The organism is Flavobacterium sp. C4GT6 (assembly GCF_036347315.1).
Classification (GTDB): domain Bacteria; phylum Bacteroidota; class Bacteroidia; order Flavobacteriales; family Flavobacteriaceae; genus Flavobacterium.
In genome coordinates this window covers 115,344-173,014 of sequence record NZ_JAZGZU010000006.1, presented here as the reverse complement: position 1 = coordinate 173,014, position 57,671 = coordinate 115,344, and the positions used below count along the sequence as shown (strand labels likewise).

Here is a 57,671-nt window from a genome sequence, read left to right as displayed (position 1 = left end):
AAAAATACCTGTAATACTGCCTTTATGAATATCGTAATTTTTGAAGATGAAAAACATAACGCCGAAAGGCTGGAACAATTACTGCTAAAAACAGGAAAAAATATTAATGTAGCAGCAGTTATACCCTCGGTTGCTGAGGGGTTAAAATGGCTGAGTAATGGTAGTACTGCTGATTTGATCTTAATGGATATTCAGTTATCTGACGGAAACTACTTTGAATTAATTGAAAAAACAAAACTTAATCTTCCTGTTATATTCACTACGGCTTACGATAATTTTACACTAAAAGCCTTTAAAGTTAATAGTATTGACTATTTAATGAAGCCTATAGATCTTAATGAATTAAAAGCCGCTATCAATAAATTTGAACAGCTCAGATCTCCTATGGCTATGGATATTAATAAAATTGCTAATGCCTTTTTTAAAAGAGATACTGCCAGGCTACTGGTTAAAATCAATAACCAGTTTATTTACATAAAATCTCAGGAAATAGCCTATATACAAGTAACTGAGAGTATACCGTATGTATACACTTTTAATAAACAAAAATTTCCGCTGGATTACACATTAGATTATTTGGTAAACATACTGGACCAACATAATTTTTTCAGGATCAACAGACAGTTTATGGTGAATATAGATGCTATTCAAAAAATAAGCGGTTATTTTAACAGCAGACTAATATTAAAACTCGAACCACAAACTAATGATAGTGTTATTGTTAGCAGGGAAAAAGTAGCTTCTTTTAAAAATTGGCTGGAAGGCAATGTAAGGTAACTAGTTTAAAAAAATGTAAAGCATGTAACAAAATACAATTTAAAACGTCTGTTAGACGTTATCAATCCAAATATTAAAGAATAATAAGGGGATTATACTTTTTGCCGAGAATAATTTACCTTTATCATAATTTAGTACTGGAATTTTGCTAAAAAGAAAACAACAACCAATCAATCAAAAAAATGAACATTATTACCCAAAGATGCCTCACGGCTATCTTACTATTGTTCGCAGCTGTAGGTTTTTCTCAGGAAAAATACACACTCAGCGGAACAATCTCAGACATGAGCAGCAGTGAAACCCTAATTGGAGCTACCGTTTACATTGTAGAAACCCAAACTGCTATCTCAACAAACGAATATGGTTTCTTTTCCATATCACTTCCGGAAGGTACTTACACCATTGAAATTAGTTATGTAAGCTTTTCAACCATTACCGAAACCGTAAACCTGAACCAAAACATCAGGAAAAACTACGAACTCTCATCATCAAGCCAGGAGCTTAGCGAAATTGTAATTTCAGACAATCAGCCTAGGGCTAACATCAAAAAGCCTGAAATGAGTGTTAACAAGCTCTCTGTACAGGAAATTAAAAAAATGCCTGTAGTTATGGGAGAGGTAGACGTTTTAAAGTCGATACTTACCCTGCCGGGGGTTACTAATGCCGGAGAGGGTTCATCGGGCTTTAACGTACGCGGTGGAGCTGCCGATCAAAACCTTATATTACTGGATGAGGCTACTATATTTAATTCGTCTCACCTTTTTGGCTTCTTTTCGGTATTCAATTCAGATGCCATAAAAGACCTTAAACTGTACAAAGGCGGAATCCCTGCACGCTATGGTGGCAGGTTATCATCGGTACTGGATATATACCAGAAAGAAGGTAACAAAAATGAATTCCATATGAACGGCGGTATAGGGGCTATTTCCAGCCGTTTACTGGCCGAAGGTCCGCTTGTAAAAGGTAAAGGTTCTTTCCTTATAGGTGGTAGAGCCTCTTATGCTCACCTTTTCCTTAAACTTACAGATAACGACAACTCGGCTTATTTTTACGATCTTAATACCAAGTTAAGCTATCAGCTTAATGAGAACAATAACCTGTACCTTTCGGGTTACTTTGGGCGTGATTTATTTGACATTAGCAACAGCTTTAATAATGTATACGGCAACACAGTACTTAACCTGAGGTGGAATCACCTGTTTAACGAAAAGCTGTTCTCTAACGCTTCGTTGATCTACAGTGATTACTACTATGGGCTTGAGCTTGGTTTTGTAGGCTTTACATGGGAATCGGGGATTAAGAACTATAATTTTAAATACGATTTCAAGAACTATATTTCAGATAAGTTTAAGCTAAACTATGGTGTTAATGCCGTTTACTACGACTTTAATCCTGGTACTATTAAACCTATTGACGAAACCTCAACGGTTAACCCCGATCAGTTAGACCGAAAATACGCTTTTGAACCTGCTGCTTACATTGAGGCAGAACACGAGCTTACCGATAATATTACCGTTAGTTACGGAGTACGTTACAGTATGTTCTACAGAATGGGACAACAGGAAGTAGCCCTTTATGCTAACGACCAGCCTGTAGTGTTTAACGACGAACTTAAAATATACGAGAAAGGCGAGATTACAGGTACAGAATACTACAGTAGCGGTAAAACCATTGCCGATTTTAGTAATCTGGAGCCAAGAGCAGGTGTTTCCTTTAAACTGGACGACAATCAGTCTATAAAAGCCAGCTACAACAGGATGGCACAATACCTTCACCTTATCTCTAATACGGCATCCCCTACTCCGCTGGATATATGGACGCCAAGTGGCAAGTATATCAAACCACAGTTGCTGGATCAGGTGGCGTTAGGATATTTCAGAAACTTTAAGAACAACGAGTATACTCTTGAAGCAGAAACCTTCTATAAAAAAGTAAAAAACAGGGTTGATTATATTGACGGAGCCGACCTTATTGCCAATAACAATATTGAGCAGGTTATACTTAACGGTAAAGCCCGTTCTTACGGACTTGAAGTTCTTTTCAGGAAAAATACAGGTAAGCTAACAGGATGGGTTTCTTATACTCTTTCCAGATCAGAACAGCAAACACCGGGCAGAACATCAAACGAAACAGGTATAAACAATGGTGGATGGTACCTTTCGGGCTATGACAAGTTGCATAATCTTTCGGTTACAGGGTCTTATGAATACAATAACAAATGGTCATTTGGAGCAATTTTCGCTTTACAGTCGGGCAAGCCTGTTACCTATCCAAACGGACAGTATGTATATGGTGATTTAGTAATTCCAAGCTACGGACTAAGAAACGAAAACAGGGTTCCGGCATACCATCACCTGGATGTATCGGCTACCTATACTCCAAAACCCGATAAGAAAAAAGGATGGCAGGGCGAATGGGTATTTAGTATCTACAACCTGTACAACAGGATGAATGCCGCTTCTATAAACTTTAGGCAAAATGAAGATACCGGAGCTAATGAGGCTGTAAGACTTTCTATTTTCGGTATAATTCCAAGTGTTACCTACAACTTTAAATTCTAAGACAATCACCATGAAAAATATAAAATTCCTACTATTATTATTTACCGCTTCACTCGCTTTTACAGGTTGTGAAGATGTAATTGATGTAGACCTTGATACAGCAGAACCGAGGCTGGTTATTGATGCCTCTATAGAATGGATAAAAGGTACTGACGGAAGTAGTCAAACCGTAAGGCTAACCACAACAACAGGATATTATGAACCTGAAATTCCTGTAGTATCGGGTGCTACGGTATTTGTTACCAACAATACAACGGGTACTGTATTTACTTTTAACGAAATACCAAATACCGGTAATTACGTATGTACTGATTTTATTCCTGTAATTAATGATGAATACTCCCTTACCGTAATTAATGACGGGGAAACTTATACGGCTACCGAAAAACTATTTGCCGTTCCTGAAATCTCTAATGTGATACAGGATGATGAAGGTGGTATTTTAGGCGATGAAATCGAAGTACGTTTCTTTTGGCAGGATAACGGTGCCGAAGTTAACTACTACATGGCTCGCTTTGATATAGATGTACTCCCTTACCCTGACTATGATGCACTGGATGATGAGTTTTTCCAGGGGAATGAAATGTTTGCTTTTATTAGCCATGAAGATCTTAAAGCAGGCGATGTTGTACACTTTAAGCTTGGCGGCACTTCCGAAAGGTTCTTTAATTACCTTATGCAGCTTACAAATATTGCCGAACCGGGAGGTGGTCCTTTCCAAACTCCGCCTACCTCAGTACGTGGTAATCTGGTAAACGAAACTAATATAGATAATTATGCTTTTGGCTATTTCCGTGTTACAGAAGTAGACATTATGGAGTATACCGTACAATAATTACTTTATTTTTGTGTTAGGTTGTAAGCGAATCTCCACAAAATGAGAAAAATATACTATTTATTACTCGTCTTCATGAGCCTTTTTATAACGGCTTGTGAAGACGTTGTTGATTTAGATATACCCACTTCTCCGCCCCGCCTTGTGGTCGATGCTTCAATAATTTGGATAAAAGGGTATACAGGGCAACATCAAACCATTCGCCTAACCACTACTACAGGTTTTTATGATACAATTATACCTACTGTAAAGGGTGCTAAGGTTTATGTAAAAACCAGTAATAATGATGTGTATAACTTCACAGAGTCAGACAACATACAAAGAACAGGACAGTATATATGTGATAACTTCCAGCCTGCCATAAACGAAACGTATACACTCTATATTGAACTCAACGGAGAAACCTATACCGCAACCGAAACTCTTATTAGTGTGCCGCAACTGGAGGAGGTAATACAAAGCGAGGAAGGATTTAACGACGGTGATACTACTTTAAGGGCTTACTTTCAGGATCCTCCCGATGAGGAAAATTACTACCTGCATAGTTTTATAAGGGCTAATAAAGGATCTAACGATGCTATTTTTGACGATGAATTCGTTAATGGGAATTACACTTACACAATTCGTTTGTATGATGATTTACAGCCAAATGAAGAAATGATAATTTACCTGTATGGCATTTCTCCGCGCTATTACAACTATATGAGTAAGTTACTGAGCCTTATTCCGCCCGATACCCCAAACCCTTTTCAAACACCTCCTATTAGCGTTAGGGGGAATATTGTAAACCAAACCAACCCTGATAATTATCCTTTGGGTTATTTTAGGCTTAGTGAAGCTTCTTTTATTGAGTATACAGTACAATAAAGTTTGTATTTTTGCTCTCTAAATCAAAATTATGTCATCCCACCACATTGTTAGAGACGATCAGGAACCTGCATTAATTATTGCAAACGGCGCAGCATGCAGTAAAGAGCTCATGGGGCAGTTACTGGAATGGTCTCCGCTTGTAATAGTACTCGATAACGCAATAGAGCGTGTAATGGAACTGGGCATTAAAGTAGATGTGTTACTTGGGGATTTTGACAATGGTTTTGATGCCGAAAAATATAAGGAACTGCAATACCCGCTGGAAATAGTGCATACCCCGAGTCAGGATAAAACCGACCTCGAAAAAGCACTGGACTATCTTATAGACAGGAAAATTCCTGCTGCTAATGTGATTTGGGCAACAGGTAAGCGTGCCGACCATACCATTACAAACATTACCAATATTGTACGCTACCGCGACCTTATAAAGGTCGTAATACTGGACGATCACTCTAAAGTGTTCCTGCTGCCTAAAAAATTTGAGAAATGGTATCCCGAAAACACTCCGTTATCACTAATCCCAATAGGAAAAGTAATTGGCATAAAAACACAAAATCTTAAATACGAACTCAACAACGAAGAGTTAACTCTTGGCTACCGTACAGGCAGTAGTAATGTAACCCTTAAAGATGGTATTGTACTTATAGAACACAAGGAAGGCGACCTCCTTATGATGGAGTGCTTTGATTAAGTATTAATCGTACCGGTTTCAATAGCCTTTTTCATATCTTCTTCAGTAGCTTGCTTTAATTCTAACGATACCGAAGTTTCTTTAGTTATAGTTACATCCTTACTTGCAAATTTTAATGTCCCGTCTTCCTGGGCACTTACTCCAAGTATAGTTACTTTTATACCTAAAGGCATTTTGATATATGCATTACCAGCAGAACCAAACATAAAACTACCGTTTTCATCAGGGTAACCGGCTAAACAAACTTTATCTTCTTTAATTACCATATAAGCGTAAACATCATTTTTACCTGTATTATTAATAGTTGTCCTTACCAAAACATCTGTTAGATTACCCTTACGATAAAAATAATCACAGTTAATCCAACCTAAACGGGTCACTTCAAAAATATAATCATTAGCAAAATCCATTGCTTTTGATTCATCAGTCAAATTTCTTTCTATCCTTTTATTTATTTCCTCCTGCTCTTTTCTTTTCTCCTCCTGTAGCTTCTTTTCCTTTTCATAAGCAACTAATTTTTTATTGTAATCTGCCAGGGCGATATCATACTCTTCGCCTTCAAGTACAGGATAAACCTCATACTCTTTTATTTCATCCCTGTTTTTTTCTGTTCCCTTAAAGGTCAATACATATATATCTTGTTTAGCAGACCGTTTTACTGATACATGTTTCCAGTCTTTTCCATCATCTTCTTTTGAGAAAACCGACTCATCTACCAGTTTCCACGATACATTACTAAAAGGCATAAACTCCGGTAAAAGTTCAGGATTATCAATATTTACTGCTATAACAATACCTCCGTCATTTTTATAAGGTTTTAAGGGCTTTGTATAAGGAGCCGGATATGCATCATCCTTATCCCCATCTTCAACATAATCTATTATAGCATCAAACATATTACCCTGAGTAGATTTTGCTGCTTTAGTAGGTTTTGCTGCTTTGTTTAGAGTTGGTTTTGCAACAGGCTTTTTAATAATATCCTTTGGTTCAACCCAGTTAATATTTCCGTCAGCATCTTCATTACCTGTAAAAATCTGCATTTCTGGAACAAAATTATCGGTAGGTACACTTACCCCTATTGATTTTGCTTCACCTATAAAAACATCAGTATCACCCTGTTTAGCATTAACATACAGCATCCCGCCCGAGCTTAATATTTCTCCGTTTGATGTCGTTGTAAGTCCTCCCGTCACTATATCAGAGATGCTTAAAGCCTCTTTCAGTTGTACAGTAATATTCCCGGTCACTGCGTTACCCTGAGCATCAACAAAAGTATTTTTAGGGATAGTAAGCTCGGTTCCCTTCTCCCCTTTTACAGTATTGTCTTTCCCTGCATCCAGTGTAAAGGTCTGCATGTTTAGGTTATCGGTCGTAAAAGCTTTTCTGTTTCCCGAATCGGCTATTAAATCAGGCTCTTCTGTGGTAACTTCATGTTTATCCTGCTGTTTTTCATCTTTACAGGAAAATAAAAGCAATAATGACAAAGCGAGTAATAAAGGCGTGTTTTTCATGGCTGACTATGTTTGTATATTAAACAGAAAAAACTGTCATTTTAGTATATCAAAAATAATGTTATACATTTAAAAATCAATATTGTTTAGTGTTTTAAAATACACAAAGGCAAACAATCATTTCACTATCTTTGTAAAAAGGAAGGAAAAAGAGAAAAATGAAATTCAAAGTAGTATCTGATTACAAACCTATGGGCGACCAGCCCGCAGCCATAAAACAGCTTAGTGAAGGCATAAATTCAGGAGAACGTTTCCAGACACTTTTAGGGGTTACCGGTTCGGGTAAAACATTTACCGTGGCAAACGTGGTAGAAAATGTACAACGCCCCACACTGGTACTGGCACACAACAAAACACTGGCAGCACAGCTGTATACAGAGTTCAAACAGTTTTTTCCCGATAATGCCGTAGAGTACTTTGTTTCTTACTACGACTACTATCAGCCCGAAGCTTACATTCCCGTAACGGGGACCTATATAGAAAAAGACCTCTCGATTAACGAAGAGCTCGAAAAAATGCGTTTAAGTACCACCTCATCCCTACTTTCGGGCAGGCGTGATGTACTGGTAGTAGCCTCGGTTTCCTGCCTGTATGGTATTGGTAACCCCGTGGAGTTCCAAAAAAACGTAATTTCAATAGAGCGCGATCAGGTTATATCGAGAACCAAATTATTACACAGGCTGGTACAGAGCCTTTACTCCCGTACCGAAGCCGAATTCCTGCCGGGAACCTTCCGTATTAAGGGAGATACCGTAGAGATTTTCCCTAGTTATGCAGATGATCCTTTCAGGGTACACTTTTTTGGTGATGAGATTGAAGAAATTGAAGCCTTTGATGCCAAAACTGCCCTTGTAATTGAAAAGTATGACCGACTGAATATTTACCCTGCCAATATGTTTGTTACATCGCCCGATGTACTGCAGGGAGCCATATGGGAAATTCAGCAGGATCTTGTAAAACAGGTAGATTACTTTAAGGAAATAGGCAAACACCTGGAGGCAAAACGACTGGAGGAACGCACTAACTTTGACCTTGAAATGATTCGTGAACTGGGTTACTGTTCCGGTATTGAGAACTACTCGCGCTACCTGGACCGCAGGCTACCCGGCACTAGGCCTTTCTGTTTATTAGATTACTTCCCCGATGATTTTTTAATGGTTATAGATGAGAGCCATGTAACCGTATCGCAGGTACATGCTATGTATGGCGGAGACCGCTCCCGTAAGGAAAACCTTGTGGAGTATGGTTTCAGGCTTCCGGCTGCAATGGATAACCGTCCGCTTAAGTTTGAAGAGTTTGAGGCGCTACAAAATCAGGTGGTGTATGTAAGTGCTACCCCAGCCGACTATGAGCTTCAAAAAAGTGACGGTATTTATGTAGAGCAGGTTATACGCCCTACAGGATTGCTGGACCCAATTATAGAAGTGCGCCCAAGCCTTAACCAGATAGACGACCTTATTGAGGAAATACAGCAACGCGTAGAGGCAGACGAACGTGTTTTGGTCACTACCCTTACCAAGCGTATGGCGGAAGAGTTAGCCAAATACCTTACCAAGGTAGCGATACGATGCCGTTACATACACTCGGAAGTAGATACACTGGAGCGTGTGGAAATCATGCAGGACCTGCGTAAAGGTCTGTTTGACGTACTTATTGGGGTTAACCTTTTAAGGGAAGGGCTTGACTTACCCGAAGTATCACTTGTTGCCATACTGGATGCCGATAAGGAAGGCTTTTTAAGAAGTACGCGTTCGCTGGTACAAACCGTAGGGCGTGCTGCCCGTAACGTAAACGGTAAGGCGATTATGTATGCCGATAAGATAACCGACAGTATGCAGCGTACTATTGATGAGACCAACTACCGCCGTGAAAAACAGATGAACTTTAATAAGGCAAATGGTATAGAACCTAAAGCCCTTAATAAGAAAATTGAGAACTCACTATCTAAGAGTCCGATATCGTCGTACAATTATGATAATTCGCCTAAAATGGCTGCCGAACCTGATACCACTTATATGGCTAAGGGCGAGATTGAAAAGATTATACGTGAAAAACGTAAGGCTATGGAAAAAGCCGCCAAAGATCTTGACTTTATGCAGGCTGCCAAACTAAGGGACGAAATTAAAGTGTTGCAGGAGAAGATATAAGGATGAAATACATATTCGTTGATACTAATATTTTTTTACATTACCGATATTTCGAAGAAATAAACTGGCTCGAAGAGTCTTGTTCTGAACAATGTAAAATTATGATTGCTCCAATTGTTATAGATGAATTAGATTCAAAAAAAATAGGTACTACTAAAATTAGTACGAGAGCAAGAAAAGTTTTAAACAGAATTGAAGAGATATATGAATTAAGTTTATCGGAAATAAGAAAAAATATATTTTTTGAGCTCATTCTTGATAAACCTTCAAAATCAATATACAACCAATACAATTTAAACTTTGACGAGCAAGACCATCGATTAATAGCAGCTATACTTGAGTTCAGTAAAAATCATCCAGTAGAGAATATTTTATTATACACAAACGATGTAGGCCCTAGATTAAAAGCTATACAATTAAATATCAAGCCTCTAAAACCTGACCCAAAATACTTTTTAAGGGAAGAGTTAACTGCTGAAGAAAAAAAAATTAAAGCCTTAGAAAAAGAAAATTTATCTTTAAAATCTAAAATACCTCAGCTTAGTCTTGAATTAGAATCTAAAAATTTTCAAAAGTTTTCTGTAATAAAAAATGATATTGAATCTCGTGAAATCTTTTATGAAAATCTCGTAAAAAAATTAGAAATAGATACTCCATACATACAAAATATACAAAACCGTTCCAAATCCCCTACTTACCTAAAGTTTTTTTTACCTAGCGAAGGAGAGATAAAATCTTATAATAAAGAATTAAAAAACTACTTTGATTCATATGAAAAAAGTTTGACAAAAATATTCCACTATGAAGACAAAGCAGGTCTTATATTTCATATTGATTTCACACTAGTTAATGAAGGTAAAATTCCTGCTAAAAACATCGACATACACTTAAGAATGCCAGCTGATTTTAAAGTTATTAAAACAGACGATTTAAAAAAAATGAAGCTTCCAACCCCTCCCGAAAAGCCCAAAGGAGGATATGAAACAATCACAATAAAACCCTCTTCTTATTTTTATAGAAATCCTATTAAAGAGGATTTCAAATTGAATTTTGTAGATACCCTTAAAATATCAAGTGATTCAAAAAATAATTATATAGATTATAACATCAACCATTTAAAACATGGATATCCTGAAGTGTTAGAAAAATTATCATTCATTTTTTCAGAGCATTCAAATATAAAAAATTTCAAAATTGATTATATCATTAGTGCTGATAATATGCCCAATCAAGTTGAAGGTAAATTGAATATAATATTTGATAAATCATAATTAATTAATTTTGAAACAAACCTTTGTTTAATCACTATTAAATTATAGCCTTTCCAAAAATTCCCTATATTTATGTGTTGTAACACAGAATATGAGGATGAACAAACTTTACCGTTTATTTATAACGATAATTGCTTTTACCATTACGCAATGTGCTTTTGCCCAAAAAGACAGTATTGCACAGGTAAACGATTCGGTTAACGCTGCTAACCTTGAGGCTTTTAATACCAAAATTGCGATTATTGAGCAACAACGCCTAAAGGACTCGGTTAAAAAAGCCGAACTGGAACAACAAATACAGTCGTTAAAAACTACTGATAATCTTAAAAAGGAAGAACTGCAAAAAGAGCTTGAAGAGCTTGAAAGCCGCGAAACCAAAAGGCTTGCCGCAAAAAAGGAACAGATAGACAAACTGCGTTCCAAAATAAAAGGGAATCCGGTTACGGGTTTCTTTAAAGACACTCTTTTCTATATTTACAGCAAACAGGGCAGTTTTTCGGCTTCCGAACGTGCCCAGGCCGTAACCCGCCGCATTGAAGAACTGGGTGGCAGGATTCTTTTTCAGCCCGATTCACTACAGGTAGTTTCTGCCGAATCGACTTCAGATGTGGTTTATCATGACAGAATAATCATAAGCCTTTCAGAGAACGATGCTATTTGGAACAACACCTCAAAAGAGGAGCTTGCCGATAGTTACAAAACCATAATTGCCAACGAGATAACCACCTATAAAAACGAAACCAGCTTTAAGACTCTGATAAAGGAAATAGCACTGGCACTGCTGGTTATTGGGGTACTGGTACTGCTTATTTATCTTTCGGGAAAACTGTTTGGCTGGACTGCCGACAAGATTAAACAGCAAAAGGACAAAAGAATACATGGTATAAAAATCAAAACCTACGAACTGTTTGATGCCGACAGGCAGGTAAACCTATTATTACTGGTAAACAGGCTTATAAAGTGGTTGTTTATTTTCCTGCTAATATACATCGCGTTACCGGTGTTGTTTGGTATTTTCCCGTGGACACAAAACTTTGCCGAAACGCTTTTCAGCTACATTCTTACTCCGGTTAAAAAGGTAGCATTTGGTGTTTGGGACTACATGCCAAACCTTATTACTATTATTGTACTGATTATTATTTTTAGGTATATACTGCGTTTTGCCCGTTTCCTTAAAAATGAAATTGCACGCGGTAACCTGCATATAGATGGTTTTTACCCCGACTGGGCGAACCCTACTTATCAAATTATACGCGTACTCATACTGGCATTCCTTTTAATAGTGATATTCCCTTATCTGCCGGGTAGTGATTCAGAGGTATTTAAAGGGGTTTCGGTTTTCTTAGGTTTTCTGTTTACCTTTGGTTCTATGGGGTCGTTATCCAATATTATTGCAGGGATTGTACTTACCTATATGCGTCTCTTTAAGATTAACGACCGTGTAAAAATTGGCGAAGTTGTGGGCGATGTGATTGAAAAGTCATTACTGGTAACCCGTATACGTACCATTAAAAACGAAATTATATCCATACCTAACTCCACCGTAATGAGTAGCCACACTATTAATTACAGCAGTGATACTATAAGCAAAGGACTTATACTCCACACCACGGTAACCATTGGGTATGACGTACCGTGGAAAGACATACAACAGGCACTGCTTGATGCTGCCGACAGGACCGAACATTTACTAAAAGAGCCTGTACCGTTTGTACTGCAAACCAGCCTGGAGGATTTTTATGTAGCCTACCAGATTAACGCCTATACAAAAGAGGCCAACAAACAGGCTGCCATATACAGCGAACTGCATAAAAACATACAGGACTGCTGTAATGAAAAAGGTATTGAGATACTTTCACCACACTATAGGGCTGCGCGCGACGGAAACATGACCACCATACCGCAAAACTATCTTGACAAGGATTATGAAGCCCCATCCTTTTATGTAAAAATGAACAAAGACAACCAAACCAAACCGGAATAAACCATGTGGGAACATATTAAAGATCTGTTAAACGAAACACTAATTACCATAGGTAAAACACAGCTTAAGGTAAGCTCCATTATTACACTTATTGTTTTTTGGACATGTGTGGCTTTCGTCATGAAAATTATAAAGAAGAGTATTTACCGCATACATAGTTTTGATGAGGCTAAAAAATATTCCATTTTTACCCTTATTAAGTACATACTCCTTGTAGTTGTTTTATTACTCTCTCTTGAGATAGTAGGTTTTAATCTTTCGGTACTGTTAGCCGGTTCTGCTGCCCTGTTGGTAGGTTTGGGACTTGGTATACAAAACCTGTTTAGTGATTATGTTTCGGGAATTGTAATACTGGTAGATTCTACCGTAAAAATGGGCGATGTTATAGAGGTAAACAACATAGTGGGAACCGTACAGGAAATACGCCTGCGTACCACCACAGTACTTACCCGCGATGATAAGTATATTATTATCCCGAACTCTGACCTTACCAAAAACGAACTGATTAACTGGACGCACAATGACCTGGCTTCCCGTTTTGATGTTACTGTAGGAGTTGATTATTCTTCGGATGTTGATTTGGTTACCCGATTATTACACGACGCTGCTGCCGAAGAGCAGGGCATACTTACAAAGCCGGAGCCATTTGTACGCTTTAACAACTTTGGCGACTCATCACTTGACTTCTCCATTTACTTTTGGGTGGAAGATGTATTTAGGGCCGAGAATGTAAAAAGTCGTTTACGCTACAAGATACTGGATAAATTCAGGCAAAACGGGGTATCTATACCATTCCCGCAAAGGGTTATCCACAAAGCTGCCGATTAATTGTGCTGGGCACGGAAAAGTGCCAGCATAATATCCGGGTCTATAAGTCCTGTTGGCGATTTTTCCATTTCCTGCAGTACGCTTCTCATGGCAAACGGACTAAGCCCCATGTTGATACCCATTTCGCGTATGGCAATCTGTTCATTTTCATGCAGTACACCATCGGCATGCATTAAAAGTGCCAGCCTGTAAAACTGCAGTATTCGTTGGTGTTCTGATTTTATAGTTACCCTTTCGGCCTCATGCTCAAAAAGGCTTTCAAAAACACTTTTATCTATACTGAGCTGCGAAGCAACTATAGCCAGAAACTGATACTCCCTTTCGTGTATCTCACCGTCTATTCTTGCAAAAGCAATCATTTCAGACAATAAGCTTAATTTTTCTTCGTAAGTGCTCATAGATTGTGGTATTTTTAGCTAATATATCGTTTTTACCGTAAAAGATTTTAATTATGGTCCGCATTTTTTTCCTATTCACCTTATCTTTATGGTGTATGACTGCCAAACCTCAAACCCCGTCTTTATCACAAAATGTGTCGACTTTTACCATCAATGCCCCGCAACTGGGTGGCGAGCGTAAAATATGGATATACCTACCTAATATATACGAGAATAGCGATAAAAAGTTTCCGGTACTGTACATGCATGACGGTCAGAATCTATTTGACAGCTTTACCGCTTTTGCCGGAGAATGGCGTATTGACGAAACACTGGACAGCCTGAAAGCCGAAACCATTATTATAGGCATAGAAAACGGAGGAGATAACCGTATAAACGAACTTACTCCCTACCCTAACGAAAAGTATGGCGGAGGCAATGGCAACAAATACCTGGATTTCCTGGTTACTACTCTTAAACCTTATGTAGATGAGCATTACCGTACCCTTAGCGATAAGGAAAACACCATGATAATGGGCAGTTCCCTTGGCGGACTCATATCATTTTATGCTGTGTTAAAGTACCCAAAAGTATTTGGTAAAGCAGGTGTTTTTTCCCCTTCATTTTGGTTTAATGATAAAATATATGATGATGTTCATGCCGTGGAAAGCATTAATGCTAAAATGTACTTTATGGCAGGCGACCATGAAAGTAGCGAAATGATTACTGATTTAGAACGTATGGAAGAACTGATTTACTTTAAGCTAACCGATAGGAAGTTCTTTCATAAAAAAATAGTACACAACGGAAGGCACAACGAAAAGCTTTGGGCAAGTCAGTTTAAAGATGCCTATTTATGGCTTACAGGCAAAAATTAATTAAATTTAGAATTATTTAGCCCTAATTAGTGATATATTGATTCATTAAAAAATTGATATATTGATTCATTGCCATACCTTTGCAAAAAATAACTTAATGAATAATAACGATATATTTAAAAAGCTAAGGGTAGCACTTCAGCTTCGTGACGACCAGATTGTTGAGATTTTACAACTGGTGGATTTCAGGATTTCAAAACCCGAGCTGGGAGCATTTTTCCGTAATGAGAACCACCCTAATTATATGGAGTGTGGCGATCAGGTACTACGTAACTTTTTAAACGGACTTATTATTCACTTACGCGGTACTAAAGATGAGCCAAAAGATCCTAAAAAAGTACTGGCAGCCATAAAAGCCGAAGCAGGTAAAGATACTTCTGCTCCAAAAAAACCGGGCACTTATAAAGGTAAACCTAAGCCAAAACCTAAAACACAGGGTGAAGTAACAGGTACTACTAAAAAACCGGTGAAAAAATTCAACAAGCCTAAAAAGAAAGAACCTATAATGGATAAAACCCGTTTTAAAAACGGCAAAAAACCAAATAAGGACTAACCTTGAACCAGTTTGACACCATAACCTATCTTAAAAAAGGCAATGCCTCACAACAGGAGGTTTATGCTGTACTAACAAAGGCCAAGGTTGTGGAAAAGCTTTCGGGCTTTACTCCGCTATTAACAGGTACCTACCCTATAGCTATAAATATAGAAAACAGCGATCTTGATATTATTTGTGAATATTAGGACAGGGAATCTTTTATAACTACAGTAACCGATAATTTTCAGTCGGAAAAAAACTTTATCATCAATGAAAAGCTAATTAACGGGGTACATAGTATTATAGTCCGTTTTTGGCTTGACGGGTTTGAAGTGGAAATTTTCGGGCAGCCTATACCTGTAAAGCAGCAAAATGCCTACCGCCACATGATAAAGGAATTTGAAATACTACAGGCAAAAGTAGAACATTTCAAACAGCAAATAATTGACCTTAAACGCAAGGGCATCAAAACAGAACCTGCCTTTGCTATACTCTTAGACATAAAAGGTGACCCTTATACCGCATTATTAAAATATTCTCTTTAATAGATTCGTAATTTTTTTCTTTCATTTTATCAATCCCTCAAAAGTTTAATAAATATATGTTAACTAACATTCTATTAAACTCGCATACGCTATTCGTTTTGTAAATTTGAGTAAACCGCCTGTATGGCATGCCTCTACTACCATCAGGTAAAAAGCCGAAAAATGAAAATTATTACCGTATCTTACAGATTACCTGTGTCTATAAAAAGACAAAAAGACAATGTAAAAATTACTCAAAGTGCCGGAGGGCTCGCAACAGCAGTACTCTCCTACTCTGAAAAAAGCCAAAAGAACCTTACCTGGGTAGGTGTAGCCGATTTTGACCAACAGCTTTGGGAAGAAAACAAAAACAACTACGACAGTAATTTTGATATTGAGCCCGTGTATTTGGAGCGCAGGCTTAACCGCAATTTTTACAATGTTTTCAGTAATTCTGTTTTATGGTCATTGTTTCATTACTTCCCTTCCTTTATAGAATATACCCACGACGGGTTTGAAGCCTATAAAGCAGCTAATGAAATTGTAGCCGATAAGGTAAACAGCATTTACGAACCCGGCGACATTGTTTGGATACACGATTACCATTTTATGGGACTAGCCAAAATAATACGCGAAAAGCACCCACAGGCTAAAATTGGATTTTTCCTGCATATCCCCTTCCCTAATTTTGAAATTTTCAGGGTACTGCCTAATAAAGTAAGGCGTTACCTTATGGAAGGTGTAATGGGTAGTAATCTTATTGGTTTCCATACCTGGGAAAATGCTATACACTTTACCGAATGTATTGAGAAAATGCTGGGCTTTCCTCATAAAAACTTCCTGTTCAGTCAGGACACCCATCGTACTAAAGTAGGCTCCTTCCCTATCAGTATCGATTTTGATAAATTCCATAATGCGTATGATAATCCTAATGTGGTAAAGCTGCGTGACGAGATTAAGGATCTATACAAGGATAAAAAAATAATCTTCTCGGTAGACAGGCTTGACTATACAAAAGGGATTACCAACAGACTAAATGCTTATGAAACCTTTCTGAACACTTACCCGGAATGGAGAGAAAAGGTAGTATTCCTGCTTGTTATTGTACCATCACGTGAGGAGATTACCAAATATGGTGAGCGGAAAAAAATGATTGAACTCAGTATTGCCCGTATAAACGGTAAACTGGGTAACTACAAATGGACCCCGGTTGTGTACCAGTACCAGTCGGTCGACTTTGACAGGCTAATTGCCTTGTACACCAGTGCCGATGCCGCACTTATATCGCCTGTAAGAGACGGAATGAATCTTGTGGCAAAAGAGTATGTCGCTTCCCGAAAAGACCTTAGAGGAGCTCTTGTATTGAGTGTAATGGCTGGTGCAGCAAAAGAACTACAGGAGTCGCTAACTATAAACCCTCACGATTTTGAACAGATAGCCCTTAAACTGAATTACGGACTTACCATGAGTGAGGAAGAACAGGCGCGCAGGCTGGAACACATGCAACGCTATTTAAAAAAGCATGATGTATTTAGATGGGCTTCCGACTTTTTAAATGAAACTGAAGAAATTCATAATAAAGATACCAAAGCAGTAACCCTTGCCGGAGACGAAAGGATTGAGCTTTATGAGAAATACGAAAGTGCGGAAAAAAGACTCTTACTGCTTGATTTTGACGGTACACTGGTAAACCTGCAACCAAAGCCCGAAATGGCTGTTCCAGATGATAAACTTATTACACTATTGAATACCCTTGCTTCCGATCCGAAAAACGATGTATGGATTATTAGCGGTCGAAACAGGGAGTTCCTGGAGAAATGGCTTGGCGAATTACCTATTGGCCTTGTTGCCGAACACGGCGGATATGTAAAAAGAGACAAATGGGAATCGGTTATAAATGGCACACCCGAATGGAAAGGCCGCGTAATAGAGATTATGCAGGATTATGTAGACACAAACTCTGAAAGTTTTGTAGAGATAAAAGAATTTGGGGTGGCATGGCACTACAGAAATGTAGAGCAAAGGCAGGGCTTCCTGGCATCGCGTGAATTGCTTTCGTTATTAAAGAATCAGCTGTACAACATGCCTACACAAATTATAGACGGCAATAAGGTGATTGAGGTTAAACACTTCCTTGCCCACAAGGGGACTACTTATAAAAACAGTATTTATAATGAAGATTACGACTTTATACTTGCCTTTGGCGATGATAAAACCGATGAAGATTTGTTCGAAAAACTTACAGGCAGTTATCAGCATTCAGTTAAGGTAGGGGCAGGTAATACATCAGCAAAATACAGGGTACAGTCGGTTGAAGAGGTACTTGGTTTCCTTAAAGAGTTAACACAGTGTAATGTTGTAAAATAGTCACAATAAAAGAAGTAAGATATAATCCCGGCTTTACGTCGGGATTTTTTTATATTTGAGCTACCATCTTTTAATAATATCTAACATCATTTTCAATGAAAAAACAACTTATCATTTTTCTTTTTCTGCTTGCTGCTACAGTGAGTAAAGCACAAACAGAATACCTTACCAAAACCAACATTCAGTATTACGATCAGACAACAAACAAATCAGATTCCTACATAGCCGAACGTTGCGTGCTGGACATATATTTTCCAAAAAACACCAAAAACTTTGCTACCATAGTATGGTTTCATGGCGGAGGGATAACTCAGGGCAGCAAAGAAATCCCCGAATACCTTAAAAACAAAGGCTATTGCATTGTTGGGGTTAATTACCGATTAAGCCCTAATGTAAAAGCACCTGCTTATATTGAAGACAGTGCCGCTGCCGTAGCATGGGTATACAATAATATTGAAAAATATGGCGGGGATCCATCGCTTGTTTTTCTATCGGGTCACTCTGCCGGAGGTTATTTGGTAAGCATGGTTGGACTGGATCAAAAATACCTTGCCAAATATGATATCGATTCTAATAGGATTGCCGGACTTATTCCGTTTAGCGGGCAGTGCATAACTCACTTTACCGTAAGAAAAGAAAGAGGCATCCCTGAAAAGCAACCATTTGTAGATGACTATGCTCCGTTGTTCCATGTACGTGCCGATGCTCCTCCTTTACTTTTAATTACAGGTGACAGGGAAATGGAAATGCTGGGACGCTATGAGGAAAACGCCTATATGGCACGAATGATGAAAATAGCGGGCCACAAAGACACCCGTCTTTATGAGCTTGAAGGTTATGGCCATAACATGACCGAACCCGCCTTCCCCCTACTGGTTAAGGAAGTTAACCGAATTATAGAACTTAAGAAGAAATAAAAAAATATCCAATAAAAAATCCCTCGCATTGCGAGGGATTTTTATATATAAAACCTGTTGGTTTATCTTATTAGCTTAAAGCATTTTTAACCTGATCTGCAGCTTCCTGGAATAGAGTAGCAGAAAGGATTGGCATACCTGAGTTATCGATAAGTTCTTTAGCGATATCTGCATTAGTACCCTGTAAACGTACAATGATAGGCACGTTGATAGAGTCACCCATGTTTTTGTAAGCGTCAACAACACCCTGAGCAACACGGTCACAACGAACAATACCACCAAAAATGTTGATAAGGATAGCTTTTACGTTTGGATCACGAAGGATGATACGGAAAGCAGTCTCTACACGTTTAGCATCTGCAGTACCACCTACATCAAGGAAGTTAGCCGGCTCAAAACCTGCATACTTAATAAGGTCCATAGTAGCCATTGCAAGACCTGCACCGTTTACCATACAACCTACAGTACCGTCAAGGTCAACATAGTTAAGTCCTACTTCTTTCGCTTCAACCTCAATTGGGTTCTCTTCGCGAACGTCGCGCATATCTGCATATTCTTTTTGTCTGTAAAGAGCGTTGTCATCAAGAACAACTTTAGCATCTACAGCAAGAATTTTGTTATCTGAAGTTTTAAGTACAGGGTTGATTTCAAAAAGAGATGAATCACTTTGTACATAAGCAGTATAAAGAGAGTCAACAAATTTTACCATTTCTTTGAATGCATTACCTGAAAGACCAAGGTTAAATGCAATTCTTCTTGCCTGGAATCCCTGTAAGCCTACTGCAGGATCAATTTCTTCAGTAAAGATAAGGTGAGGAGTTTTTTCTGCAACCTCTTCGATATCCATACCACCTTCAGTAGAATACATAATCATGTTACGTCCTTTACCTCTGTTTAGAAGTACAGACATATAGAACTCTGAAGTTTCACTTTCTCCGGGATAGTAAACATCTTCAGCGATAAGTACCTTATGAACTTTTTTACCTGTTGGAGGAGTTTGAGGCGTGATAAGATCCATACCTATAATCTGTCCTGCAATCTCTTCTACCTGCTGAAGGTTTTTTGCAAGCTTAACACCACCACCTTTACCGCGGCCACCTGCGTGGATCTGTGCTTTTACCACATACCATTCTGTTCCGGTTTCGGCAGTTATTTCTTTAGCGGCAGCAACAGCCTCCACAGCATTGTTAGCTACAATACCGCGCTGTACACGTACGCCGTGGCTTGCCAGTATTTGTTTTCCCTGATATTCGTGTAAATTCATAATTAATGCATTTATCTTATTAAAAGTGGAACAAAAATAGAAAATTCAATCCAATGACCGAAAGTATTTTTAATTTTTTATCCAATCCTTAATACTGGGTCACGCAACCCTTTTTAGGTTTAATCATCTAATAGTAAAACCATTGCCTATGAAAACCATAAAATTACTATTATTACTGGTCATTACAAGCTTAACATTAAGCTGTAATAATGATGATGACAACCGTCCTGTTGAGAACAGTTTTTACGACAGCTGGTCACTTATAAAAGTAAATGGCGGGTTTGCAGGAACCAGCGAGGAATTTGAGCCCGGAACCATTGTTTGGCAATTTAATGAAAATGGTACTGTTACCATTACCAATAATAATACTGATGAGGAGGCTAATGATTATTTTGAGTCAGGTAATTACAGCTATCAGTTTATGGTGACCGAATCGACTACATTTGGCTGTGAAACATCTCTTATTGTTAATGATAATGATTTGGGGTGCTTTAAAATGCAAAACAATACCATTACACTTGATGAAACATATATAGATGGCTATGTAATAACCCTTGTAAGACAGTAAGCCCTCACCTATTTAGTCAGAATCATATTTATTTATATAGTTAACCACAACATCATTTTTTAATTGTTACCCAGTTCCGGGCAAATCCATAAGCTACTATACGTCACTGCTGCTTAAAGGATGAGCCCGGTATTTTTTTATCGTTATTTAAATCGTTATAGTAAAACGCATTAGTTATATTTATAACTTTTTGTTATATTTTGTTAGTATACTTTAATTAATTGACTGGAATTGAATTTGTAAATAATTTTGCTACCGAAACAAGTATATCTTAGAAAAGAATGGAAGCAAAAAATTTATTACAGTTAGCCGAAGAGTTTGGGAGTCCTTTATATGTGTATGACGCGGCTAAAATCCAAACGCAGTATTATCGTTTAGAAAATGCGTTTTCAAAGGTAAAAAATTTAAGAATCAATTATGCCGTAAAGGCGTTATCAAATATCTCTATACTAAAATTGCTTAAACAGATGGGTTCCGGCCTTGATACCGTTTCCATACAGGAAGTGCAACTCGGTATTATGGCCGGCTTTGAACCCGAAAACATTATATACACCCCAAACGGTGTATCTATGGAAGAGATTGAAGAGGTAGCTGCCTTTGGCGTACAAATAAATATAGACAACCTGTCCATACTGGAGCAGTTTGGCGCAAAACACCCTAACACACCGGTATGTATCCGTATCAACCCTCACGTAATGGCGGGTGGTAACAGCAATATATCTGTAGGGCATATAGACAGTAAATTTGGTATTTCAATACACCAAATGCCTCACCTTTTAAGGATTGTAGAAAATACAGGTATGAACATTAACGGTATACACATGCATACCGGATCTGACATACTTGATATCGAAGTATTCCTTTATGCTGCAGAGATACTGTTTAAAGCAGCACTTAACTTTAAAAACCTTGAGTTCCTTGATTTTGGAAGCGGTTTTAAAGTACCATACAAAAAAGATGATATTCAAACCAATGTAGAAGAACTGGGTAAAAAACTGAGCAAGCGTTTTAACGCTTTCTGTCAGGAATATGGTAAAGACCTTACCCTTGCTTTCGAACCGGGTAAATTCCTGGTAAGCGAAGCAGGTTACTTCCTTGCAAAAGTAAATGTGGTAAAACAAACCACCTCTACTGTATTTGCAGGGATTGATACAGGTTTTAACCACCTTATACGCCCTATGTTTTATGGTTCGCACCATCACATTGAAAATATAAGTAACCCTAAAGGAAAAGACCGTTTTTATTCGGTTGTAGGATATATATGTGAAACCGATACGTTTGCAAGCAACAGAAAGATTGCTGAAATAAAAGAAGGCGATGTACTTTGTTTCAGAAATTCGGGGGCATACTGCTTCTCTATGGCTTCAAATTACAACTCAAGGGTTCGTCCGGCAGAGGTATTATGGTATGAAGGAAAAGGTCACCTTATCAGACAAAGAGAAACTTTTGAAGATATAATCCGTAATCAGGTTGTTATGGATTTTAAAAACGAACCTATTACGGTTTAGTTAGGTTATATATACTTGTTATTGTTTCAGGACCGGGGCTGTAAAGCTTCGGTCTTTTGTTTTTGTTAAAAACCTAAAATAACGTTATACCTATACCTATTATAATATATTTGCAGTATGTATCTGGCACTAAAAAACAGTAACTTTTTAAAATACATATGGGGATTTATGTCACTGTACGTACTAAACTGCTGTATAGATGTACCTACACCCCATGGGGTTAAGGAAGACCTTACTATTAATAAGCAGGAAAGTATACTGGAGCTTATTATAGAAAAGCTAATGGGGTTTGATGATGCCCTTGCCGAATATTACGATAACGACAGTGATACCGATTCTTTCAAAAAAATAGGCTTTGATTTATTTATTATTCCTTCGGCTTCTGTAACACAAAAAAAATTCCTGCCTGTAAACGCAACACAAAACCTTAAAGCCGACTTCAACAGTATTGGCGTTCTGTTTTTTGAGATTCCCTACCCTCCTCCCGAAGTATAGTTTATTATCCGTTACAATCACTTTTACCTTGTGCTAAAAAGCATGAGGCTAAATGCTTTTGTTTAATAGTTAATAAATTAAAAATGAAAACTTTTTTAAAGGCAATATGTATTGCCTTACTTCCCTATTGTATAAATAACGGCTATGCCCAAACAAATAATGAATTACCAAATACTATAACCGACAGTCTTTATATTGCCGAGGTACAAGATAAAAATGAACCTGTAAAAGTACTCCATGCAGAACCCTTATACATAGACCTTATCAGGGATCTTGGGGCCCGCAAAGGCGAACGCGAATGGAACGTGGGCATGGGGCTTACAGATAAAAATACACACGATGAATACATTGCTCTTGTAGAGTATGAATGGGCTCCGGTAAACAGACTGGGACTTGAGGTAGAGCTTCCGTTTTCGTTTTATTATCCGGTAAATGGTGAAACCAATACTCCTTCCAGTAAACTGAATAGTCTTAAAATGGCGGTACAGTACTCCTTTTTTGTATCCGAAAAACTAAAAACCTCTATGGCTGTTGGGTATATTCAGGAATTTGAACTTACCGATTTTAATCAATACAGCAGTTCACCCCTTTTTACAGGTAATGTGTACAATCCGTTTTTTATCGCTGCAAAACGATGGGGACAAAACTTTCATACCCTTCTCTATACAGGACCACAGGTATTTCATCATTTTGAAGGTAATATCACTCATACCATTTGGCAAATCAATACTAACTTTCATTACATGATACCCGGTACGCGCAATTTTGTAGGTGTAGAATTTAATAAAGAGGCACAAAAACATTATTTTGATATGACCATAAGACCCCAAATGCGTGTAAGTGTTGCCGATAATATCTTGATAGGTATAGTGACCGGTATTCCCGTAAACAGGGAGAACGAAAGATTCAGCACCTTTTTAAGGCTTATTTACGAACCTGGTCATTAATTGTTAACCGTTTGGTTAAGTTGTTTTTTGTTTAAGCCCGGGTTGTATTGCCCGGGCTTTTTATATATTTGAGTAATAACAACCCAAAATGAAAAAAGCAATAACCTTACCTTTACTAATCGCTGTTTCCTGCCTTATTGCAGGCATTTATGGTGTATTACATGACCAGATAACCTATACCATATCTCCCGAATATTATACAAAATATAAATTCATTCAATTCGGTCTCACAGAATTTGGAATGCCCGAAAGAACAAATAGAGTAATGGCTGCTATTGTAGGATGGATGGCGACATGGTGGGTAGGATTGATATTAGGAATTATATTGTCATTAACAGGGCTTATACACAAAACCTGGCAGCAAATGTTTAAAGTTACACTAAAAGCTATTCTCATAAACTTATTGGTGAGCTTTATTTTTGGCATTTTAGGTTATTTATATGCATTGGCATTCATGCCTCATGAGTGGCAAGATTATTTGAGTTTTTGGGATGTACCTTACGAAATAGTTGATATTAAAAACTATTTAAGGGTAGGATGTATTCATACTTTCGGTTATTTGGGCGGAGTTATTGGACTACCTATTGCCATAGCATATAGTATTAGAACTAAAAGAAGAATTGCCCGCAGTACAATTATATAATTAATTATATTTGAATAAATTACCTTACATCATGACAGATATTAATTATATAAAATCACTCAGGATTCCTACCGCCCAAAATCCGCTTCGCATACTTATGAGCGCATGCCTTAAAGGTATAAAGTGTGGTTATGATGGTACTGCAAACGGTGAATACCCAAGCGCTTTAAAAGTATTACAGTATGATACCGTAAAAGTAACAACGTTTTGCCCGGAAGAGTATTCTTTTGGTTCACCACGTGAAATGTGTGACATACATGGCGGAACCGGAATGGATGTACTTAACGGTAAAGCAAAAGTATTAACCGATAGCGGAATAGACTGGAGCGAGGGAATGATTGCAGCTTCAGAGAAAATGCTGGAAATAGCCAAAGCAGAAGCTATAGAGCTTGCTATATTAATGGATGTAAGTGCTGCCTGCGGAAGCCAGGTTATTTATAATGGTAATCGCTTTGCCGAAAATAAAGTATATCAAATAGGTATGGGAGTTTGTGCGGCCCAGCTTATGCGAAACGGATTTAAAGTTATAAGTCAGCGGGATTATGCCAGCCTTGAGTTGGTATATTCTAAAATTGACTCAGCACATAAAATTAAAACCGATGCTATGGACCATCATGAAATCAACTGGTATAAAGAATATTTTAATGTCTAAACACGGTTAAAGCAAAAATGAAACTGTTACTCAAAAGCACACTATTATCCATACTGGTATTCTTTTCGGTTTCGTTTATTATGATATTGCCTCAGCTTAATCCTTTATCTGATACCTACGGATTTAATATCAAAATAGGATTCCCTTTTGTATATTACTATCAGTTTTGGGCGGGGCATGATTTTCTAAACTGGGAATGGAAAATAATAAACCTTATACTGAATTGCCTAATTACATGGGTAGTCGTTACCGGAATTTATTATTTTATAAAAAAACGTAATTAAGGTCAACTAGCCCAAAATGTTAAACCTCAAGCTGTTCATTAAAACTTGTGTAACTTTGCTAAGCGGCCACTTAAACTTTACTACAGTTTTCCTTAAAGTTTAAATAACATTGCTCTTTAACCCCTTATGGGTATAGTTGTGTAAATTTGGCGGATTCCTATTTACGATTAATAAAATAAAAAAATGAACAGGAGAAAATTTTTCAGGAACGGTTCGCTTTTCACCATAGGCACTGCTGTCCTTAATCCTTTTGAAGGTACTGCACAGGTACTTGACATCAATAATTTAGATAAAAACAAAAAGGCTAAAAACATTATATTCATGGTTAGTGACGGTATGAGTACCGGTACGCTAAACATGGCCGATTTATACCTTAACCGTAAAAACGGTAAAGGGTCTAACTGGTTACAGCTTTATAAAGACCAGCGCATTAGCAGAGCACTTATGGACACGGCTTCGGCCAGTTCTATAGTGACCGACTCTGCTGCGGCTAGTTCATCGTGGGGTGGCGGTGCAAGGGTAAACAACGGTTCCCTTAATGTAGGCCCTAACGGAGAAAGAAACATGCCGATATGGCAAAAATTCAAAAAAGCAGGTAAAATGGCTGGCTGTGTTACTACAGTACCTATTACACACGCTACTCCGGCAGGATTTTGTGTAAATAGCGACAGCCGTAATGCACAGGCCGAAATTGCAGAAGAGTATCTAAAACTGGGTTTTGATGTAATGATGGGTGGTGGCAATAATTACTTTAGTGCCGATAAAAGAAAAGACAAGAAAGACGTTTATGCCGATTATAAAGCTAAAGGATGGCAGGTTGCCCGTACCCGTAGCGAAATGATGGCAGCAGGCAATGACAAACCTATACTTGGTGTTTTTGCTGATGACGGACTTCCATATACCATAGACCGCAGAAGCAGTAAAGAACTTACCGACAACACTCCTACCCTTGCCGAAATGGCTCAAAAGGCTATAGACCGCATGAAGGGGCACAAAAACGGTTTTGTGCTTCAAATTGAAGCCGGTAAGGTAGACTGGGGTGCACACGCTAACGATATTGGTGCACTTTTATACGACCAAACTGCTTTTGACGATGCTATTAAAGCAGTAATTGATTTTGCCGAAAAAGATGGCAACACCCTTGTTGTTATCACTACCGATCACGGTAATGCCAACCCTGGTATTATTTACGGTAAAGAAGCAAACAGTAACTTTGACAGCATCCAGAACTATACTCAAACTAACGAATGGATACTTAACAGTATTCATAGCGAAACAAGTGTAGATCAGGTTAGGGAAATAATAAAACATGCTAACGGAAGGACTATCTCTCAGGAGGAGGCTAAAACCATACTGGGCTATTATAACGGACTTGAAAAAGAAGACGGACTATATAACTACAAACACTTACCGTTTAAGGCTTTTGCAGAAATGCAAAAAGAACACAACTCGGTTGGATGGATTAGCATGAACCACTCTGCAGATTATGTAGAGCTGGCAATGTTTGGTCCGGGTAGTGAATTGCTTAAACCATTTGTTAAAAATATCGACCTGCATTACCTTATGCTGGAAGCAGCCGAAGTAGAGAACAAATTCTAAACTTACTTATACTATAATATCAAGGTGCCTTTATGGCACCTTTTTTTATATATTGCAGCATTGTAAACAACCACACCATGTTGAGACACATTAAAAAAATTGTAAGGTTTTGTTTTATTATACTTTTAGCTTTACTTTTTTCAAATTATTTATTTGATAAACGATCATTATCAACAAAAACTATTGTTATAGATATTCATGATACTAATTATAGTTATACACCTTTACACTGCACCTTTACAATTATAATAGTAGTTCTATTTCTCTCTTATTATTCTAAAATAACAAATAATTTATACCGCAATAACAAATCGGTTAACTACACTTTTTTAATATTACTGACTTTTATTGTCGTGGGATATTCCCAACTTATGATGTTAAACTATGCTACTTACAGCATTTTCCCTACAACTTGTGTGATTCCGGGAACCGATGATTATAGGGAATCATATTTAATTACCAATCCCGTTTATATGGCTATGGTACAGATATTTCTTGTGTTATTTTTAATATATAATGCTATTAAAGTGGGAGTAAAATTTAAAAAAATACTATGAAATTAAAAGTCAGTACTAAGGAAGCTGTCAATAAAGGTCAGCTGGTTACTATTTTACTACCATTTATACTGTTACTTGTATTTACATTTTTCATACCACTTGCCTTTATTGAATTTACTAAAAACAAACTCTTAATGTGTGCCTCCGGAGGGGTTATTATCGCATTTGCCTTTAGGAGTTTTATAGTTATATACTGGAAACTATGGGCTTATGAAAATGCCGACAATATACATGCACTTAGAAACAAAGCTATAATGTATAGGGTAATTTCGCCCGAAAATAGTTTTTTTGGAAAATTTGAAATAAAAACTAAAAGCCAGCAAGCTAAATTAAAAGAACTGGAAAAAAGGTTTTTAAAAGATAATCCTATTTATGATGATTATGAAATACCCAAGGTAACACACATACGCCACTCAAGAGTTAAAATGTATATAAATATTGCTATAGGATGTATGATGATTGGATCAGGTATTTTCGTCTATTTTAATGTACAGGAAAAAAATAAAACGCTGACTTATATATTCGCACTATCTGGCATATTTATCTTATTTAATAATATAAGGCTATTACGAAATACTGCACCTTCACTAACCATTAACGACAAAGGTATATATAGTTCTAAAACCAAAACCTTTTTTTCATGGGACGAGATTTACAGTACTGAATTTGATACTATTTCTCATGATGATTATATAAAAATACATCATAAACACGGTACTGAAAAGGTTAAAATTGACAGGATGAATATGTCTTTTTCTGATTTTCAACATATTCTTAATATCTATAATCTACGATATGAAAAAAACAGAGATTCTTCCTTCGTCAGAATGACACTAATTCTGTAAAGGATTGACTTGAGACAACCTCTTTTTTTATATATTGCAGCACTGTAAACAACCACACCAATGAATAAATATCTTAAGGAAACCATTTGGTTAATTATTTTACTACTACCATGTGTTTTTCTCTACTCTTCCGAATATCCAACAATAGATATAAATGTGGGTGATACTTATTTTGTAATGGATCGTTTTTCACTAATTTTCCTTTTTATTGCGATACCGGGATTTCTTATTTACGGAATAAGAACCTTAATCAATAAATTCAGGGACAAGTTTATAAATATTGTCTTTATATTATTTACTGTACTAATTGCCTTACTATGGATTGAAGTGATTATTATAAATGACATGATTGGCTCTGACGGAAGCATGACAATTTATCCTCCACTTAGTGCTGAACCCCAAAAAACTGAAGAAAAATACTACCCTATAGCTAACCATACGATTATGATTACCTTAGAAGTAATACTAATTGTAATAGCATTATTCACTGCTTACAAAACAGGTAAAAACAAAAAATTATCATGAAAAAAATAGTTACAACCACACTAATTTTATTTCTGGTAGCATTTAGCCTGTTTTTTGCATGGGTGGCCATTACCCCTGCTGATTTTGCTATGAGTGTAATTCCGGGATGGAATACAACCATATTACCTCCTCATTTTTTCCTTTCATTTTTCATAACACCCTGGTTGCTGTTCACAGCATTAATTTACCTATGGGCTTTTATAAAAAAATGGCCGCTTAACAAGCTACTGGCTATAATACATGTACTACTGAGCATTCCGCTACTTATAGTGTTTTTATATAAAACCGATGTAGATCTTAACTTTTATACTGAAAATACAGGTATGGTTTTTAAAGCTTTTTTCCTGGCTACAGTTGCCTTTGTTATAGCACAGATATTTTTTATGCTACAGCTTATTACAACCTATAGAAAATTAAAAGCCCGACACTAACTGCCGGGCTTTTTTTATGTTTAAAGACTTACAGCTTCCTGCTTTGCCTTTTTAAAATCGGTTATAATTTCCTCTAAAATTGCTGCTGCGGGTTTTACCTCATGTATGAGTCCGGCAATTTGTCCAATTTCAAGTTCGCCCTCTTCAAGGTCACCTTCAAACATACCTTTTTTGGCACGTGCCCTGCCCAGTAATGTTTTTAGGTCATCTACTGTTGGGGCTTTGGTATATAAATCCATTACATCATGGAAAAACTTGTTTTTTATCAGCCTTACCGGAGCAAGCTCCTTAAGGGTAAGATGTGTATCGCCATCCTGAGCGTTTACTATTGCCTGTTTAAAGTTAGCATGCGAAGACGACTCTACCGAAGCCGCAAAACGGCTACCTACCTGTACACCATCGGCACCAAGTATCATAGCGGCAAGCATACCCCTGCCTGTTGCAATACCTCCTGCTGCGATAAGCGGAATTTGTAATTTTTCCTTCACCATAGGAATAAGCGTAAATGTAGTGGTCTCTTCCCTACCGTTATGTCCCCCTGCTTCAAAGCCTTCGGCAACAACAGCATCTACCCCTGCTTCCTGAGCCTTTAGGGCAAACTTTACACTACTTACCACATGCACCACGGTAATGCCGCGCTCTTTTAACCATGCTGTCCATGTTTTAGGATTCCCGGCAGATGTAAATACGATTTTCACCCCCTCATCAACAATGATATTCATTATCTCTTCGATATTTGGATATAGCATTGGTACATTTACACCAAAAGGTTTATCGGTTGCTTTTTTACATTTTTGTATATGTTCACGCAGTACCTCTGGGTACATAGACCCCGCTCCAAGAAGACCAAGTCCTCCCGCATTACTTACTGCACTTGCCAGTTTATAGCCACTGGCCCAAATCATTCCTGCCTGTATTACAGGGTGTTGTATATTAAATAATTGAGTTATTCTGTTCATGTAAAATGAATATTTTTTTAAACTCTAAAACTACAAATTTTCAGACAAACGGCTTAAAAAATCGAACTTCTCTCTTACATCCATATTTATCATTACATCTGTACTGTTAGTATCTATATTAAACTTTTTTGCAATATCAGTAGGAATTTCAAGCTCTTTCATATCATGCAGCTGTCCTATTCTTATTAAAGGGAGGTAAGCCCACGCTAACTCATTAGGCCCCTGAGCCCCACAATCCCTAACAGTCTTTACTATTTTATTATTTTTTATAAAATAAATACAAACACACAGCATACCATCTGTTACGTTATGTGCATAAGACTCCTCCAAGTTCATGTAATCTGCCCTTTTGAACCTTTCCTTAATACGGTTAAACCCTTCCTTACTAATTTTTGACTTGTTTAGTCCTAAATGTTTTACACTGTACCTGCCGCTAAATAACACATCTCCATTATTTTTTACAAGAAGCGTAACAACAGGACTGATACCAAAACACGGCGATGAATATAAAAAAACAGCGTCAAAATCAGGAATCGTATCTGTTTTATATGTCTTTTTTACAAAAGTCCCTCCGTACCTATGTGTAGCATCTGTAGCTATTTTAAGTGTATCGGGAGTAAGTTTTTTTACTTTACACAAACTCCATTTTTGGGTTGCCGGATTAAAAAGCCTCAAGCTGTCGTTTGATAAAGTATATTTAGATTCAGTACCAAAATAAATATAATATGCATTTGACCCGTATTTGGAATTTTCAGCACTTATAAAATGGGGGTTCTCCCTATGAAATCCATATTTATCTTCAAAAATACTGTCAGTAAAAAACTCAAAACCTCTATTGTTAGTAAACTGGTTTGTAGTATCTATCGAGCTCCAAGTACCCAAAATAATATTTTGGGGCGTAAGTGTTTTTTCTTTTTGACAGGAAACTGATAAAATTGCAAATAAGAATAGTAAGGCGTATCTCATAAGTAAGGATTTATTGCTTTATCAGCCTTCCGGTTTTGGATTTATCAGAAGATGACACCACATAGTTATATACTCCAAACGATAAACCACGTAACGATATTGCCTGATTAGCAATGACTTCGTGCTGTAAAACAACCTGTCCTAAACTGTTATAAACTGTAACCGAAGCTTCATTAACATCATCCGGAAGGGATATATAAAATACATCTTTTGTAGGGTTTGGATATACTACAAAATCTTTTTTGGAAAGCTCCTGTACAGACAGTTCATTTAATGCCAAAGCAAAATTAGGTATACCGTAACCGTAGTCATAATCAGGATTACTAAACCTGTCTGCCGAACCTTTTATAAGATCCATAATCTCAGTATTGGTTTTCTCAGGCAATGCCTGCCATAAACAGGCTACTAAACCTGCAGTGATAGGACTTGCAAACGATGTCCCGTTACCAAAGCTTATCTCACCATCGGTTTTAGAGTAAATAGCAGCCACTCCCAGTGCCATAACATCGGGCTTTAATCTTCCGTCAAACGTTGGTCCTATACTACTAAAACTGCCTCTTTGCTCCTCATAATTAACTGCACCCACGGTAAGTACATTAGCCGCATCGGCAGGAACCTCAACATAAGGTTTTTCGGTACTACCTGTATTCCCTGCTGAAGTTACACAAATCATACCGCGTGTAAAAGCAATATTAGCTCCACGTGTTATAAATGCGGTTTGACCATCAAGGTCTTCATAGGTATAATTGTAATTGGGATTATCAAAATCATAATACCCCAGTGAGGTATTAATTACATCTACCCCAAGGCTGTCGGCCATTTCGGCTGCTTCTACCCAGTAGGATTCCTCCACAGGATTTTCAGATGAGGCATCTTCTGTTACAAAAAGGTAGTAAGAAGCATCGGGCGCAGTACCTACAAGTGCCCCTTCAACATACCCTCCCATGGTAGAAAGCACAAATGTACCGTGCTGATTACCGGTATAAAAATTATCTGTTGCAGCTACAAAATTATAACCTCCCAAAATACGGTTGTTATTCAACAGGTTTTGAAACGGTTGCGCTGTATTAACTCCGGGAAACCCCGAATCCAGTACGGCTATTATCATACCCTCTCCGCTATAATCCTGCTGGTGTAGTACGTGTCCGTTAAGCATTTGTATTTGGGTAGTACTCATACCATAATTAAAATCGGCCTGAACATCCAGTGTTTTATTCACCTGCTGCTGCCTTGAGGCTATTGCAGGCCTACCGGGGTTGTTAAGTGATTTATCGGCATATTCTATACTGTCTACAAACTCCAGTGAAGTTAGTGCAGCTATATCAATCAGTTCTCCTCTTACATGCAGTGCATTAAGCCATTTTGACTTTGCCATTACCGTTATTCCGCTAGCAGCTGTTACACCGTTTATATACTCCTGATGAATAGGAACATCAAGTTCATCCAGCTCAATACCCTGTGCAGCCCTGCGGTCTAATGCACGTTGAGATAGCATTTCAAGCGGATTTTCAAAGTAATAATCTGCGTCAGGTTTATCGGTAAAATACACCCAGGCATCCTCCTGAGCGCTACATACTGCAGTAAATATAAGTAACAGTAATAGGAACTGCTTTTTCATTTTTTTAAAATTTTAACCATTCTTCCTAAAAGAATATACGCCCTGTAGGAGTTTATGGTTTATTCTTAATACGATTTCATAGCGGAATCAAATATACAAAAGATGCCTGCAAAAACTGAAAAGATAGTATTTTTGCCCAAATTCTTTTAACGATGTTATACCTCATTTTAAGTATTATATGCAGCGTTACCGTTGGTGTACTGTTTAAAACTGCAAAAAAATACCCTGTAAACATTAGCCAGATTGTAGGCTGGAACTATGTGTTTGCCGTAGGACTGTGCTATCAGTTTTTTAAACCCGATATGAGTACTGTAGATAGTAATGCCACATGGCACATTTATATTCCGTTGGCGGTATTACTGCCTTCCATATTTATATTTTTGGCACTATCCATTAAGCATATGGGAATTGTAAAAACCGATGCAGCCCAACGCCTGTCACTATTTATCCCTATACTTGCAGCTTACTTTATTTTTAAGGAAAGTTTTACTACTTATAAAATTATAGGCCTGCTTGTAGGTTTCCCTGCTATAGCTTTGATACTCTCCAAAAAAGACGATAATAATGCCTCAAAGTGGTTTTATCCGGCTATCGTATTACTGGGATTTGGCGTTATAGATATACTGTTCAAACAGATAGCCCTGCACAATACCATGCCTTACATCACATCGCTTTTTATAGTATTTTGCGGAGCTTTAGCCGTGGCATGGCTGTATGTATTTTTTAAACTGATTGTGAGTAAAGAAAAACTAAGCCTTATGAATTTGGCTTTTGGGGCACTGGTTGGTATTTTCAATTTCTGTAATATTCTTTTTTACTTAAAAGCGCATAAAGCATTTTCTGAAGATCCATCGACCGTTTTTGCCGGAATGAACATGGGGGTAATTGTACTGGGCAGCCTTGTGGGGATTTTATTTTTTAAAGAAAAGATGTCAAAACTTAATTATGCCGGACTCACTTTAGCACTTTTTGCCATCTTTTTCATAGCACTTTCTCAGTTGTAAGCTCATTAAAACTAAAAAAACACCAAATTTAAATATTTGATATTCAGTTAAATAAAAATATTTAAAGTTTTATTTGGAAATTAAAATCATTGTACTTTAAATTTGCAGCAAGTTCTTTAGAAAATAATTCTTATCCAGAAAGACCGAGGGATTTGACCCTATGACGTCTTGGCAACCTGTTCATTAATTTGAATAAGGTGCCACATTCAACCACATGCAAATGTGGAAAGATAAGTTTAGAAATACGTAGATAATACTTCAATATATTATGTGCCTTTCTGACTTATCGGAAAGGCATTTTTTGTTTATGCACTTTCCGATAGACTGGTTTAGAATGTTTTTTTAACAGGATTTAAAAAATTGTCAAATATTCTAAACAGCAAAAAAATGAGAGAGCAAACTTTAATTCTTAACAGCATTCCGGTAGACGAACTAACAGGATCAATCGCTACCCCTATTTACCAAACATCAACATTTGTACAGGATGCACCGGGCGTTCACAAAGGTTACGACTATTCACGCAGTAACAACCCTACACGTAAGGTTCTTGAAGACTGTATTGCAGCACTTGAAAACGGTCACGGTGGTTTTGCTTTTGCAAGCGGACTGGCAGCTATTGACTCGGTTATAAAACTTCTTGAAGCAGGGGACGAGGTTATAGCAGTAGATGATATTTACGGAGGGGCTTTCCGCCTGTTCACTCACGTGTACCAAAAATTCGGAATCAAAATTAACTATGTAGATTCTACAAACGCTCAAAATGTAGCCGATGCAGTTACCAATAAAACAAAACTTATCTGGATTGAATCGCCTACAAACCCTACCCTAAAAGTATCTGATATACGCACTATCGCAAAAACAGCAAAAGAAAACAACATACTGCTTTGTGTAGATAATACTTTTGCATCGCCGGTTTCTCAAAAACCTATCGATCTTGGTGCAGACATTGTTATTCACAGTGCAACTAAATACATTGCAGGTCACAGTGACCTGATTGCGGGTCTTGTGGTAACTTCTAGACAGGAACTAAGCGAGAAAATCAAATTCATACAAAATGCATCAGGTGCTATTTTAGGACCATTTGACAGCTGGTTAGTAATCCGCGGTATTGAAACGCTTACCCTTAGAGTAAGACAACATGCCGAAAACGCTCAGAAAATAGCTGAGTTCCTACAGGAAGAAAAGCTTATTAAAAATGTTTACTACCCTGGCCTTAAAACACACCACAACCATGAGATTGCTAAAAGTCAGCAAAAATACTTTGGTGGTGTAATCGCTTTTGATCTTGTAATTGATGATAAAGAACTGGCTTCACAAATAGTATCGGGCACTAAACTGTTTAAACTGGCTGAAAGTCTTGGAGGTATTAAAAGCCTTTGCTGCCTGCCATGTGAAATGACTCACAAATCAATCCCGGCAGAAAAGAGATACAGCTCTGGCGTTACTGATAGCCTTATACGCCTTTCTGTAGGTCTTGAAGATGCTGATGATCTAATTGACGACTTAAAACAGGCTATTGCTGCTGCTGTTAAAGCTAATGCAGATAAAAAAAGCGTAACAGCTTAATTAAACATCTCTCAAAAGAAGAAATACAAAATGTCAAGAAAAAATTTAAATATAGGATTATTCGGTTTTGGATGTGTAGGCTACGGACTATACGAAGTGTTGGAAAAAACTCCGGGACTGAAAGCAAACATCAAAAACATTTGTGTTAAGGACAAAAACAAAGCCCGTGAAATAGGTGCAGAAAACTTTACTTACGACAAAAATGACATCCTTAACGACGAAGATATCAATGTGGTAGTAGAACTTATAGATGATGCCGATGCTGCTTTTGAAATTGTAGCGGCTGCTCTTAAAAAAGGGAAAGCGGTGGTATCTGCCAACAAAAAGATGGTTGCCGAACATTTTACCGAACTACTGGAACTACAGCGTGAATACAACGTGCCGCTTTTATATGAAGCTGCCTGCTGTGCCAGTATGCCTATAATTAGAAACCTTGAGGAATATTATGACAACGACCTTTTAGAATCTATAGAGGGGATTGTTAACGGCTCTACCAACTATATACTTACCAAAACTTTTGCAGAAAACCTTTCGTATGAGTCTGCCCTTAAACAGGCTCAGGACAACGGTTATGCCGAAAGTAATCCTATTCTTGACACTGGAGGCTTTGATGCCAAGTACAAACTGCTAATATTATTAGCACACTCATTTGGTTACATTGCCAACCCTAACGACATATATAATATAGGTATAGATAACATAGGCGAACTGGAGCTTAAATATGCCCGTGAAAAAGGACTTAAAATTAAGCTGGTTGCCCAGGCATTTAAAACACCACAGGGAACCCTATCGGCTTTTGTTATTCCTAAATTCGTAGACAGCGACGACCGCCTGTTTACTGTTGATGATGTATTTAACGGAGTGCTTACCAAAACCAGCTTTGCCGATACTCATTTCTTTGTGGGGCGTGGTGCAGGTGCACACCCTACAGCCTCTGCTGTGCTGTCAGACATCTCTGCATTAAGTTATGATTACCGTTATGAATACAAAAAAATATACCAGGAAGAAAACATACTGCTGAGTGATAAGGTTACGCTTAAGGTATTGCTTCGCCATAAAAAGGAAGAAGCAGAAAGCTTAAAAGAATATTTTGACATCATTGAGGAGTCATATGCAAATCATGATTCCGGATACATTACAGGGAATATTTCCCTTGAAAATGTAAAAGCTCTGCAAAGCAGTAATCCTGCCGAAAGGTCTTTTATATTATTAAATATTGAAAAAGAAACTCTTGCTTATGAATCTTTAATCGAAGCTAATTAATTAGTAGTTCTGATTATGTTTAGTTGAAAAGCCGTATCAGTTCCCGATACGGCTTTTTTAATTTAATGCTTTTTATATTCCTTTACCCCTGCTTTAATTTCAACGAGTATATCATTTTGTTCCGGCGGGACCGGGCATGAATAACTATGGTTATAGGCACAATAAGGATTATAGGCTGTATTAAAATCTACCGTAAGAGTATTTCCGGCAGGGATTTTAAGATCTACATACCTGCCTCCTCCATAACTTCCGTTACCCGATGTCAAATCAGTAAACGGCAGGAAAAGGTAATCCTTATACTCTTCCATTTTCATCATATCCATACTCTGAAAAACGTCCAGTTTTACCTCTTTCCCTTTTAGGGTAAAATGCAGTTCGCCATACTTCCTGTAGCGTGGTTTCCTACTGGTGGTGGTTTGCATGTAAAAAGGTTTTTCATTTGGCGTTTTAACCAGTTTAGCCTCAACACAAAAATCAGTATCTATAGGATAAAACTCAAGCGATTTAAACGTCTTTATATCTTCTTTAGTAAGCGGAGACTCATCTGGGTTAGCATACTCCTTATTCATCTTTTCCTGAAAAGCCACAGCATTGTCCTTTGAGCATTCCTGTGCTTTTGCCATAAGAGATAGTAACAAAGCTCCGCCAATTATTATATTCCTCATTATCTTATTATTGGTTTTATACAAAAGTAACCAATAACTTAAAATATTTTTATTGGGCTGTTAATATTAAGGAGTCATTCCTTTGTATATTTGTGGTAAATCATCCCATTTACATGTTTCTTAAAGCCTTTAAGCGCTATATCAATAACTTCAGGGGCTTCTCCCGGGAGATATGGATACTAACGCTAATTACGTTTATTAACCGCGCCGGTACTATGGTACTGCCATTCCTTTCCAAATACCTTAAAGAGGACCTGTGCTTTTCATACGGTCAGGTAGGTTGGATAATGGTATGTTTCGGACTGGGATCAATGGCGGGATCATGGATAGGTGGTAAACTAACCGACAGGATAGGTTTTTACAAAGTAATGGTATATAGCCTTTTTACCACGGGGCTTTTATTTTTCGGATTACAGTATGTAACTTCCTTTGTTGGGTTGTGTTTTGCTATGTTCGGTATAATGGTAATTGCCGATACGTTTAGACCCGCCATGTTTGTTTCTCTTAATACCTATGCAAAACCCGAAAACCGTACGAGAGCTTTAGCATTGGTAAGACTTGCCATCAACCTTGGTTTTGCAGCAGGGCCAGCCTTGGGCGGACTCATTATTACTAATATTGGTTACAAAGGCTTGTTTTGGGCCGATGGGGCGTCGTGTATAATTTCTATACTACTGTTCTATATATTAGTAAAAGAGAAGAAAAAAGTAACAGAAGATAAATCATTGGTAAAAGAAGATATAACAAAACACGTATCTGTTTTTAACGATGGTACTTTCCTGTTGTTCCTGTTTACCAGTTTTGCAACAGCACTTATATTTTTCCAAATGTTTACTACCCTACCGCTTTACCACGGGGAAGTATACAACCTAACCGAATTTGAAACAGGGCTTATTATGTCGTTTAACGGTACTATGGTATTTACTTTAGAGATGCCGTTAGTAGGATATATTGAACGGAAAAACATATCTAAAATCAAAGTACTGTTATGGGGTTCAGTATTCTTTGCCCTTGCCTTCTTTACCCTGTTAATTAATGTTTGGATAGGAGTACTCTTATTAAGTGTTGTATTTATTACACTTGGAGAGATGCTTTGTTTTCCGTTTGCCAATTCGTTTGCTATGAGTCGCGCTCCACGTGGTCATGAAGGGCGTTACATGGCACTTTATACCATGACATTTAGTGTAGCCCATATTTTTAGTTCCAAACTGGGAATGCTTAATATTTCTTTCTTTGGTTATAATACCAACTGGGCTGTTATGGGAGTTTTAGGTCTGCTCTCGGCTGCTGCAATACTACTGGTGCAAAAGCGTTTAAAACAAGAATCACACGCATAGCATAAATTTTTAAGGCATCTTTATACAATAAAAAACTACCGTTTTAGTTATATAACTATAAAAATAGTTGACAAACTAAAAAAATAGTTTTAGCTTTGGATTATTAATTAAAGATGCCATGCAAAAATTAACGAACAAAGAAGAAGAAGTAATGCAGATTTTGTGGAAGCTTGAAAAAGCTTTTGTGAAAGATGTACTGCTTGAAGTAAAGGAAAGTAAACCTCATTACAACACTGTTTCTACTATAATAAGAAACCTTGAGGAAAAAGGTTATGTAGATCACATTGCCTACGGTAATACCTACCAGTACTACCCTACTGTATCCAAAGAAGATTACCGCACAGGTTATATGAGCAATGCCATTAAAAACTACTTTAATAACTCATACAAGGGTATGGTATCTTTCTTTGCCAAAGAAGAAAAGATAAGCGCCGAAGAGCTACGCGAAATACTGAAAATGATAGAGAAAGAAGAGTAGCATGGAACAGTTTTTTGTATATATGGCCAAAGCTTCAGGACTAATTGCCCTGTTTTATGCTGCATATCATATTTTTTTACGAAAAGAAACTTTCTTTGTTTCAAACCGTTGGTTTTTACTCTCGGGCTTAGGTACAGCATTGGCATTGCCATTTGTTTTCTTTAAAAAAATTGTATGGATAGACCCCGCCCCGCAACAGGAAATACAGGTAATAGATGTTAGCCGGTTACTACAACTTCAGGATAACACACAACAGGTAGCACCTCCCCCTGTAAGCTTTAGCTGGCCCAATGTTGTTTTGGGCATATATATAGCGGCTGTAATATTTTTAATTATTAAACTGTTATTCAATTTTATATCGCTAAGGCGAATAATAAAAAAACAAACCATAATAAAAGAAGGTCAATATAAACTTATTGATACACCACGGGTAAATGCTCCGTTCTCCTTCTTTAATTATATAGTATACAATTCGGCACTATTGCAGCCTAACGAACTGGAAAGCATTATTAGCCATGAAAAAGTTCACAGCAGGCAATACCACTCGGCAGATATGCTTATTGGTCAGTTAACAGCCATATTCTTTTGGTTTAACCCTTTTGCCTGGCTGTATAAAAGTTCGATCTCTCAAAATCTTGAGTTTATTGCCGATGCTGTTGCTACAAAACAAATAAGCGACAGCACGGCATATCAAAAAACAATGCTGAAAATTACGCTTCAGCCCGAATACATATCAATCACCAATCATTTTTATCAATCACTAATCAAAAAACGAATCGTTATGTTAAACAAAAAAAAATCAGGAAAAGTAAACAGTTGGAAATATGCTATAGTACTCCCAGTACTAATAGCTTTTATGATGCTGTTTCAAATAAGGGTTATTGCTCAGGAAAAAAGCACCGATAAGGCCATAGAGGAAGTAAGCGATGAAAAGTTTAAAATGGCTCTTGAAATCACAAAAGATGCCACAGACAAAGAGCTTGAAAAGGTAAAAGAACTGTTTAAAAAAGAATTTGGTTCCGAGGTTGCCTTTAGCAACATAACCCGTAACAGTAATAATGAAATTACAGCTATTAAGGTTACGGTTAACGATGGCAATCAGTCAAAAGTATACCAAACAAACAGCACGCAGCCTATAAATCGTTTTGAAATTGCTATAGAGAGTAATGACGACACAGGTAACAAAATTGCATTTAATGCACTGCCTGTAAACGACCAATACCAAAACTACGCTAACACCTACTATCAGGATGAACCCGATATGACAGCTCCGCCAGCACCGCCAGCGCCACCGGCTCCTATGGCTCCTATGGCTCCAAATTCAATGATGGCTCCGCCAGCCCCTCCTACTCCACCTGCTGCTAGGGGAACGATTTACAATTCACCATCTCAACAAAACGGACTACAAATTATAAACAGTGATAATAAAGATGTACTGGTAATTGTAAACGGTGTAAAACAGCAAAAAGGCAGTACAGTAACCATACCACAGGGACAAATTGTTAGTAATATAAATGTTATTACAGGTAAAGAAGCCAAAAAGAAATACGGTAAAGAAGCTAAAGACGGCGTACTGGTAGTAACCACACAAACAGGTGGAAGCTATGCTGTAAAAATGCCTAAAGGAATGGTACTGGATATGGACATGATTCAGGATTTCAGTATCGATCCTATAAGTATGATGGATATGGAAGCACTTGCCCAGCTTGATGGCGAAATGGCTAAAAGAATGGAAGAGCAGATGAAACGTGTTGAGGAAATGAGTCAGGCCGAAAAAATCAGGATGAAAGAGCAAATGGAAAGAGGTCTTGTTCAGCTACAAAGAGGTGAAGCTCAAATTGCACGCGACATGGAAAGGGCCGAGCAAAGAAAGCTACAAATGGAAGAACGAAGGACTGAAATTTTAGCCCGAAAAGAAGAACTAAAAGAAAATGCTGAAGAAAGAAGGGAAGAATTAAAAAAGAGGCTTGAAGAACGTAAAAAACACTTTGAAGAAAGACGCGGTCACATTGACAAAATGAAAGCTGAACAGGAAAAAGAAATGGCCGAGCAGAGAAAGCAATTAGAAGAAGTGAAAAAAGATATGGAAGAAGCCCGCAAAGAGATACAAGAGGCCAGAAAACTAATGCAGGAAGAGCTTGAAAAAATAAATACTGAAAAAGAATAAATCTTTATTGTTAAAGTTAGTTAAGCAACAGTAATGATGGGGAATACAGTTGAGCGCTGTATTCCCTAAAAAATAAAAATACTACCATGGAGAACCTTACTATCTATATGTTAAAAGCATCGGGGATAATTGCATTATTCTATTTTGCCTACATCCTGTTTTTAAAAAAAGAAACCTTTTTTACTGCTAACAGGTGGTTTTTACTCTCCGGGTTATTTACTGCTGCTTTTTTACCCCTACTAACTATTACAAAAACAGTAATTATAGAGCGTACTAACACTACTCCTTTTCAAATACTAATACCTGAAGCAGAAAATTATACTGAAGCAGTAGTTGAACAAGCCTATACCATTAACTGGTTTTATGTACTTATCGGGATATATATACTAATAGCAACTGTATTGCTAATTCGGTTAGTTATAGATTTATTTAAAATAAAAACAATAATTAAAGGAAGTAACGGCAAAAAGGAAAAACAGTATACCATTATAGACACCACAGGTATTACACTACCTTTTTCTTTTTTCAGCTACATTGTTTACAATTCGAATACAGTTAACCCAGAGGAGTTAAATGATATTCTAAAACACGAAAAAGTACACAGTAGCCAAAAACATTCGGCAGATATTATAATAGGTCAGCTTTTTACCATACTGTTTTGGTTTAACCCGTTTATGTGGTTGTACAAAAAAACAATATCACAAAATCTGGAGTTTATTGCCGATGCCGAAGCCTGCAAACAGGTAAACGACAGAAAAAATTACCAGAAAACATTGCTCAAGTTTACACTTAATGAAGAGTATATGGGGATAACCAATCATTTTTATCAACCATTAATCAAAAAACGTATCATGATGTTAAACATGCCTTCATCAAAAAAAATAAATACATTTAAGTATGCCTTCATATTACCATTTATGTTTGCCTTTGTTTTTCTTTTCCAGATAAAAACAGAAGCTCAAATTAAAGAAACAGAAAACCAAACCGTACAAACCGAATCGCAAAACAAGATTCATGCATTAGAAATAACTAAAAATACTAGTGATGAAACCCTTAAGGAAGGAATCAAAAAACTGGAAAAAGCTACTGGATGTACTTTTACATTGAATGCACTCGACAGAAATGACAACGGCGAAATTTCCAATATAGCTTTAACGATTACAGGAGCTGCAAATGTAAAATCATGGAGTACTTCAAAGAATACGGGGCTAGATCCTTTTTTACTTACTGTTGAGAAAAATGACAAAGGGGAATATTTTGTTGAAATGGAAAAAATACACTACGGTTCTGCCGGTGAAACTGAAATAGGTGTTCCTGAACAACACAACAACCCTAAAACAGGAAAAAATGCTATTTTTATAAATACAGCAACCGATACCATAGCTCAAAACGGAGTACGTAAATTTACATTCTACACTACAACTATAGACACTGCTTTTTACGACAGGAATACCTCACAAGATATAAATACATCAATATCCCAAAGGGTAAGTGACAACCAAACGGGAAGAATAAGAAAATATACTGTTGTAGAACAAACCGAAACTAACCATAATATGGTTAATGCAGATGATGCCTTAATATTTATTGATGGTAAAGAAGCTACACCTGCAATGGTTAAAAATCTTAATCATAATAACATTGTAGCAATAGATGTAAACAAAAAAACCGAAGAAAATGTAGCAAAATATGGTGAAAAAGCCCGAAATGGTGTTATTATGGTCACTACCACTAAAAACAGACCTAAAACAGTTACTATTACTACGTCAGACATTGAGGAAGAACCTAACATTATTACGGTTTCGAAAAAACAGCAAAACAATGCATTAGTGGTAATTAATAAGAATACCAGCGATGAAACCCTTGAAAATTACAAAGATGTACTACAAAATATGGGAGTAACCGTAAAGTATAAAACAGTAAGAAGAAATAAAGCCGGAGAAATTGTTAAACTAAAAATAAGCATAACCGACGATAAGAAAGGTACTGAAAAGTCGCTAACATGTCAGGACTCAAACGGTATATCAAACATTGCTATAAGTAAACAAAATGGTGAGATAAAAACATTTATCCAGTAAGAAAGGATATAAAAGAGAAATCATATATTTTACTTAAAAGACTGTCAATCAAGACAGTCTTTTTTTATATTTGATACAACCAAAACCCTCTCACCATGTTTAAACTACTGGCAAAACTCAATAAGTGGCTGTTACCTAATTACAGCAAACAGCAACTTGACCTCAGCAAAGCTACCAAACTTCAAAAAGCAATAATTGCCTGGAAATACTACGTTACCATACACGCACTGGACTAATATACCAACGGCGAATAAATATCGTATTTACTTATTTTTTTCCTCCCGTTAAGAAACGACAGTTCCATTAAAAAGTTACACTGTACAATTTCACCTCCCAGTTTTTCTACCAGTTCGCAAACCGCAGCAGCAGTACCACCTGTGGCCAGTACGTCGTCATGGATAAGTACCCTGTCCCCTTTGTTAATTCCGTCAATATGAACCTCCAGGGTATCCATACCATATTCCAGCTCATAAGATGACGAAATGGTTTTATACGGTAGCTTATTAGGCTTTCTTACAGGTACAAACCCTGCATTAAGCTCATAAGCCAGTAAAGTGGCAAAAAAGAAACCACGGCTCTCCACCCCTACTACCTTATCAATGTTTTTATCCTTAAGGTTTTTTAGTAATAATTGTATGCATTCCTTAACTGCATTTGGGTTTCCTAACAGCGGAGTTATATCTTTAAACCCTATTCCGGGTTTCGGAAAATCCTGAATGTCACGTATATAGTTTTCTAATGCCATTTTTTTTCAATTTTATATTCATTTAGGTTTGCAAGTTAATCAATAATCCCTATATTTGCACCCGCAAAGAACGATAAGCCAATAGCTTTATTTTGGCAAATCGGGGAAGCAAAAAGGCCTCGTGGCGCAACTGAATAGCGCATCTGATTACGGCTCAGAAGGTTACAGGTTTGAATCCTGTCGAGGTCACAAAAAAGCCCATACAATGTATGGGCTTTTTTATTTTATATCACCACTTACTTCCCTCCTCTATTTTATCAAACAAAATTTCACAGAATTCCCCCTATTCTTATATCATAAAAGTTATATACAACGATAAGTTCATTACCTCCTAATTAAGTAAGAACTACTCTGAATTATCTTATTCCTAAGTAAAAGTACCGAATAAAAAAACAGGTACTTATACGTAATTTTTTCACTCCATTTATTTTTAGTTTTACATTAACCAACAAGCAATACTCTCTTTATCGTAATAAGATAATCACTGATATACAACATACTATATCATTCAAACCTCCTATTCACATAAAGAATTGATCCGTCAAAATAATAAAGGGATCATCCTAAAAACTAAGCTGATTATTGTTGGCAACAATTAAAATGTATTCAACTAAAAAATAATTTAAATATTAAAACAATGGAAAATTTCACTCCTCAAAACCCAAATGGTAAAATTGTCAAACTAAGTACTGAAGCAGACTGCCTGAAATATTTTCAGCAAGATAACCTTCAAAAAATAAACGATAGCTTACCGGGTAGTCAAAAACTTGCTGACTTTCTGCCTTTCTATATTGAAAACGTAGAAACAAGCACTTATACTATAGACTCAGATGTTGAGTTTTCAGGTATTCCGCAAATAATTAATTGCGACACTCTGGTATTTGACGGCGGAAGTATCACTTCTTATGTACAGCTATCCATCAATGCTACAACCACTAAATTAGTAAATCCAAGCAGTAAAAATAATTACCAGATACTTATGGCCGGAGCCAATGGTGTTGAAGGTGCTAATGGTTCAACTGGTGCGACAGGTACTACAGGTAAAAACGGACAATCTAAAAGTTGTGACGATGCTCAGGCAGGTTCAGACGGAGGAAACGGAGAAGCGGGTACTGAAGGAACTGACGGACAAAACGGTGGAGGCACACCGCTATCAAACTTCAACCTGGGTTCTGTTCAGCTAAGCGGCACTTCACTTTTTACTGTTTTAGCACGTGGTGGTAATGGCGGTAATGGCGGAGCCGGTGGAACTGGTGGAAAAGGAGGTAACGGAGGTAACGGAGGTAACGCAACCAGTACAGGATGCACCTGTTATAATAATGGTGGTGATGGAGGAACCGGAGGAACCGGAGGAACTGGAGGAAAAGGCGGAAATGCCGGAAACGGAAGTAGTGTTAATCAGGCAATGACAGTTACAGTAAACACAAAAGCTGATAAAGCTAACATCTCTTCAAATGTTATTCCGGGCAGCGCCGGACAACACGGTGCAGGTGGAACCGGCGGAAACGGTGGTAATGGCGGAAGCGGTGGTACCGGTACCAAACACGGACATGACGGAAGTAAAGGATCTACCGGAGCTAAAGGTGCTACAGGAGGAAACGGTAATGGCGGATCTAACGGATCTATGCCTGTAATAAATGTTATAAGTAATTCTTAATACTCATAATACCTGTAAACTATGAAAACTCACGTCGATATGGTAACCAATACAGGTAGTGATGCGTTGACCAATTCTAATGCTGATGTCGAATACGTCCTTATTCCTACTGTTGAAGAAGCTAAACAATTTTTCGGACCTATAACTATTGAAGAACGCAAATGGCGCAATGAAGTTTATTTTGATGAACTGCTTAAGTCCCCTCGTTCAAAACTGGGCATAGGGGAACATGACAGAGCCGAAGCCTACATTTTTGGCAATGGTAATTATCCTTTTACAGATGCAAATGCTCATCAAAGCCACTTTCCGGTTTCGGTAAAAGTGATACAAATTGAAGAGTTGTTCCTTTCTTGCGGTGAAACTCTTGATTTAACTGCCTATCCTAACGAATTTCCATGGGATACAGGAGATTCAGAGATTTACTTACAAATAACCGTTAAACGATTAGTTCTCAGCAATCAAAGTAAGTTAGTCGTTAATGGCAATGTATTTATCCTCAATTGCGAAGAATTAGTAGCAAATGATATAAATAATGGGCATGCAACAATAGAATTAGGTACCTCAAATTTGGTACAACAACGCAGTTTTACCCGTATTAACTCCATAATCGATATACCGGATTATGCTATAAAAGGAATTGACGGCGCAAATGGTTCTCCACTTACGGTTGAACCCACACCACTTGGACTGCGGGTAGTTAATACAAACGACCAGTGTTACGGGCATAATGGTACCGATGGATACAATGGTTTAAAAGGAAATAAAGGCCGAAATGGTGCAATGCTCTATTTATCTGACCTCCGATTTGGCAAACTAACCGGATTCAAAACCAACAGCATATGGTTAAAGGCCGGTGCAGGTAAAGGTTTTCCGGGATCTGACGGAACTAACGGCGGTGATGGTGGTAATGGCGGCAATGGTGCCAACGGGCTAATAACTCCATTTGGCATTGTATCAGGCTTTCCTGGAGGAAATGGTGGCTGTGGAGGCAATGGCGGCAATGGCGGTCAAGGTGGAAATGGTGGCATGTGCTGCGATATTTTTATATCTGTACCCCATCGGGAGTCTGCTGTTTTTAAGTCATTAAATTTTCCTTCCAAAGGAGGTAATGGCGGAAATGGCGGAAAAGGCGGAAAGAAAGGTTTAGCAGGTACTAGCGGAGTTTTTTATGAAAACAAAAGCGAGTTACAGGTAAAAAATGGAATAGATGGTCTTGATGGTCTTACCGGTAAAGCAGGTAAGACCAGAGAGGCTCCTAAGGTTCATATATATGAGCAAAAATGAATTTTATAAAATTAAAATGAATTATTATGGCAAACGGTTTTTTCACTAAAGAAGAAATGTACGATATATTAGATAATTCCGGAAACAAGATTGGAATTGATATCGTTACATATAATATACTAAAATTAGTAGATACAAAAAATTTAAATTGTTCAAATACTTATTCTGTAACAGTTAAACACCGAATATTGGTTAACGGAATAAACTGGGATCCAAATACAAATTATCAATCCATAGGGTTTAATAACTATCCTGCATTGATAAATATTCAAACCGGTATTACAGGAGTAAGCCAAACCGGTGTAGATATAAGCCTTAAAAGGATTTTTCCAAAAACCATTAACGCAAGTGTTGAACAAAGTACCAACACATCTACAGGAAGTTCCAAATCTCAAACCAATCAAACATCATCGGGTTCAAATTCATCTAACGTAAATACCTTTGGTGTTGATTTGTCGGCAGGCTGGTTTGTTGATGGTCCAATAGCATCAGTGGGTATAAATTATTCTCATAGTTGGGAAAACGGCACTTCTCAGGCAACAAGTCAAAGCATCTCAAACGCTACAAGCCAACAAATGGCATCAGGAAATGAAATGAGTGTAAAAGACTGGTCAGCTTACTCATCAGTAGAAAACTTCAATAATACTAATAATACATTTATTGGCGAATTTGTTCAATGGAATTGGGGACAAACCTATCCATGGAGCATTTTTGAATATAATAAAACAGGTTCAGGATCAAATATTTTACTACCTAAAAGTGTAGTGGCTAATTTACTGTATTATGGCGGAGCCAACCAAGGTACATCAGACGACAATATCCTGTTACCTCCAAGTGATTTATCTCTTTTTGGATTAGATTTTACAATGGCGTCAGAATGGCTAGTTACATTTCCAAAAGATTTAACAGCTATTGAGACACTTACTTTCCAGCATGATGTGAGCGTTGCACTGGCATCTCATTCAATGACAGTCCCTTCTGGAGGCGGTGAGGCATCTTTAATTGCATCTGTTTCCAGCGCATATAATAATACTATGCGACAAAGCACTCCTCTTCAGTTAAGCGAATATGCTCTTATTCCTTTATCTGACAATCAAAGTACAGGTATCGGTTTTCAAAATAATCTTTTTGATATAAGCCCAAACACTCCTGAGACCGAATTTAAAATACGTTCAAGAGGAAATGATTTGTTAGCTACAGGGTTAGGATTTTCAACAGGTATGGTTGCTAGCTTCCCTAGTAATTACAGCGGTGAGGGTGCATCGTTGAATTTGGCTTTTAAAGTAGCCGACATCAATACACAATACTCCTTCATCATGAAACATTGGAAAGGTTTAAATAGTGGCAATATTGTATTAACATGCAACATAAACGGAAATGAGACTACTATCAATGTAACCGATCAGGAAGGTCAGGGATCTTTAAACAACACTAATCAGCTTGACCTGAGGAATTTTGATTTAAAATCGGCTAATTTCCATGACTATTTGGTATTGGGCTGGAATGAGATTACCATTACTGTAATGCCTAAGGATGCTTCAGTTGCTTCTCAATATAATTTACTTGCATTAGCCATGGAATAATAAAATAGTACGGTCAGCAAAATTATCTTAATGTTATAATTATGGGATTAAAAAGGAAAAGACCAACTGATTGGGATGATGAGGAATATATTGAATTCCTGAATCCAAGTAAGAGACAAAAAATTTCAGAAGATCGCTACATTAGTCGTAGAAAAGAAATAAGACCGAAAGTAAAAGCCAGACCTAGACTGAAGCGGTCAAATAGCATAGACCGTAGCGGTAAGCCTCTGTCAATTTCAGACCGGCATACATCAAATACCGGTTTAAAGAAAGAAAGCATGAAAGATTACAGCGTAATATCTGTTTTTTCACGTGAGGCTTATGAAAATTTCGGAAAAAAATGGAAAGCCCAAATGAACACCGATACTTTAAACCTTGCTACTTCAAGTTCAAGAAAAGGTGTAAGTGAAACTGACATTAAAAAAATGCTTTCCCTACAGTCAAAAAACACATTAGGCACTGATTTTCAGTCTCATGTTCAGTCTCTGCTGGAAAATAAAACAATACCTCATGTTATTGCTGTAATTGAAGGAAAAGAGGAACAACAGTCCTTACAACTAAAAACAGAAGTTGATAACAAATCCCTTGATGTTAATTACACCAAAAAAATCTATATCCAGGGAACTAATGCCAAAGATAACTCTGATAATAAACAGAGTATGAGTGTTTATATTAGAAATGATATGTTGAATGTTTATAATGTTACACAGGAAATTGTTACTCATTCTAACGGGAAAAAAATAAAAACCGCAGCAGTAAATTATGAGACAACCGATAATACCAAATACAGAACATTAATTGTTCACATACCTAATGAGTTCATCGGATCAAAAACCAAAGAGGCAAAAACACATGAGTCATTTCAAAGCTATGCTAATGAACAAAATAAAGGGGAAAACCCGGTAATTGTAACAAGTTATTTTGGTGATACTAATTATTCATCTGTAATGGAGGAATATTCAGTGCCTTCTATGGGAGGACATCTGCCAGATGGTGAAACCCTAAATCCTCAAAGTAGCGGAGCAAAAAAAGAGACACATTTTATGCAAAGTGTTCCATTAAACGACGGTCATAGTAAACACAGTGTACTACAGCCATCTACAACTAACTATGTATTCACAACCCCTGACACAATCAATCGTGAAGCTACAGATCATCCCAGCATGATTCAATATGTAGCGCATGATACTCCGTTAAAAGGAAAAACAGGTGGTTTGTCATTACTGGAAGAAATGTAGTAATTTAAATTCTCTTATATCTAAACAGCTTGTTTTACTTACAGATTATAAAAACAACAGTATACTATTTTTTTAACCCTGCATAAAATGGTTTGGAATTTTACAGTCCTTTTTTGCCTTCAAGCCAATAACCTTGTGAGTAAATGTTTCCTAGCTTTTTTTCTTTCAAAACTTTTCTGAATGTCTGAACCGATTTAACATTCCCGACTAATGCAAGATTTGCGGTTTTCCATTCGTGTGTTTGAAATAAAGGTAAAGTGATTATCCATTTTTCATTTCTAAACGAGTTGTTTTTTGGGAAAACAGTATAATTTTCTAATTCTAAAAGTTCGGGAACGCTTTTGTTTGCTTCATCCAACTCAAAATAAAATTGAAATTGATGCTTGTTCTTTTTCAATAAAGGTAACAATGCGCAAGCAACACCTAATGAAGTTTCATCACCAAAAAAGAATTGTTGTTTTTCGTTGATTTCATATAATTTTTTTCCTCTTGGCGGACTGATAAACAATTCATCGCTTACTTGTAGACTGTCTATAAATTTGCTTCCAACTCCGTTTCCGTGAATGTGAAAAATAATATCAAAAACTCCGTTTTCTTTGTCATGATACGCAACTGTATAATTTCTAAATTCTGTTTCACTCACACGAATTACAGAAGCATATCCGATTGAGAAATCCCATTCTGTTAAATCGCCTTGAAAACGAATTTTCTTTACTTGTAGGCTTAAAAGAGTTGTTTCTACAACTTTTACATTTGGACTTAATTTGTTTCCAAATAAACCTGTCATCCATTTTGGTATGCTTGAAATCATTGTTTACTACATTAAAATTTAATGTAAAGGAACAATGAATTGTGATGTCAAACAATGCAAGAAAAGGGTAAATATTGAACTAATCGCGGTTTTTGTTTCTGAACGCCAAAGCGGGCATTCCTACAACTTTTGTAAACAGTCGGGAAAAGTAAGGATAGTCGTCATATCCTAATTCCGTAGCAATTTCTTTTACCGATTGATCAGAATGATAAAGCAAACGTTTTGCTTCTAAAATTATTCGCTGTTGTATATGGTATGAAACTGAATGCCCTGTTATGTTTTTTACACATTCATTTAAGTAAGACGAAGAAATGCTTAATTGCTGTGCGTATTCTGTCGGTTTCTTGGCTGTAACAAAGTTTCGTTCCAACAATTCTTTAAATGCTTTAGTTACGATTTCAAACCGTGAAAGCTTGTCTATTGATTTTGATTGGACTAAATACTGTGAAATTACAAATCCTATTAAAGTATTGCAACTTCCATTTAGTAAAGAATGATACAACTTTTCTTTTTTTCGTTTCGATAATTTTGTACAAAGTGATACGGCTTCAGAAATAACAGAAAACGTCTCTTTCTTTAATGTCAAAGGTTTGGCAGGCGAAATATCTTCCAATAATTTCAAGTATTCGGGATTTAAATTTTCGTTGCTGATTGCCCAAATACTCACAGTTGCGTTTTCGAATGATAGTGTTCGATGTACTTGGTTTTGATGAATGAAGATAACCGAAAGCGGTTTTATAGTGTATTTTTGAAAGTCAATTTCAATAGTTGTAGTTCCTTTTTCTTGTAAGAAAAACAAATGATATTCATCCCTGTGCGATTGTTTAATGTTGTAAAATCTTTCCAACTGTTCGTACAAATGAAAGTCTTCGTTTGTAATTCCTCCAACAAAAATACCTTCGCCTAATTCGGCCGTCATATAATTTACAGGTATGGAAGATTTTGTCAGCATTGTTTTTATTTTATTCCAAAGTTAGGAATAAATGTCCCCGATTACATTTAGCTGTGTCAAATTATGTCGGGTGGTAGTTAGGCTTGGTTTCCGGTTTTTGTCTGTTGGTTAATGTCTGAACAGTTGTCGGTTAGGGTTGTCACCAACTCTCAAATATATGCAATAACTTATCGCGATCAGAATACAGAAGATTTTTTATTCCCATATAAATGTATTTTTTTAAGTCAATTGCTCAAAATATTACTGGATTCAGTTTAGTGCGTATTCCGTAAACTTTATTTACATTGAAGTTGACCGCTGCCTCTACATGTTAATTGAAGCAGCTATTTGTTCATAAAAAGAGTAAAAAACTGTTTACCTCAACATTGAAAAGTTGGTGTAATGCAGATAACTGATCGACAATTCGACATGATGGAGCTTTTTATAGGAAAAGCCTGTTGAACATGGTAAATCATCGCAATAATTGGGATTATTCAAGTCAGTAGAATTATGAAAAGCTATCTATCGATCTAACACAATAGATAAAATCATTTTATTTTTATTTCAAAAAACACACATAAATACCAACATATATCTCTGAAAATCAAACAAATGTTTTGTTTGTAATGTTTGTCGATATTTGAATAAAAACTGTATCCCATTACACCTCAACACATTGAAATTCAATAAATTAGACGCCTGCTAATTTCTACATTGCTAAATAGCTAACAATCACTACTATATGTTACAATATAGTATTCCTTTAGCAATTTTAACACACCATAAAATTATCTTAAAATTTAAATTTCACTAAGCCGAACACCTTGCCAATACTGTCAAATCTGTGATAAAGGTGTTAGAAAATTGTCCTGTCGAGGTCACAAAAAAAAATCCCATACAATGTATAGGATTTTTTATTTTATACTATTACTTTATTTCGCTCGTCCATTATCTCAGACAATATCTGATAAGATTTAACCCTGTCATTATGATCATAAAAGTTAGACACGACCATAAGTTCATCCACCCCCATTTCATTAAGGAATTTATCTATCTGTTTCGCGACAGCTTCTTTCCTTCCTACAAATGAGTATTTAAGCATTTCACGTACCGCTGGGTTATGCTGAATCATCATCAGCTCATCGGTCATTTCCATTGGTGGCTGTAACGGTTCCCTTTTCCCTGTAAGTATCCCTAAAAACATCCTGATTAGGGATGTAAAGTTCCTTTCGGCCTCATCATCGGTATCGGCAGCAATTACATTAACTCCCGCAATAGTGTAAGGCTTATCAAGATACTCAGAAGGTTGGAATTCTTTCCTGTAAATATGCAATGCTTCTTCCAGTAGTCCGGTTGCAAAATGACTGGCAAAAGCATAGGGCAGCCCCATTTTTGCGGCGAGATGCGCACTATCTAAACTCGAACCCAAAATATACAACGGCACATTAACCCCTTCGGCTACAACAGCACGTACCTGCTCCCACTCGCTTTCTGTTGAGAAATACTGTTGTATCTTCTCTATTTCCTTTGGGAAACTGTTAACCGACTGCATTCTGTCACTTCTAATAGCATGAGCCGTTACCTGATCGGTACCCGGTGCTCTTCCTAACCCTAAATCAATTCGGTTAGGATATAACCTACCTAGCGTACCAAACTGTTCTGCTACAATAAGCGGTGAATGATTAGGCAGCATAATACCGCCAGAGCCCACACGTATTGTTTTTGTTTTTCCTGCTATATGCCCTATAAGTATTGAAGTGGCTACACTGGCTACATGTATCATATTGTGGTGTTCTGCCAGCCATAGTCTTTTGTAACCCATTTCTTCGACCTTTTGTGCCAAAGCAACACTGTTTTTAAATGTTTCTTCTATAGTAACACCTTTCGATACAATGGCTAGTTCAAGTATCGAATAGGCAATTTTTTTATTTATTGTTTCCATAATTTATTGTGCATCGCTGCAACTACTCTTATTAATATCGATTTAATTAGCTTATTGTAGTAAGCCTTGCTAACCAATATTACTTTCTGCTATTATTACCTTCCTGTGCTTTGCGCCCCATGCTGCAAGATCATGAATAAGATTTTTAAGGGACTGCCCATAATCAGTAAGATTATACTGTACCGAGATTGGTTGTGTATCTAAAACGGTTCGCTTAATAAGCTTATTTAGTTCCAACTCCTTTAATTCCTTACTTAATTGTTTGTTAGATATACCGTTAAGATCATTCAGTATATCTGAAAAGCGCCTCTTGTTGTAATAACACATGGTTGATATAATGGATATTTTCCATTTCCCTCCCAGCACATCCATGGTGTCGTGAATGGCCATGATTTCTTTTTTGTGGCAAATATTTTCTGTCATAAGTTACCTGGTTACTCTAAAGTTACTGTTACTTTTAGTTACAAAGTTACAATAATAAATTAATCCAATTTACCTTTGTACTGTTAATAATTAAAAATCAAAAAATGAGTTTAGTAAACAAGAACGTAGTAATAACTGGCGGAAGTACCGGTATAGGCTTAGCAACTGCAAAAGCATTTATTAATGCAGGGGCAAACGTAGTGATAACAAGCAGAAGTGCCGATAACCTGCAAAAGGCTTCAGACGAAATCAATAATCCTAATTTAACAACTTTAGTGTCAGACACCTCAAACCTTGATGGCATCGCAGTTTTAGAAAAATTTGTTGCAGAAACTGGTAAGAAACTGGATGTATTATTTTTGAATGCGGCAATCGCAACCTTCGGACCAATTGCAGATACAACTGAAGCCGATTTTGACGCACAGTTTAATACCAATGTAAAAGGGCACTATTTTACTTTACAAAGATTAATGCCGCACTTAGCAAACGGTTCATCTGTAATATTTACCTCATCAATAGTAGCTACAGCAGCCGGTATAGGAACCAGTGTATATTCTGCCACAAAAGGAGCCATAAACAAAATTGCACAAATTGCAGCAAACGAACTGGCTGAAAGAAAAATACGTGTAAACCTTGTTAGTCCGGGGCCAATACAAACTCCGGGGCTTGACAGTGTGGCAAATGCCGAGGCTAAAGAAAACCTGGCAGGATCTACCGCACTGCAACGCTTAGGTAATGCCGATGAAATTGCAAAAACAGTAGTATTTTTATCTTCTGACGATGCCAGTTTTATAAGCGGCACAGAGATTACTGTTGACGGTGGTGCTATTACATATATGCTGAAATAACAACCATCTATTATCCAATTAAAAACAAAGCCCATACAATGTATGGGCTTTTGCTTTTTTATCTATTTAAATACTTTTATTTTTTTACAAGTCTGTAATCAGCCCTACCACTATTAGTTTGCACTGTAACCAGATAGATTCCCGAACTTAAGTCAGTGATATCCATACTCTCAAGGTTTTGGTTAAACGACATTAGTTCACGCCCCTGTAAGTTATATATAACAACCTCCTCTGGTAATACATTGTTTTGTACCTTAATATAAAGAATATCATTAGCCGGATTTGGATATAGTACTAAACTTTTGTTTAGAATATTATAGCTAATACCAAGCAAATCTATTATTTGTGTAGTAACACTATTGGTTACGATAGGCAGGTTATAATCAAAATAAATATTCACTTCATTACTATGGATAATATCGCCTACCTCAAGTCCGTCAACAGGTTTTATCTTGTAAGCGATAAAACCGTTACTTCCTGCTTCATCTTCCCCCTCAAAAGGCAGATTTATATTTTCAAAAATAAATTCAACATGATTATCATCAGTTATCTCTATTCTGTAGTCATGACTTGAGCTTACAGGTCTAAACGTACTCCAATCTACATCGTCACTAAGTATATCTTCAACCCTTATGTTTATTGCACTTGCTGTTCCTGTATTTTGGAACCTGATGATATAATCCAGATATTCTGTAGCCTGCTCAATGTAAATCTCACTACCCTGTACCACACTCTTGTCGTTAGGGTCAAATGAATTAACTACAGTTTGAGCAAATTCAAAAGTATTATCCTGCGGAGTGTAATCATTTTCATTTGGAGTTACCGTAGCGGTAAAGTTTAATATATCATCTCCGTTAACTGTAGGAGGTGTAAATGTTTCCATAGTAATATCAATTACCCTGCTTTCAAAAGGCTGGAAATCGATTAAGTCGAAAGTTAATACGTTATCTGAATTTGATGACGCAGCCGGAACAGCACTAACAAAAGACTGCATGGCATCGTTATAAGTAAAGCTTAATGTTGCATTAGTTACGGTTTGAGTACCCATATTTTCAACAACCAATTGATATTCTGCTTCAAACCCCGGGCGGGCATCAGTAACAGGCAGGATAGTTATGTTTAAATCTTCTGTAGACTGATTAGCTGTAACACAGAAGTTTAGTTCTTCTGTATCTCCTGTACCTGTAAAGGTAACAGTAGCAGCTTCTGGAGATACAGTAAAATAATCATTAGCAATAACCTCTATTTCATATGTACCGGCTACAAATGTGTCCATTTCATAATAGCCGTCAGTATCTATTGTTGTAATATAATTAAAATTACCGTTAGTTGCTTTTATTAGAACATTTGCTGCCGGCACATCACTATTGGCACATCCATTATTATCTTCATCAAAAAACACATATCCGCTTATTGGATTTGCTTCAACCTCACAATCATCAGACTGCTCATCCTCAGATATATTCCATCCCAAATCATTAATTAGATAATTTCTGACTACAGAATCACAATAAGAAATATAATATGATATCAACAACTGATTTTCTATTTCCTGTTCGGCAAATCGAAGTAAAAGAGCATCATAATTCGCTGTACTCATATTAGTTGCAGATACAAAATAAACAAAATTAGTTTGTACCCCTGAAAAGTCCCAATCTGATAAATCCTGATTAAAAGATAAAGCCGCACTAAAAGCACTATTCATATCAATAACATTAGAAACGTCCCAATTATTTAACGGCTGATTAAAATTATTTGTGTCCGCAAATATTGAATGCATATCAGTTACATTGGAAACATCCCAATTATTTAATGGTTGGTTAAATAATTCTGCACTACCAAACATATATCCCATGTTAACAACATTTGATACATCCCAGTTCGCTACTTCTCCATTAAATACATCTGCTCCAGTAAACATTCTTTCCATTGTTGTTACACTGGAAACATCCCAATTATTTAATGATTGGTCAAAATTATTAGCATTAGTAAACATATACCTCATATCGGTAACACTAGATACATCCCAGCTATTTAATGGCTGATTAAATACATGTGCATCATTAAACATATATCTCATATTCGCTACACTCGACACGTCCCAACTATTTAATGGCTGATTGTAATCATATGCTCTGTAAAACATATATGACATATCAGTAACACTTGAAACATCCCAACTATCTATAGATTGATTAAATACTACAGCATCAGCAAACATACCTTTCATGTTAACAACACTTGATACATCCCAGTTATCTAATGGTTGATTAAAATGACTACTCACAGATTCTATACCTCCAAACATTTGTTCCATATTAGTAACACTGGATACATCCCAACTGTTTAAAGGTTGATTGAACACGTCATTTTTATTAAACATAAAAGACATGTCGGTCACATTTGAAACATCCCAGTTATCTAATGGCTGATTAAACATTTGCGTATTATAAAACATTTGCTTCATATTAGTAACACTGGATACATCCCAACTATTTAGAGTCCCATTAAAATTAGTAATATCAGCAAACATGGCTTCCATATTGGTAACATTAGAAACGTCCCAATTATCAAGGGAAGTTTCACCAATAGTAGACTCTCTAAATAAATCTTTCATATTAGTAACATTTGAAACATCCCAATTGTTTAGATTTAAAGGAAATTCAGGGTCTGAATTAAGGTTAGAAGCCCCATGAAACATACCTTCCATACTTGTA

51 protein-coding genes, 1 tRNA gene, 1 pseudogene and 1 riboswitch (2 of these 54 cut by a window edge) are annotated in these 57,671 nt (G+C 36.9%); of the genes and pseudogenes, 40 read left to right on the top strand and 13 right to left on the bottom strand.

Annotation, left to right across the window (positions count from 1 at the left end):
• From V3Z67_RS09670 to V3Z67_RS09645, 6 genes are all read left to right on the top strand, one after another.
• Window positions 1-28, top strand: the 3' end of a protein-coding gene (locus V3Z67_RS09670; RefSeq protein ID WP_330443106.1) for a sensor histidine kinase. 1,037 nt of this gene lie to the left of the window's left edge; 28 of the gene's 1,065 nt are visible here — the last part of the coding sequence; its start codon lies off the left edge, out of view; the stop codon is at window positions 26-28.
• On the top strand, window positions 25-777 hold the full coding sequence (locus V3Z67_RS09665) for a LytR/AlgR family response regulator transcription factor (RefSeq protein WP_330443105.1): 753 nt from the start codon (window positions 25-27) through the stop codon (window positions 775-777). The genes V3Z67_RS09670 and V3Z67_RS09665 overlap by 4 nt, the downstream gene beginning before the upstream one ends.
• Window positions 778-959: 182 nt before the next feature.
• Window positions 960-3,338 carry a TonB-dependent receptor gene (locus tag V3Z67_RS09660; protein WP_330443104.1) on the top strand — a complete coding sequence of 793 codons (2,379 nt, stop codon included), beginning with the start codon at window positions 960-962 and terminating at the stop codon, window positions 3,336-3,338.
• A 10-nt stretch (window positions 3,339-3,348) separates the two neighbouring features.
• A complete protein-coding gene (locus V3Z67_RS09655; protein WP_330443103.1) occupies window positions 3,349-4,173 on the top strand; it encodes a DUF4249 domain-containing protein in 825 nt (274 codons plus the stop codon).
• A gap of 75 nt (window positions 4,174-4,248) precedes the next feature.
• Window positions 4,249-5,040: a DUF4249 domain-containing protein gene (locus tag V3Z67_RS09650; RefSeq protein ID WP_330443102.1), complete on the top strand. Its 792-nt coding sequence runs from the start codon at window positions 4,249-4,251 to the stop codon at window positions 5,038-5,040.
• A gap of 31 nt (window positions 5,041-5,071) precedes the next feature.
• Entirely contained in the window at window positions 5,072-5,734 is a 663-nt protein-coding gene (locus tag V3Z67_RS09645; protein WP_330443101.1) for a thiamine diphosphokinase, read from the top strand.
• On the opposite strand, the gene V3Z67_RS09640 is transcribed toward V3Z67_RS09645, so the two are convergent.
• A complete protein-coding gene (locus tag V3Z67_RS09640; RefSeq protein ID WP_330443100.1) occupies window positions 5,731-7,245 on the bottom strand; it encodes a hypothetical protein in 1,515 nt (504 codons plus the stop codon). The genes V3Z67_RS09645 and V3Z67_RS09640 overlap by 4 nt on opposite strands.
• A gap of 158 nt (window positions 7,246-7,403) precedes the next feature.
• Between V3Z67_RS09640 and uvrB the strand changes: the two genes are divergently transcribed.
• The 4 genes from uvrB (at window position 7,404) to V3Z67_RS09620 (ending at window position 13,475) form a co-directional block, all read left to right on the top strand.
• Window positions 7,404-9,392, top strand: a complete 1,989-nt coding sequence (gene uvrB / locus V3Z67_RS09635; protein ID WP_330443099.1) for an excinuclease ABC subunit UvrB — start codon at window positions 7,404-7,406, stop codon at window positions 9,390-9,392.
• Window positions 9,393-9,394: 2 nt separating this feature from the next.
• A complete protein-coding gene (locus tag V3Z67_RS09630; protein WP_330443098.1) occupies window positions 9,395-10,663 on the top strand; it encodes a PIN domain-containing protein in 1,269 nt (422 codons plus the stop codon).
• Window positions 10,664-10,760: 97 nt separating this feature from the next.
• On the top strand, window positions 10,761-12,647 hold the full coding sequence (locus V3Z67_RS09625) for a mechanosensitive ion channel family protein (RefSeq protein WP_330443097.1): 1,887 nt from the start codon (window positions 10,761-10,763) through the stop codon (window positions 12,645-12,647).
• Window positions 12,648-12,650: 3 nt separating this feature from the next.
• A complete protein-coding gene (locus V3Z67_RS09620; RefSeq protein WP_330443096.1) occupies window positions 12,651-13,475 on the top strand; it encodes a mechanosensitive ion channel family protein in 825 nt (274 codons plus the stop codon).
• On the opposite strand, the gene V3Z67_RS09615 is transcribed toward V3Z67_RS09620, so the two are convergent.
• The gene (locus V3Z67_RS09615; protein ID WP_330443095.1) at window positions 13,472-13,873 is read right to left on the bottom strand and encodes an excinuclease ABC subunit B; all 402 of its coding nucleotides are present in this window, start codon (window positions 13,871-13,873) and stop codon (window positions 13,472-13,474) included. The genes V3Z67_RS09620 and V3Z67_RS09615 overlap by 4 nt on opposite strands.
• Before the next feature lie 95 nt (window positions 13,874-13,968).
• On the opposite strand from V3Z67_RS09615, the gene V3Z67_RS09610 reads away from it, so the two are divergent.
• From V3Z67_RS09610 to V3Z67_RS09590, 5 genes and pseudogenes are all read left to right on the top strand, one after another.
• A complete protein-coding gene (locus V3Z67_RS09610; RefSeq protein WP_330443094.1) occupies window positions 13,969-14,730 on the top strand; it encodes an alpha/beta hydrolase in 762 nt (253 codons plus the stop codon).
• Between the two features lie 97 nt (window positions 14,731-14,827).
• Complete coding sequence (locus V3Z67_RS09605; protein ID WP_330443093.1) at window positions 14,828-15,283, top strand: DUF1456 family protein; 456 nt, start codon at window positions 14,828-14,830, stop codon at window positions 15,281-15,283.
• A 2-nt stretch (window positions 15,284-15,285) separates the two neighbouring features.
• Window positions 15,286-15,810, top strand: a pseudogene (locus tag V3Z67_RS09600) (DUF4269 domain-containing protein).
• Window positions 15,811-15,972: 162 nt separating this feature from the next.
• The gene (locus V3Z67_RS09595) at window positions 15,973-18,156 is read left to right on the top strand and encodes a bifunctional alpha,alpha-trehalose-phosphate synthase (UDP-forming)/trehalose-phosphatase (protein WP_330443092.1); all 2,184 of its coding nucleotides are present in this window, start codon (window positions 15,973-15,975) and stop codon (window positions 18,154-18,156) included.
• A gap of 95 nt (window positions 18,157-18,251) precedes the next feature.
• Window positions 18,252-19,073 carry an alpha/beta hydrolase gene (locus tag V3Z67_RS09590; RefSeq protein ID WP_330443091.1) on the top strand — a complete coding sequence of 274 codons (822 nt, stop codon included), beginning with the start codon at window positions 18,252-18,254 and terminating at the stop codon, window positions 19,071-19,073.
• A gap of 70 nt (window positions 19,074-19,143) precedes the next feature.
• Here the strand turns inward: V3Z67_RS09590 and sucC are convergent, their stop codons facing one another.
• Window positions 19,144-20,337 (bottom strand): ADP-forming succinate--CoA ligase subunit beta, encoded by a 1,194-nt coding sequence (sucC, locus tag V3Z67_RS09585; protein ID WP_330443090.1) that lies wholly within the window; start codon window positions 20,335-20,337, stop codon window positions 19,144-19,146.
• A 148-nt stretch (window positions 20,338-20,485) separates the two neighbouring features.
• On the opposite strand from sucC, the gene V3Z67_RS09580 reads away from it, so the two are divergent.
• The 11 genes from V3Z67_RS09580 to V3Z67_RS09530 all read left to right on the top strand — a co-directional run bounded on the left by V3Z67_RS09580 (window position 20,486) and on the right by V3Z67_RS09530 (window position 29,391).
• Window positions 20,486-20,905 carry a hypothetical protein gene (locus V3Z67_RS09580; RefSeq protein WP_330443089.1) on the top strand — a complete coding sequence of 140 codons (420 nt, stop codon included), beginning with the start codon at window positions 20,486-20,488 and terminating at the stop codon, window positions 20,903-20,905.
• 281 nt (window positions 20,906-21,186) lie between these two features.
• Entirely contained in the window at window positions 21,187-22,413 is a 1,227-nt protein-coding gene (lysA, locus tag V3Z67_RS09575) for a diaminopimelate decarboxylase (RefSeq protein WP_330443088.1), read from the top strand.
• Between the two features lie 168 nt (window positions 22,414-22,581).
• Window positions 22,582-22,908 (top strand): hypothetical protein, encoded by a 327-nt coding sequence (locus tag V3Z67_RS09570; RefSeq protein ID WP_330443087.1) that lies wholly within the window; start codon window positions 22,582-22,584, stop codon window positions 22,906-22,908.
• Between the two features lie 83 nt (window positions 22,909-22,991).
• Complete coding sequence (locus V3Z67_RS09565; RefSeq protein ID WP_330443086.1) at window positions 22,992-23,855, top strand: HAEPLYID family protein; 864 nt, start codon at window positions 22,992-22,994, stop codon at window positions 23,853-23,855.
• 88 nt (window positions 23,856-23,943) lie between these two features.
• A complete protein-coding gene (locus V3Z67_RS09560) occupies window positions 23,944-24,498 on the top strand; it encodes a hypothetical protein (RefSeq protein ID WP_330443085.1) in 555 nt (184 codons plus the stop codon).
• A gap of 31 nt (window positions 24,499-24,529) precedes the next feature.
• Window positions 24,530-25,150 (top strand): DUF523 domain-containing protein, encoded by a 621-nt coding sequence (locus V3Z67_RS09555; protein WP_330443084.1) that lies wholly within the window; start codon window positions 24,530-24,532, stop codon window positions 25,148-25,150.
• A 17-nt stretch (window positions 25,151-25,167) separates the two neighbouring features.
• Window positions 25,168-25,434: a hypothetical protein gene (locus tag V3Z67_RS09550; protein WP_330443083.1), complete on the top strand. Its 267-nt coding sequence runs from the start codon at window positions 25,168-25,170 to the stop codon at window positions 25,432-25,434.
• A 183-nt stretch (window positions 25,435-25,617) separates the two neighbouring features.
• Complete coding sequence (locus tag V3Z67_RS09545; RefSeq protein ID WP_330443082.1) at window positions 25,618-27,033, top strand: alkaline phosphatase; 1,416 nt, start codon at window positions 25,618-25,620, stop codon at window positions 27,031-27,033.
• Window positions 27,034-27,586: 553 nt separating this feature from the next.
• Window positions 27,587-28,435: a hypothetical protein gene (locus V3Z67_RS09540; RefSeq protein WP_330443081.1), complete on the top strand. Its 849-nt coding sequence runs from the start codon at window positions 27,587-27,589 to the stop codon at window positions 28,433-28,435.
• 60 nt (window positions 28,436-28,495) lie between these two features.
• Window positions 28,496-28,960 (top strand): hypothetical protein, encoded by a 465-nt coding sequence (locus tag V3Z67_RS09535; protein WP_330443080.1) that lies wholly within the window; start codon window positions 28,496-28,498, stop codon window positions 28,958-28,960.
• The gene (locus tag V3Z67_RS09530; protein ID WP_330443079.1) at window positions 28,957-29,391 is read left to right on the top strand and encodes a hypothetical protein; all 435 of its coding nucleotides are present in this window, start codon (window positions 28,957-28,959) and stop codon (window positions 29,389-29,391) included. Before V3Z67_RS09535 ends, V3Z67_RS09530 begins: the two co-directional genes overlap by 4 nt.
• A 20-nt stretch (window positions 29,392-29,411) precedes the next feature.
• Here V3Z67_RS09530 and V3Z67_RS09525 read toward each other — a convergent pair whose 3' ends face one another.
• Genes V3Z67_RS09525 through V3Z67_RS09515 form a run of 3 tightly spaced genes read right to left on the bottom strand, consistent with a single transcriptional unit; the run spans window position 29,412 to window position 32,934 of the window.
• Window positions 29,412-30,350 (bottom strand): NAD(P)H-dependent flavin oxidoreductase, encoded by a 939-nt coding sequence (locus V3Z67_RS09525; protein ID WP_330443078.1) that lies wholly within the window; start codon window positions 30,348-30,350, stop codon window positions 29,412-29,414.
• 30 nt (window positions 30,351-30,380) lie between these two features.
• The gene (locus V3Z67_RS09520) at window positions 30,381-31,316 is read right to left on the bottom strand and encodes a DUF6438 domain-containing protein (protein ID WP_330443077.1); all 936 of its coding nucleotides are present in this window, start codon (window positions 31,314-31,316) and stop codon (window positions 30,381-30,383) included.
• A gap of 10 nt (window positions 31,317-31,326) precedes the next feature.
• Window positions 31,327-32,934 carry a S8 family serine peptidase gene (locus tag V3Z67_RS09515; protein WP_330443076.1) on the bottom strand — a complete coding sequence of 536 codons (1,608 nt, stop codon included), beginning with the start codon at window positions 32,932-32,934 and terminating at the stop codon, window positions 31,327-31,329.
• Between the two features lie 152 nt (window positions 32,935-33,086).
• Between V3Z67_RS09515 and V3Z67_RS09510 the strand changes: the two genes are divergently transcribed.
• The 3 genes from V3Z67_RS09510 (at window position 33,087) to V3Z67_RS09500 (ending at window position 36,767) form a co-directional block, all read left to right on the top strand.
• Entirely contained in the window at window positions 33,087-33,938 is an 852-nt protein-coding gene (locus V3Z67_RS09510; protein ID WP_330443075.1) for an EamA family transporter, read from the top strand.
• A 127-nt stretch (window positions 33,939-34,065) separates the two neighbouring features.
• Window positions 34,066-34,175, top strand: a riboswitch (SAM riboswitch).
• Window positions 34,176-34,325: 150 nt separating this feature from the next.
• The gene (locus tag V3Z67_RS09505; RefSeq protein WP_330443074.1) at window positions 34,326-35,504 is read left to right on the top strand and encodes a trans-sulfuration enzyme family protein; all 1,179 of its coding nucleotides are present in this window, start codon (window positions 34,326-34,328) and stop codon (window positions 35,502-35,504) included.
• A 30-nt stretch (window positions 35,505-35,534) separates the two neighbouring features.
• Entirely contained in the window at window positions 35,535-36,767 is a 1,233-nt protein-coding gene (locus V3Z67_RS09500; protein ID WP_330443073.1) for a homoserine dehydrogenase, read from the top strand.
• Window positions 36,768-36,829: 62 nt separating this feature from the next.
• Here V3Z67_RS09500 and V3Z67_RS09495 read toward each other — a convergent pair whose 3' ends face one another.
• Complete coding sequence (locus V3Z67_RS09495) at window positions 36,830-37,432, bottom strand: DUF1684 domain-containing protein (RefSeq protein ID WP_330443072.1); 603 nt, start codon at window positions 37,430-37,432, stop codon at window positions 36,830-36,832.
• A 113-nt stretch (window positions 37,433-37,545) separates the two neighbouring features.
• Here V3Z67_RS09495 and V3Z67_RS09490 point away from each other — a divergent pair, with 113 nt between their 5' ends.
• The 5 genes from V3Z67_RS09490 (at window position 37,546) to V3Z67_RS09470 (ending at window position 43,728) form a co-directional block, all read left to right on the top strand.
• Window positions 37,546-38,769 (top strand): MDR family MFS transporter, encoded by a 1,224-nt coding sequence (locus tag V3Z67_RS09490; RefSeq protein ID WP_330443071.1) that lies wholly within the window; start codon window positions 37,546-37,548, stop codon window positions 38,767-38,769.
• 118 nt (window positions 38,770-38,887) lie between these two features.
• Window positions 38,888-39,247, top strand: a complete 360-nt coding sequence (locus V3Z67_RS09485; protein ID WP_035132235.1) for a BlaI/MecI/CopY family transcriptional regulator — start codon at window positions 38,888-38,890, stop codon at window positions 39,245-39,247.
• A gap of 1 nt (window position 39,248) precedes the next feature.
• Complete coding sequence (locus V3Z67_RS09480) at window positions 39,249-41,414, top strand: M56 family metallopeptidase (RefSeq protein ID WP_330443070.1); 2,166 nt, start codon at window positions 39,249-39,251, stop codon at window positions 41,412-41,414.
• An 86-nt stretch (window positions 41,415-41,500) separates the two neighbouring features.
• Window positions 41,501-43,492 carry a M56 family metallopeptidase gene (locus V3Z67_RS09475; protein ID WP_330443069.1) on the top strand — a complete coding sequence of 664 codons (1,992 nt, stop codon included), beginning with the start codon at window positions 41,501-41,503 and terminating at the stop codon, window positions 43,490-43,492.
• 95 nt (window positions 43,493-43,587) lie between these two features.
• The gene (locus V3Z67_RS09470; protein WP_157481926.1) at window positions 43,588-43,728 is read left to right on the top strand and encodes an SsrA-binding protein; all 141 of its coding nucleotides are present in this window, start codon (window positions 43,588-43,590) and stop codon (window positions 43,726-43,728) included.
• On the opposite strand, the gene V3Z67_RS09465 is transcribed toward V3Z67_RS09470, so the two are convergent.
• On the bottom strand, window positions 43,725-44,237 hold the full coding sequence (locus V3Z67_RS09465) for an adenine phosphoribosyltransferase (protein WP_330443068.1): 513 nt from the start codon (window positions 44,235-44,237) through the stop codon (window positions 43,725-43,727). The two genes, V3Z67_RS09470 and V3Z67_RS09465, sit on opposite strands and share 4 nt — an antisense overlap.
• Window positions 44,238-44,352: 115 nt before the next feature.
• On the opposite strand from V3Z67_RS09465, the gene V3Z67_RS09460 reads away from it, so the two are divergent.
• The 5 genes from V3Z67_RS09460 (at window position 44,353) to V3Z67_RS09440 (ending at window position 49,999) form a co-directional block, all read left to right on the top strand.
• Window positions 44,353-44,426, top strand: a tRNA-Arg gene (locus V3Z67_RS09460).
• Between the two features lie 448 nt (window positions 44,427-44,874).
• Window positions 44,875-45,894 carry a hypothetical protein gene (locus V3Z67_RS09455; protein WP_330443067.1) on the top strand — a complete coding sequence of 340 codons (1,020 nt, stop codon included), beginning with the start codon at window positions 44,875-44,877 and terminating at the stop codon, window positions 45,892-45,894.
• Window positions 45,895-45,915: 21 nt separating this feature from the next.
• Window positions 45,916-47,178, top strand: coding sequence for a hypothetical protein (locus V3Z67_RS09450; protein ID WP_330443066.1), 1,263 nt, complete (start codon window positions 45,916-45,918; stop codon window positions 47,176-47,178).
• Window positions 47,179-47,204: 26 nt separating this feature from the next.
• Window positions 47,205-48,761, top strand: coding sequence for a hypothetical protein (locus V3Z67_RS09445; protein ID WP_330443065.1), 1,557 nt, complete (start codon window positions 47,205-47,207; stop codon window positions 48,759-48,761).
• A 41-nt stretch (window positions 48,762-48,802) separates the two neighbouring features.
• Window positions 48,803-49,999 carry a hypothetical protein gene (locus tag V3Z67_RS09440; RefSeq protein WP_330443064.1) on the top strand — a complete coding sequence of 399 codons (1,197 nt, stop codon included), beginning with the start codon at window positions 48,803-48,805 and terminating at the stop codon, window positions 49,997-49,999.
• A 100-nt stretch (window positions 50,000-50,099) separates the two neighbouring features.
• Here the strand turns inward: V3Z67_RS09440 and V3Z67_RS09435 are convergent, their stop codons facing one another.
• From V3Z67_RS09435 to V3Z67_RS09420, 4 genes are all read right to left on the bottom strand, one after another.
• On the bottom strand, window positions 50,100-50,810 hold the full coding sequence (locus tag V3Z67_RS09435) for an FAD-binding oxidoreductase (RefSeq protein WP_330443063.1): 711 nt from the start codon (window positions 50,808-50,810) through the stop codon (window positions 50,100-50,102).
• Window positions 50,811-50,889: 79 nt separating this feature from the next.
• Window positions 50,890-51,762 (bottom strand): AraC family transcriptional regulator, encoded by an 873-nt coding sequence (locus V3Z67_RS09430; RefSeq protein ID WP_330443062.1) that lies wholly within the window; start codon window positions 51,760-51,762, stop codon window positions 50,890-50,892.
• A gap of 898 nt (window positions 51,763-52,660) precedes the next feature.
• Window positions 52,661-53,683, bottom strand: coding sequence for an LLM class flavin-dependent oxidoreductase (locus tag V3Z67_RS09425; RefSeq protein WP_330443061.1), 1,023 nt, complete (start codon window positions 53,681-53,683; stop codon window positions 52,661-52,663).
• 69 nt (window positions 53,684-53,752) lie between these two features.
• Entirely contained in the window at window positions 53,753-54,106 is a 354-nt protein-coding gene (locus tag V3Z67_RS09420; RefSeq protein WP_330443060.1) for a winged helix-turn-helix transcriptional regulator, read from the bottom strand.
• A 104-nt stretch (window positions 54,107-54,210) separates the two neighbouring features.
• Here V3Z67_RS09420 and V3Z67_RS09415 point away from each other — a divergent pair, with 104 nt between their 5' ends.
• Window positions 54,211-54,954, top strand: coding sequence for an SDR family oxidoreductase (locus V3Z67_RS09415; protein ID WP_330443059.1), 744 nt, complete (start codon window positions 54,211-54,213; stop codon window positions 54,952-54,954).
• 76 nt (window positions 54,955-55,030) lie between these two features.
• Here V3Z67_RS09415 and V3Z67_RS09410 read toward each other — a convergent pair whose 3' ends face one another.
• Window positions 55,031-57,671: the 3' portion of a BspA family leucine-rich repeat surface protein gene (locus V3Z67_RS09410; protein ID WP_330443058.1), read on the bottom strand. Its footprint extends 413 nt past the window's final position; only the last 2,641 of its 3,054 coding nucleotides appear in the window; its start codon lies beyond the right edge, outside the window; the stop codon is at window positions 55,031-55,033.

What these genes read in the sequence shown, in the direction of transcription:
- V3Z67_RS09665 (WP_330443105.1), top strand. Translation starts at nt 25, where the DNA reads ATGAATATCGTAATTTTTGAAGATGAAAAACATAACGCCGAAAGGCTG.
- V3Z67_RS09570 (WP_330443087.1), top strand. Translation starts at nt 22,582, where the DNA reads ATGTCACTGTACGTACTAAACTGCTGTATAGATGTACCTACACCCCAT.
- V3Z67_RS09515 (WP_330443076.1), bottom strand. Translation starts at nt 32,934, where the DNA reads ATGAAAAAGCAGTTCCTATTACTGTTACTTATATTTACTGCAGTATGT.
- V3Z67_RS09630 (WP_330443098.1), top strand. Translation starts at nt 9,395, where the DNA reads ATGAAATACATATTCGTTGATACTAATATTTTTTTACATTACCGATAT.
- V3Z67_RS09655 (WP_330443103.1), top strand. Translation starts at nt 3,349, where the DNA reads ATGAAAAATATAAAATTCCTACTATTATTATTTACCGCTTCACTCGCT.
- V3Z67_RS09445 (WP_330443065.1), top strand. Translation starts at nt 47,205, where the DNA reads ATGGCAAACGGTTTTTTCACTAAAGAAGAAATGTACGATATATTAGAT.
- V3Z67_RS09455 (WP_330443067.1), top strand. Translation starts at nt 44,875, where the DNA reads ATGGAAAATTTCACTCCTCAAAACCCAAATGGTAAAATTGTCAAACTA.
- V3Z67_RS09465 (WP_330443068.1), bottom strand. Translation starts at nt 44,237, where the DNA reads ATGGCATTAGAAAACTATATACGTGACATTCAGGATTTTCCGAAACCC.
- V3Z67_RS09620 (WP_330443096.1), top strand. Translation starts at nt 12,651, where the DNA reads ATGTGGGAACATATTAAAGATCTGTTAAACGAAACACTAATTACCATA.
- V3Z67_RS09590 (WP_330443091.1), top strand. Translation starts at nt 18,252, where the DNA reads ATGAAAAAACAACTTATCATTTTTCTTTTTCTGCTTGCTGCTACAGTG.
- V3Z67_RS09640 (WP_330443100.1), bottom strand. Translation starts at nt 7,245, where the DNA reads ATGAAAAACACGCCTTTATTACTCGCTTTGTCATTATTGCTTTTATTT.
- V3Z67_RS09490 (WP_330443071.1), top strand. Translation starts at nt 37,546, where the DNA reads ATGTTTCTTAAAGCCTTTAAGCGCTATATCAATAACTTCAGGGGCTTC.
- V3Z67_RS09495 (WP_330443072.1), bottom strand. Translation starts at nt 37,432, where the DNA reads ATGAGGAATATAATAATTGGCGGAGCTTTGTTACTATCTCTTATGGCA.
- V3Z67_RS09530 (WP_330443079.1), top strand. Translation starts at nt 28,957, where the DNA reads ATGAAAAAAATAGTTACAACCACACTAATTTTATTTCTGGTAGCATTT.
- V3Z67_RS09430 (WP_330443062.1), bottom strand. Translation starts at nt 51,762, where the DNA reads ATGCTGACAAAATCTTCCATACCTGTAAATTATATGACGGCCGAATTA.
- V3Z67_RS09525 (WP_330443078.1), bottom strand. Translation starts at nt 30,350, where the DNA reads ATGAACAGAATAACTCAATTATTTAATATACAACACCCTGTAATACAG.
- V3Z67_RS09580 (WP_330443089.1), top strand. Translation starts at nt 20,486, where the DNA reads ATGAAAACCATAAAATTACTATTATTACTGGTCATTACAAGCTTAACA.
- V3Z67_RS09420 (WP_330443060.1), bottom strand. Translation starts at nt 54,106, where the DNA reads ATGACAGAAAATATTTGCCACAAAAAAGAAATCATGGCCATTCACGAC.
- V3Z67_RS09480 (WP_330443070.1), top strand. Translation starts at nt 39,249, where the DNA reads ATGGAACAGTTTTTTGTATATATGGCCAAAGCTTCAGGACTAATTGCC.
- V3Z67_RS09440 (WP_330443064.1), top strand. Translation starts at nt 48,803, where the DNA reads ATGGGATTAAAAAGGAAAAGACCAACTGATTGGGATGATGAGGAATAT.
- V3Z67_RS09645 (WP_330443101.1), top strand. Translation starts at nt 5,072, where the DNA reads ATGTCATCCCACCACATTGTTAGAGACGATCAGGAACCTGCATTAATT.
- V3Z67_RS09610 (WP_330443094.1), top strand. Translation starts at nt 13,969, where the DNA reads ATGACTGCCAAACCTCAAACCCCGTCTTTATCACAAAATGTGTCGACT.
- V3Z67_RS09625 (WP_330443097.1), top strand. Translation starts at nt 10,761, where the DNA reads ATGAACAAACTTTACCGTTTATTTATAACGATAATTGCTTTTACCATT.
- V3Z67_RS09605 (WP_330443093.1), top strand. Translation starts at nt 14,828, where the DNA reads ATGAATAATAACGATATATTTAAAAAGCTAAGGGTAGCACTTCAGCTT.
- lysA (WP_330443088.1), top strand. Translation starts at nt 21,187, where the DNA reads ATGGAAGCAAAAAATTTATTACAGTTAGCCGAAGAGTTTGGGAGTCCT.
- V3Z67_RS09565 (WP_330443086.1), top strand. Translation starts at nt 22,992, where the DNA reads ATGAAAACTTTTTTAAAGGCAATATGTATTGCCTTACTTCCCTATTGT.
- V3Z67_RS09560 (WP_330443085.1), top strand. Translation starts at nt 23,944, where the DNA reads ATGAAAAAAGCAATAACCTTACCTTTACTAATCGCTGTTTCCTGCCTT.
- V3Z67_RS09615 (WP_330443095.1), bottom strand. Translation starts at nt 13,873, where the DNA reads ATGAGCACTTACGAAGAAAAATTAAGCTTATTGTCTGAAATGATTGCT.
- V3Z67_RS09545 (WP_330443082.1), top strand. Translation starts at nt 25,618, where the DNA reads ATGAACAGGAGAAAATTTTTCAGGAACGGTTCGCTTTTCACCATAGGC.
- V3Z67_RS09520 (WP_330443077.1), bottom strand. Translation starts at nt 31,316, where the DNA reads ATGAGATACGCCTTACTATTCTTATTTGCAATTTTATCAGTTTCCTGT.
- uvrB (WP_330443099.1), top strand. Translation starts at nt 7,404, where the DNA reads ATGAAATTCAAAGTAGTATCTGATTACAAACCTATGGGCGACCAGCCC.
- V3Z67_RS09435 (WP_330443063.1), bottom strand. Translation starts at nt 50,810, where the DNA reads ATGATTTCAAGCATACCAAAATGGATGACAGGTTTATTTGGAAACAAA.
- V3Z67_RS09595 (WP_330443092.1), top strand. Translation starts at nt 15,973, where the DNA reads ATGAAAATTATTACCGTATCTTACAGATTACCTGTGTCTATAAAAAGA.
- sucC (WP_330443090.1), bottom strand. Translation starts at nt 20,337, where the DNA reads ATGAATTTACACGAATATCAGGGAAAACAAATACTGGCAAGCCACGGC.
- V3Z67_RS09415 (WP_330443059.1), top strand. Translation starts at nt 54,211, where the DNA reads ATGAGTTTAGTAAACAAGAACGTAGTAATAACTGGCGGAAGTACCGGT.
- V3Z67_RS09510 (WP_330443075.1), top strand. Translation starts at nt 33,087, where the DNA reads ATGTTATACCTCATTTTAAGTATTATATGCAGCGTTACCGTTGGTGTA.
- V3Z67_RS09535 (WP_330443080.1), top strand. Translation starts at nt 28,496, where the DNA reads ATGAATAAATATCTTAAGGAAACCATTTGGTTAATTATTTTACTACTA.
- V3Z67_RS09540 (WP_330443081.1), top strand. Translation starts at nt 27,587, where the DNA reads ATGAAATTAAAAGTCAGTACTAAGGAAGCTGTCAATAAAGGTCAGCTG.
- V3Z67_RS09470 (WP_157481926.1), top strand. Translation starts at nt 43,588, where the DNA reads ATGTTTAAACTACTGGCAAAACTCAATAAGTGGCTGTTACCTAATTAC.
- V3Z67_RS09425 (WP_330443061.1), bottom strand. Translation starts at nt 53,683, where the DNA reads ATGGAAACAATAAATAAAAAAATTGCCTATTCGATACTTGAACTAGCC.
- V3Z67_RS09650 (WP_330443102.1), top strand. Translation starts at nt 4,249, where the DNA reads ATGAGCCTTTTTATAACGGCTTGTGAAGACGTTGTTGATTTAGATATA.
- V3Z67_RS09485 (WP_035132235.1), top strand. Translation starts at nt 38,888, where the DNA reads ATGCAAAAATTAACGAACAAAGAAGAAGAAGTAATGCAGATTTTGTGG.
- V3Z67_RS09505 (WP_330443074.1), top strand. Translation starts at nt 34,326, where the DNA reads ATGAGAGAGCAAACTTTAATTCTTAACAGCATTCCGGTAGACGAACTA.
- V3Z67_RS09500 (WP_330443073.1), top strand. Translation starts at nt 35,535, where the DNA reads ATGTCAAGAAAAAATTTAAATATAGGATTATTCGGTTTTGGATGTGTA.
- V3Z67_RS09660 (WP_330443104.1), top strand. Translation starts at nt 960, where the DNA reads ATGAACATTATTACCCAAAGATGCCTCACGGCTATCTTACTATTGTTC.
- V3Z67_RS09450 (WP_330443066.1), top strand. Translation starts at nt 45,916, where the DNA reads ATGAAAACTCACGTCGATATGGTAACCAATACAGGTAGTGATGCGTTG.
- V3Z67_RS09475 (WP_330443069.1), top strand. Translation starts at nt 41,501, where the DNA reads ATGGAGAACCTTACTATCTATATGTTAAAAGCATCGGGGATAATTGCA.
- V3Z67_RS09550 (WP_330443083.1), top strand. Translation starts at nt 25,168, where the DNA reads ATGAAACTGTTACTCAAAAGCACACTATTATCCATACTGGTATTCTTT.
- V3Z67_RS09555 (WP_330443084.1), top strand. Translation starts at nt 24,530, where the DNA reads ATGACAGATATTAATTATATAAAATCACTCAGGATTCCTACCGCCCAA.